We start from the raw sequence: 57671 nt of genomic DNA on the forward strand, positions 1-57671 counted from the left end.
GGAGCGCTTCCCCGAGTGGATCCAGCCCTTCGCGCGGAACCAGCCGATCTCGCAGTTCGTCGCGGTCCTGCGCGGCGCCGACTCGACCGAACCGCTGACGTGGTCGATCGTCGGGCCGACTGTCTACTGGTGCATCGGCATCGCGGTAGTCGCGATCGTGTTGATCCGCGCCGGCGTCCGGAAGGCGGGCCGATGACGACCGTGACCGACGACTCCGCCGTGCGGGGACCGGCCGCGCACGCCGTGGCCGAGAAGTCGCTGCGCGCATGGGCGACCCACAGCGCGGTGCTCACCTGGCGGCAACTGCTCGTCTACATCCGTGACGTCCCGACCGTGCTGCAGTCGCTGATCGTTCCCGGGCTGTCGATGTTCCTGATGAAAGTGGTCCTCGGCGACTCGGTCGGCGCGGCCACCGGACAGAACAGCCTGTACGGCACGGTGCCGCTGATGATCCTGATCGGAGCGATGGGCGGCTCGATGGTGTCGGCGATCCGACTGAACAAGGAGGGGTCGACGGGACTGCTGGCGCGCCTGTACGTCCTGCCGATCCACCGGGCGGCCGATCTGACGTCGAGAGTCGTCGCCGAGATCGTCCGCATCGTGGTCCTGACCTGCGTGCTCCTGATCGTCGGCTACGCGATGGGCTTCCGGTTCACGCAGGGTCCGCTCGCCGCGCTCGGCCTGGTCTGCGTACCCGTCGTGTTCGGCGCGGCCTACGCGGTCTTCGTCCTCGCGTTGTCGGTCAACTCGCCTCCGGGCGCACCGCTCGTCCAGTACCTCGGCCTGCTGATGAGCGTGCTGATGTTCTTCAACTCGGGGTTCTCGCCGATCGAGGGCTACCCGGGATGGCTTCAGCCGATCGTCGCCAATCAGCCGATGACGCCGGGCATCGAACTCATGCGCGGGCTCGCCGCGGGCGGCGAACTCGCGACGCCGCTCCTCAAGGTCGCGATCTGGACGGTGCTCCTGATCGGGGCCAGCGTCTATCCGGCGCTCATCGGCTATCGGAAGGCGGCGACGAGCAGATGACCTGACCGGCGACCGGACAACGGTGGAACAAGATGCCCGACTCACCTCGGGCGAGGCCGTGCACATGCGCACCAGCGAAAGGGTAGATGGCGATGAGTGAGGACGACCGTCGGACGGACAGTCCGCTGCTGCCGTTGACAGCCGCTCAACGCGGCATGTGGTTCGCCGAGAACATGTCGGCCGACTACTCGGTCAACGTCGCCCAGTACCTGGACATCCGGGACGTCGACCGTCCGCTCGACGTCGACGCCGTGGTCGGCATGCACGATCTCGGCGCCCGCGAACTGGAGAGCGCCTTCACCCGTCTGGTCGACGTCGACGGGACGCCGATGCAGTACATCGACCAGTCCCTGCCGTTCACCCTCGAACAGGTCGACCTGCGGTCGTCCGACGATCCGGTCGCCGCGGCCCACGACTGGATGAACGACGACTACCGCCGCCCGGTCGATCTCCTGTCCGGGACCCCGCTCGCGCGTGCGGCGCTGCTCCGCGTCGCCGACGACCGGGTGTTCTGGTACCTGCGGGGACATCACCTCCTCCTCGACGGATTCGCCGCCTTGAACTCGGTGCTCCGGCTCGTCGAGCGCTACAACGCGAAGATCGACGGCCGGGAGTTCGAGTCGAAGCCGCATGCGGACGTCGCCGAACTCGTCGCCGACGATCAGGCGTACGCAGCGGGCACCCGCCGTGCACGGGACCGCGAGTACTGGGCCGAACGCGCCGCCGACCTGCCCGAACGAGTGACCCTCGCCCAACGTGCGGCGACGGCCGCGCTCTCGCCGGTCAACCTCGTGGCGGGGCGAGTCCTGGACGCGGGTTTCCAGAGTCGGCTCGGCGCCCTCGCGGTGGAGCGTTCCAGCTCGATCGCGGTGCTCCTGACCGCCGGCTTCTCGGCGTACCTCGCGCGGATGACGGGCACCGACGAGGTCGTGCTGAGCATGCCCGTCACCGGACGCGCATCGGCGAAGACCAAGCGGGCCAGCGGCATGGTCTCGAACATGCTTCCCGTACGGGCCAGCGACGTCGTGCACGCCTCGTTCGACGAGCTGATCGGCCAGATCCAGCTGGAGCTGACCGGCGTGCTCCGCCACCAGCGGTACCGTTTCGAGGACATCCGGTTCGACGCCGGGATGCGGGACGCGTCGACGGCGTCGTTCGGGCCCATCGTCAACATGGTGTTCTTCGACAAGCCGATCGAGATCACCGGAGCGCAGGTGTCGTACCACATCCTGGCGTCGGGCATCCTCGAAGACCTGCGGATCAACTTCTATCAGGCCAGCCCCACCTCGCCGGTGTACGTCGACCTGCACGGCAACCCGAACCTGTACACCGAGCGTGAACTGTCGGTTCACCTGGACCGGTTCCTGGCCTTCTTCGAGAACGCCGTGACCTCGCCCGGGGCCCCGCTCGGCGAGATCGCGCTCGCGACCGACGACGACCTGCGTGCGGTCGACGACGCGGGCCGCGGCGAGGACGTCGACTACACGCGGGCGGGCACACACCTGCTCGAGCAGTTCGAGCATCGGGTCGCCGAGCGCCCGGACGCGGTCGCGCTGCGGTTCGAGGGCTCCGACGTGACCTATGCGGAGTTCGACGACATGCGTCGGCGCCTCGCCGGGACACTGGTGGCGGACGGGGTGCGACCCGGCGACCGGGTGATCGTCGCGCTCGACCGCGGCGTCGACCAGATCGCCGCCGTCTACGCCGTGATCACCGCGGGCGCCGCCTACGTGCCCGTCGACCCGTCGCACCCGCGGGACCGGCGCGACCTGGTCGCGGACGCCGCGGGCGCACGCACGGTGATCGACGTCGACTACCTCGCGTCCAGGGGGAGGGGCGATCGCGTCTCCACCGTCGCGCTGCCGCCCGCCGCGGCCGCGTACGTGATCTTCACGTCCGGCTCGACCGGCACGCCCAAGGGCGTCCAGGTGCCGCACGGCGCGGTGATCAACCGCCTGGCCTGGACCGACGAGCATTACCCGCTGACCGGGGACGACCGCGTCCTCTACAAGACGCCACACACGTTCGACGTGTCTGTGTGGGAGCTGTTCTGGCCGCTCGCGGTCGGCGCGACCACGGTGATCGCGAAGCCGGACGGGCACCGCGACCCGGCCTACCTCAACCGGGTCATGGTCGACGAACGCGTCAGCGTGCTGCATTTCGTCCCGTCGATGCTCGACGTCTACCTGGACGATCGGGCGGGCAGACCCGCGGGCGAGGCGTTGTTCGCCGACTCCGTGCGCCGGATTTTCACCTCGGGCGAGGCTCTCACCGGCAAGTCGGCCGACCGCGTCCTGACGGCCTCGGACGTCGACCTGATCAACCTGTACGGGCCGACCGAGGCCGCCGTCGACGTGACCGAGCACCGCGTGGTCGCGGGCGAGGCGACTCCGCCGATCGGTGCACCGGTCCCCAACACCGGAGTCCTGGTCCTCGACGATCGGCTGATCCCGGTGCCGCCGGGTGCGCCGGGTGAGCTGTACCTGACCGGCGCCCAACTCGCGCACGGCTACATCGGGCGGGCGGCGCTCACGAGCGAACGGTTCGTCGCGTGCCCCGGGGGCGACGCCGCCCGCATGTACCGCACCGGCGACCTCGTCCGGTGGAACGCCGACGGTGAGCTCGACTACCTGGGACGGACCGACTTCCAGGTCAAGATCCGCGGTCAGCGGGTGGAACTCGGCGAAGTCGAGTCCGTTCTCGTCGACCACGCCGACGTGGACGCCGCGGTCGCGATGGTGCGCGACGACGTCGCGTCGACGCCGACTCTCGTCGCCTACGTCCGCGTGTCGAACCCCAGGACGGGCGAGCCGGAACTGCTCGCGTGGAGCCGTCGCCGACTGCCGTCGCACATGGTGCCGACCGCGGTGACCGTGCTCGACGACTTCCCCCGCAACTCGTCGGGGAAGACCGACCGCCGCGCCCTGCCCGCGCCGGTCGTCCGGACCGCCGCGTACGAGGCTCCCCAGTCCGAGATCGAGATCGAGTTGGCCGGGATCATCGCCGACCTGCTCGGGATCGACAGGGTGGGCCGCACCGACAACCTGTTCGCACTCGGCGGCAACTCGCTGGTGGCGGCGCGACTGGTGACGAGGGCCAGGGACGGACTCGGGGTGGACCTTCGCGTCAGCGACGTCTTCGAGGCGAGCGACCTCGCCGAGCTCGCGGCGGGCGCCGTCCACGCGGATCACGACTCGTCGTCGCCGCTCGTGCACATCGATCCGCGACCGGAGACGATCCCGTTGTCGACGGCCCAGTCGCGGCTGTGGCTGGTGAACCAGATCGATCCGACGGCGGCCACCTACAACATGCCGGGCGCGGTGCGGATCGGTCCCGACGTGGACGTCGACGCGCTCGACGCCGCGGTCCGGGACGTCGTCAGGAGACACGAGATCCTGCGCTCGCGGTTCGTCGCGCTCGACGACGGGACCCAGGCGCAGGTGGTCGGCTCGACGTCGTCGATGGCCGACGCGATCGTCCTGACGCCCCAGCCGACCGACGACGTCGACGCCGCGGTCCGGATCATCGCCGACACCGGCTTCGACCTGACCGTCGACGCCCCGTTCCGCGCCCGCCTCGTCCGTGACGCCGCGGGCTACGTCCTCGTGGTCGTCGTCCATCACATCGCGGCCGACGGGTACTCGCTGATCCCGCTGATCGCCGACCTCGGCGCGGCGTACGCGGCTCGCCGTGCCGGCTCCGTCCCCGACCTCGACTGGGACGGCCTGCAGTACGCCGACTACGCGATCTGGCAGAACCGTCACCTCGTCCGCGACGGAGCCTCGACGCTGGTCGCCGACCTCGACTTCTGGCGCACCGAACTCGCCGACCTGCCCGAACTGCTGCCGCTGCCGACCGACAGGCCGCGCCCGGCGGTGGCCTCCGGTCGCGGGGCCTACGTCGACCTCGCGGCCGACGGGGTGCTCGCGGGCGGTGTGCGGGACCTCGCGAAGGCCGCGGGCGTCACGCCGTTCTCGGTGATCCACGCGGCGATGGCGCTGGTCCTCGCCCGCTGCAGCGGCACGACCGACATCGCCGTCGGCGTGGCCGTGGACGGTCGACGCGACGATCGACTGAACCGTCTCGTCGGCATGTTCATCGACACCGTGGTCCTGCGCACGGACGTGTGCGAGCGGGCGAGCCTCGGGACCTACCTGAGCGACGCCCACCGCGTGCGGGCCAGGGCCCTCTCGCGTGCGACGGTTCCGTTCGAGCGGGTCGTCGAAGCGCTCGCGCCCGCCCGGTCGGCCGCCCACACACCACTGTTCCAAGTCGGCCTCACGATGCTGTCCGACACGACGGGCGCGGTGCGCGGGGCGTCGGACATGCAGCTTCTGGACGCTCGCGTGCCCGCCGCGAAGTACGACGTCTCGGTCACCGTCACCGAGCGCGCCGACCGACTCGACTTCGAGGTGTCGTACGCGACCGACCTGTTCGACAGGGCGTCGGCGCTCTGGTTCGGGCAGGCGGTGCTGCGTGTCCTCGACCAGTTCACCCAGGCGTCGACGGACCTTCCGGTCGCCGCCATCGACATCGTCGACGCCCGATCGTTCGCCGAACTGACCCGCCCGCCGACCGCGGCCGTCGACGCGGTGACCCTCGGCGACCTCTGGGACGCGCACGGCGCCGCCGATCCCGGCACGGTCCGCGACGGCGACGCGGTCCACACGCGCGCCGACTTCGACGCCGCGTCCAACCGCCTCGCCCGGGAGCTCATCGCCGCAGGCGTGGGTCCGGGCGACGTGGTGGCCGTCGGATTCCCGCGTGGCGTCGCGTCGGTCACGGCCCTGGTCGCGGTCACCAAGGCGGGTGCGGCGTTCGTCAGCGTCGACCCGGCCCTGCCCGTCGAGCGACGCGCCGAGATCGTCGCCGACTCCGGCGCAGTCCTCGCGCTCGGATCCCAGGGCATCGGCGGCGTCGACTGGATCGAACCCGCCGCGGCCGACCGGTCGGGCGACCCGATCCGGCCGGACGAGCTGCGTCGCGCGGTCCACGCCGACGACGTCGCCTATCTGATCTACACGTCCGGTTCGACGGGCAAGCCGAAGGCCGCGGTCGTCAGCCATCGCGGCCTCGCGAACATGACCGCCAACCAGCGGGACGTCCTGCGCCTGGACGAGACCAGTTCGGTGCTGCACGTGGCCGCGACCAGTTTCGACGCGTCGGTCTTCGAGATCACGATGGCCCTGTGCAGCGGGGCGTCGCTCGTCGTCAGCCCGCCCGACGTCTTCGCGGGCGACGACCTCGTCAGGGTGATCGCGGACGGAGGCGTGACGCACGCGGTGATGACGCCGTCCGTGCTCGCGGGCCTCGACCCGGAGTCGGTGCCGAGCGTGAGCACGGTGATCAGCGTCGGCGAGGCGTGCCCGCCGGAACTCGTCGACCGCTGGGCCGACGCGGGTCGCTCGTTCTTCAACCTGTACGGGCCGACCGAGGCGACGATCTGGGCGACCGCCGCCGGACCGCTCGCGGCAGGCGACGAGGTGACGATCGGTCGGGTGGTCCCCGGTGTCGGCGCGCTCGTGCTCGACGGCGGACTCCGCCCGGTTCCGGTCGGCGTGGCCGGCGAACTGTTCCTCACCGGCGATCAGCTGGCGTTGGGCTATCTCGGCAGGCCGGAGCTGACCGCGGCCCGGTTCGTCGCGTCGCCGTTCGGGGCCGAGGGCACGCGGATGTATCGGACCGGAGACCGCGTGACGCGCCTCGCCGACGGATCGTTCCGCTACCTCGGCCGCACCGACTTCCAGCTGAAGATCCGCGGCATGCGCGTGGAGCCGGGCGAGGTCGACGGGGCCCTGTCTCTTCATCCGGACGTCGCCATGACGCTCACCGTCGGCGCGCCGGGCCCGTCCGGCGGCACCGTGCTCGTGTCGTACGCCGCGCCGCGCGGCGGGGCGCGGCTGGACCCGGTCGCGCTGCGGGCACACGCCGCGGGGCTGCTGCCCGCGCATCTCGTCCCGCACACGGTGGTTCCGGTCGAGACCTTCGTGACGAACACGGTCGGCAAGATCGACAGGTCGGCGCTGCCCGCCGTCGACTTCGCGGCCGACCGCGTGTTCGTGGCTCCGCGCGACGACGCGGAACGGCTCGTCGCCGAGGTCTTCGCGGCGGAACTCGGCACGGACCGGGTGAGCGTCACCGACGACTTCTTCGCACTGGGCGGGACATCGCTGTCGGCGGTCGCGGTGAGCGGTCGGCTCGGCAAGCTCCGCGGCCGTCGCATCGCGCTGCGCGACGTGTTCGAGCATCCGAGCGCCGCCGAACTCGCCGCGTTCCTCGACACCGCGGACGTCGCCGTCGAGGAGCCGCTGCGGCGTCGCGCCGGGGCCGGACCCGTCCCGGTGTCGGGGGCACAGCGGTCGATGTGGCTCGTCAACAGCGTCGACCGCACGTCGTCGGCCTACAACATCGCGCTCGCCCTGCGGCTGGAGGGCCCTCTCGACACCGGAGCCATGCGCGGCGCGCTCGACGACGTCCTGGCCCGCCACGAGGCGTTGCGGACGGTCTATCCGCTCGTCGACACCGATCCCGTCCAGGCGGTCGTGCCGCGGGCGGAGGCCGCCGCCCGCGTCGAATTCGACGTGCGCGACGCGGGCGACGACCTGCCGGGAGCGATCGCCGCGGTCACCGGTCGAGGTTTCGACCTGGCCGCCGACCTGCCCCTGCGCGCGGCCCTGCTGCGCACGGGCGACGACCATGTCCTGGTCCTGTCGATCCATCACATCAGCGCCGACGGCGCGTCGATGGCCCCGCTCGCCGTCGACATGATGACGGCGTACGCCGCACGGGTGTCGGGCACGGCTCCGACCTGGCACGAGCTGCCGATCCAGTACTCCGACTTCGCCGACTGGCAGGCCCGCAGGCTCGCCGCCGTCGGAGCCGACGGCCGGACGCTGGAACAGCGTCAGCTCGACTTCTGGCGGGACGCGCTCGCCGACGCCCCGTCGCGACTGGAACTGCCGATCGACAGGATTCGGCCCAAGAACCCGTCGTTCGTCGGGGACGCCGTCGACTTCGTCCTCGGCGCGGAGACCGTCGCCGCGCTCGACCGCCTCGGACGGTCGTACGGGGCCTCGTTGTTCATGGTCACGCACGCCGCGTACGCGATCCTCCTGGCCCGGCTCGCCGGGCAGCGCGACGTGGTGGTCGGAACGCCGTACGCGGGCCGCGACAACGCGGTCCTCGAACCCCTCGTCGGCATGTTCGTCAACACCCTCGCCCTACGCAGCCGGGTGGATCCGGGCGAGCGTTTCGTCGACGTCCTGGACCGGGTGCGGGTCGACGACCTGGCGGCCATGGCGAACGCCGACGTCGCGTTCGACGACATCGTCGCCCGAACGGGCACCGGAGCGGGCTCGTCGAGTGCGCTCTTCCAGGCGATGTTCGTCTTCCAGAACCTCGCGTTCCCGCGCGTGGAGATCGCGGGCCTGACGGTCAGCGCGGAGGACGAGCAGTTGACGTCGGCGAAGGTCGACGTGCAGCTCACCCTCTTCCCGAGCGACCCGAAGGACCCGACCGCGGCAGGCGACGTGCGCGGCCAGCTCGTGTACTCGACCGACGTCTTCGCCCGCAGCACGGGCGAGGCCATGGTCGAGAGGTACGTGCGTCTCGTCGAGGCGATCGCGGCCGATCCGGAGGCGATCGTCGGCGACATCGACCTGGACGAGCGGATCGACGAGGCCGCGGGCGACGCGCCGCGCGGCCTGTCCGACCTGGTCGCGGACGCGGCCGCCGCGATCCCGACCGCGGTGGCCGCCGAACACGACGGCTCCACCGTCACCTTCGGCGACATCGAGGCGACGATCGGGGCGCTGGAGGCCGCGATGCCCGGCACCGACCGCGACTCGCTGCTCACGATGACCCTGATGAGCCTGCTGCCGACCGTGGGCCCGGCCGGGCCCGCCGCCTTGGAGGGCGTGCTCGCGATGCTGCGGGCGAACGCCTCGCCCGCGGACGCACGATAGACGACCGAATGAATCGAGATAGGGGAGTGACCACCGTGGCTGACGCGACTGTCCTGAGTTCCAACTGGGGCACTGTGCCGACCACACTCGGTCTCGTCGCGGCGGCCGCGGCCCTGAAACCGACCGCCGACGCGGTGTCGGGTCCGGCGGGCCCGGTCTCCTTCGCCGATCTGCACAGCAGGCTCAGCGCCACCGCCGGTGTGCTCGCCGCGCAGGGCCTGGACACCGATGGAGCCGTCACGCCCGGCGTCTCCGCGATCATCAAGACCCCCGAGATGTCGCCGGTGGACGCGATCATCGCCGCGGCGGGCGCCGTCGCCGGACTCCGCGCCGCGGCCGAAGCGATCATCGGGACCTCCGACTTCGCCTCGCTGCCGGGTCTGTTCGCCTCGGCCGTGCACCGGTTCGCCGATCGAGTGGCCGTCGTCGACCGCGACGGGACGTCCCTCACCTACGCCGAGCTCGACCGTCGTTCGACGGCTCTCGCGCGCGCTCTCGTCGAGCGCGGTGTGGGGACGGACGTGACCGTCGCGATGGCCGTCGACCGCACGGTCGATCTGCCGATCGCGGTCCTCGGCGTCATGAAGGCCGGCGGCGCGTACATCCCGCTCGACCTCGCGCATCCGGTGGAACGCCTCCGCTACATCGTCGAGAACGCCCGACCCGGAGGGCTCCTCGTGGACCGTTCCGTCGGCGGAGGACTCGACGAGCTCGCACTCGACCGGTGGGACTTCAACGAGCTGATCGCGGCGGGGGAGCAGTCCACCACGGCGTTGCCGACCAGCGTCGATCCGGCGGCCTCTGCGTACGTGATCTACACGTCGGGGTCCACCGGCCGCCCCAAGGGCGTGCAGGTGGAGCACCGCAACGTCGTCGCGCTCATGGCGGCCGCACAGTCCCACTACGGGTTCGACGAGCACGACGTGTGGTCCATGTTCCACTCGCACGCCTTCGACGTCTCCGTCTTCGAACTGTGGGGTCCGCTGCTGTTCGGCGGACGACTCGTCGTCGTCGACCGCGACGTCGCCCGTGAACCGAATCAGCTCGTCGCGCTGCTCGCCGCCGAGGGCGTCACCGTGTTCAGCCAGACGCCGTCGGCGTTCTACCAGTACGTGGAGGCCCGCGAACGCGTCGACGTCGCGAGCGCCATCCGATTCGTGGTCCTGGCGGGCGAGGCCGTCAGCTTCGAGCAGATGCGTCGTTGGTACCGCAGCTTCCCCGACGAGCAGACCGTCGTCGTCAACATGTACGGCATCACCGAGACCACCGTGCACACGACGTTCCGCGCGCTGTCCGCCGACCTCGTCGAATCGACCGACGCCTCGGACATCGGCGACGGACTGCCCGCGCTGACGGTCCACGTCCTCGACGAACGCCTCCGGCACACCGCCGACGGCGTGCCCGGCGAGATCTACGTCAGCGGCCCGCAGGTGACCCGCGGTTACCAGAACCGCTCGGACCTCACGTCCACGCGGTTCGTCGCCGACCCGTTCGGCGCCGCGGGCGACCGCATGTACCGCTCCGGCGACATGGCGATCAGGCGCGGCGACACCGTCGAATACCTCGGGCGCAGCGACGGCCAGGTCCAGCTCCGCGGCTTCCGCGTCGAGATGGGCGAGGTGGAGGCGGGCATGCTCCGCGTCGACGAGGTGTCCGGCGCCGCCGCGATGGTCGTCACGGCGGCCAGCGGAGACGACCTCCTCGTCGGCTACGTCGTGCCCGCCGACGGCGCGGCGATCGACGACGCCGCACTCCGCCAGGCGATCGGCGCGCATGTGCCGAGCTACATGGTCCCGGACGTCATCGTCGAACTCGATCAGCTGCCGCTGACCGTCAACGGCAAACTCGACCGCCGCGCCCTGCCCGAACCGTCGCTGCGGACCGCGGAGTTCGTCGAACCCGCGACCGACACCGAACGCCGCGTCGCGGCCGAGTTCGCGGCGGTCCTCGGCATCGACCGGATCAGCGCGAGCGCCTCGTTCTTCGACCTCGGCGGCAACTCCCTGGCCGCGGCCCGCATCGTCGGCCGCGTCGGCGAAGCCCTCGACGTCGACCTGACCGTCCGCGATCTCTTCGACGCGCCGACGGTCCGCGAACTCGCCGCGGCCGTCGCCGACCGAGCGCCCGCACTGCCCCCGATCGTCAGGGTCGAGAACCGCCCGGACCGCATCCCGCTGTCGTTCGCACAGCAGCGGATGTGGCTGGTCAACCGCACCGATCCGACGTCGGCCGCCTACAACATCCCCGCGCTCCTGCGGGTCTCCGGCGCCCTCGACCTCGACGCGTTGCACGCCGCCGTCATCGACGTCGCGGCCCGCCAGTCGGCCCTGCGGACGACCTTCCCCAGCGTCGGCGGCGGACCCGTGCAGAACGTCCACGGCACGGACCGGATCGAATCGCTGCTCGACTGGGCCGTCGTCTCGAGCGCCGACGACGTCGCCGCCGCGTGCGCCACCGGATTCGACGTGACGACCGATCTGCCGATCCGCGTCCGCGTGCTCCGTCTCGAACCCGACGTGCACACGCTCGCGCTCATCACGCACCACATCGCGTCCGACGGCGAATCCGTGCGACCGCTCGTCGCCGACCTCGTCACCGCGTACCGGGCGCGCTCGGCCGGGCGGGCGCCGCAGTTCGCCCCGCTCGCGGTCGACGTCGTCGACGTCGCCCTCTGGGAACACGGAGCCCTCGGCTCGCCCGACGACGCGGCGTCGGTGACCGGGCGGCAGCTCGCGTACTGGACGCGGCAGCTCGCCGGGCTCGCCCCGATCGTGGACCTGCCGCTCGACCGGCCGCGACCGAGCGTCGCCTCCGGCCTCGGCCGCCGCGTGGAGTTCACGATCGATCCGGCGGTCGCCGACGGGATCGTCCGGGTGGCGGGCGAACTGTCGGCGTCGCCGTTCATGGTCGTCCACGCCGCGCTCGCGTCGCTCGTGGCCCGCCTCACCGGCGCCGACGACGTCGCGATCGGCACGCCCATCGCGGGCCGCGGACAAGCCGTCCTCGATCCGCTCGTCGGGATGTTCGTCAACACCTTGATCCTGCGCACCCCGGTTCCACGCGACGCCACCTTCGACGACGTGATCGAAGCGGCCAAGACGGCCGACCTGGACGCGTTCGCCAACGCCGACGTCCCGTTCGAGTACGTCGTCGACGCGACGGGCGCCGAACGCTCCGCGGCGTTCGCACCGCTGTCTCAGGTGTGGTTCACGCTCGACGAGTCGGCGGCTCGCGACGCCCTCGACGGCGTGATCGACGGGTTGAGCATCGTCCCCGAGGACGTGGAGTCGGCACAGGCGAAGGTCGACCTGTTCGTGCGCGTCGAGCGCGCCGCCGACCCGGCGTGGCGCGGTGAGGTGATCTACGCGGCCGACCTGTTCGAGCACGCCACCGTCGTCACCTTCGCCGACCGCCTCGTGCGACTGCTCACGGCCGGGGTCGCGGACCGGCACGCGCGTCTGGACTCCGTCGTCGTGGACGCGCCGCCGACCCGCCCCGCCGTCGACGCGCCCGCCGAGCCGGACGCGCCGCTGTCGGCCGAGATCGTCACCGGCGGGCCCGCGACCGCGCCCGAACTGCTCTCGGAGATCTTCGCTCGCGCTGCGGCCGCGCACGGCCCGCGGCTCGCGGTGGCCGACGAGTCGAGCCGCCTCACCTACGCCGAGCTCGACCGGGCGTCCAACCGACTCGCCCGACGTCTTCTCGCGCTCGGCGCGGGACCGGAGATGCTCGTCGCCCTGGCCGTCGGCAGGTCGACCACGCTGCTCGTCGCGATCTGGGCCACCGCCAAGACCGGGGCGGGCTACGTCCCGATCGACCCCGACTATCCGGCCGACCGGGTGACGGCGATGATCGAGGACTCCGGTGCGCGCATCGGCCTCACCGTGTCCGGCGGCCGTGATCTGCCGACGTCGGGTGTCGATTGGACGGTCGTCGACGCGGACGCCCTGATCGCCGACCTCTCGGGAACAGACACCGAGCCGATCCGGGCCGACGAACTCAACGGGGTCGCCCGGACCGACAACGTCGCCTACGTCATCTACACGTCCGGGTCGACAGGGCGCCCCAAGGGCGTGTCGGTGACGCACGTCGGCCTGAAGAACTTCGCGGTCGAGGAGGCACGCCGGTCGGGTGCGGACGAGTACTCCCGTGTCCTCGGCTTCGCGTCACCCAGCTTCGACGCGTCCGTCCTGGAGTATCTGCTCGCCACGATCAGCGGCGGCACGCTGGTGTACCGTCCCGCCGCGGCGGTCGGCGGAGCCGCGCTGACGCAGTTGATGCTCACCTCGGCGATCACCCACACGTTCCTGACCCCGACGGTCCTGTCGACCCTCGACCCGATGTCGTTGCCCGCGCTGCGCGTCGTCTACGCGGGCGGTGAGGCCGTCCCGCGGTCGCTGAAGGACGCGTGGGCACAGCACCTGCGCATTCAGAACCTGTACGGGCCGACGGAGACGACGATCGGCGTCGCGATCAGCGCGCCCATGGCGCCCGGTGCGCCCGTCGCGCTCGGCGGACCGATCGCCGGGGTCGGATTCCTGGTGCTCGACGCCGCACTCCGCCCCACGCCGGACGGCGTGGCCGGCGAACTGTACGTGGTCGGCGGGGCACTGTCGCGTGGCTACCTCGACCGCCCCGGACTGACGGCGGAACGGTTCGTCGCCGACCCGTTCACGCCGGGCGGCCGCATGTACCGGACCGGCGACCTCGTCCGGTGGCGCGTCGACGCGTCGGGCGACCGGGTCCTCGACTACTCCGGGCGCACCGATGATCAGGTGAAACTCCGCGGCCTGCGCATCGAACTCGGCGAGATCGAGGCCGCGCTCGCCGATCACGACGCCGTCGCCTCGGCGGTCGTCGTCGGCGTCGGCGGCTCGGTCGCCACCGCCCTCGCGGGCTATGTGGTCCCCGTCCCCGGCGCCGCGGTCGACGCCGCCGAACTGCGCGCCCACCTCGGCGCCCGCCTGCCCGCCCACATGGTCCCCGCGTCGGTGACCCTGCTCGACGGACTGCCGCTGACCCCGGTCGGCAAGCTCGACAAGGCCGCCCTGCCCGAACCCGTCGTCGAGGTCGTCGAGCACGTGGCCCCGGCGACGGAGGCGGAGACCGCGGTCGCCGCGGCGTTCGCCGACGTCCTCGGCGGCGAGCCAGTCTCGGTGACGGCGAGCTTCTTCGATCTCGGCGGCGACTCGCTGTCGGCGATGCGCCTCGCCGGACGCATCGAGTCCGCGCTCGGCGTCTCCGCGTCCATTCAGGACGTGTTCGACGCTCCGACGGTGCGCGGACTCGCCGAACGCGTCCTCCGCAACGACGCCGCACTTCCTCCGGTGACCCGCGCCGAGCCGCGACCGGACCGGATCCCGCTGTCGTACGCGCAGCAGCGCATGTGGTTCATCAACAGGTTCGACCCGAGCGCCCCGACCTACAACGTCCCGGTCGTCATCGCGATCGCGGGAGCCCTGGACGTCGACGCGCTGGCCGCGGCGTTCGGCGACGTCGTCGCGCGACACGAGTCGCTGCGCACCCGATTCCCCGACGACGACGGCGTGCCCTACCAGGACGTGTCGGCCGTCGACGAGCCGGACTGGGCGGTCGCCGGGTCCCGCGCGGACATCGACGCCGACCTGCGTCGCGGGTTCGACGTCCGGACCGATCGACCGATCCGGGCGCGGCTCGCGCGGACCGGCGAGGACGACCACGTGCTCGCCGTGGTCGCCCACCACATCGTCGCCGACGGCGAGTCGCTCGGACCGTTGGTGGCTGATCTCCTGGCCGCGTATGCGGCGCGGTCGGCGGGGGAGAGCCCTCGCTTCGAGCCGCTGCCCGTCCAGTTCGCCGACGTCGCAGTCTGGGAACGGGCGGTCCTCGGCGAGCTGACCGACCCGGAGTCGCTCGTCGCCGCGCAACTCGATCATTGGCGGGGCGTGCTCGCCGGATCGCCCGCCGTGATCGACCTGCCCGCCGACCGTCCCCGACCCGCCGTCGCGTCCGGACGCGGTGGACTGGTCGAGTTCGACGTGCCCGACCGCGTCGCTCGCGCCGTCGAGGAGATCGCGGCGGCCAGGGGCTCCACCGTGTTCATGGTCTTGCACGCCGCGCTCGCGGTGCTGCTGGCGCGGCTGTCGGCGACCACCGATATCGCGATCTCCACCCCGTCCGCCGGGCGGGCCGATCCGTCGCTCGACGGCCTCGTCGGCATGCGGGTCAACACGCTCGTCCTGCGCACCGAGATCGATCTCGGGAAGTCGTTCGTCGACCTTCTCGACGCTGTCCGACGGACCGACCTGGAAGCCCTCGGCCACGCTGACGTGCCGTTCGAGGCCGTCGTCGACGCCGTGGCTCCGGTCCGCAGCGAGGCGTTCGCGCCCCTCGCACAAGTGATGCTCTCGTTCGACCCGGTCGGTTCGATCGACCGCGACGGCGTCGACGCCGCGGGCGTCACGTTCACCGAGCTCGCGCCCGCGGTCGTCCCCGCGCACCGCGACCTCACCGTCGTGGTGTCGGCCGGTCAGACGTGGACGGCGTCGGCCGTCTACGCGGCGGACCTCTTCGACGAGGCGACGGCGCACACTCTGGCCGCATCGTTCGTCGACCTGCTCGACGGCCTCGTCGCCGCCCCGGACTCCGCGGTCGGCGACGTCCCCCTCCTGAGCGACTCGGACGTCGACGGGCTCCTGGCGTGGTCCACCGGTCCGACGGCGGGCGACGTCGATCCGTTGACCTGCGCGACGGCGGCGACGCGCGTCGGCGACGACGCGGCGTTGGTGTTCGGCGACCGCGAGGTGTCCCGGACCGAGTTCGCCGCGCGCGTCAACGTGCTCGCGCGCACCCTCATCGGACACGGTGTGGGTCCCGGCAGCGCGGTCGCGGTCTGCATGGAGCGGAGCGTGGAACTGCTCGTCGGCGTCCACGCGATCACCGCGGCCGGCGGCCAGTACGTGCCGCTCGACCCGCAGGCCCCCGTCGGCCGCAGCGGTCACATGCTCGCCACGGCTGGCGTCGACCTCGCGCTGGTCCGGGCGGGCGCACCCGTCCCGTCCGCCGTCGCCGAGGTCACCGTGATCGGTGTCGACTCCGCGGCGCCGATCGTCGGCGACGCCGGGCCTGTCGACGACGCCGAGCGAACGGCCCCGATCCGCCCGACCGACGCCCTGTACACCCTGTTCACCTCCGGCTCGACGGGCAGGCCGAAGGGCGTCACCGTCTCGCACGAGGCGGTGGCGAACCGTCTGGCCTGGATGAACGCGTGGTACCCGATCTCCGCCGACGACAGGGTGCTCCACAAGACGCCCGTCACCTTCGACGTGTCGGTGTGGGAGCTGTACTGGCCGCTCCTGCACGGCGTGCCGCTCGTGATCGCCGAACCGGGTCGTCACGGCGACCCGTCGTACCTGGCCGGGTTGATCGCCGACCGACGGATCAGCGTCCTGCACTTCGTGCCGTCGATGCTCGCGGCGTTCGTGGACGTCCTCGGCGACCGGGTCGCGTCCCTCGGCTCGCTGCGACACGTCTTCGCATCGGGCGAGGCGCTCACCCCGGCGGTCGCGGGCGCGCTGCTCGACCGACTGCCCGGCGTCGGACTCCACAACCTGTACGGTCCGACGGAGGCGGCCGTCGACGTCACCGCCCGCACGGTGGCCCCCGGCGACACCGCCGTCACCATCGGTCGGCCCGTGCCCGGTGTCACGACGCTCGTCCTCGACGCGCGCCTGCGTCCGACGCCGGTCGGCGTACCCGGTGAGCTGTACCTCGGCGGAGTCCAAGTGGCGCGCGGCTACGCGGCGCGGCCGGACCTGACCGCCGAACGCTTCGTCGCGGACCCGTACGGTCCCGCGGGCGGCCGCCTCTACCGGACCGGCGACGCCGTCCGGTGGACCGCGGACGGCGAGCTCGACTACCTCGGACGCACCGATTTCCAGGTCAAACTGCGCGGTCAGCGCATCGAACTCGGCGAGATCGAGTCGGTCATCGGCGGCGCGCCAGGCGTGGTGCACGCGGCGGCCGTCGTCGTCGACACGCCGGGCGGACAACAGCTGGTCGGCTACTACGCCCCGGACACGGTCGAGACGGACACCGTGAGCGCCGCGGTCGCCTCCGCCTTGCCGGAGTACATGCGGCCCGCCGTGTGGGTGCCGCTCGAGTCCGTTCCGCTGACGACCTCGGGCAAGGTCGATCGTCGCGCACTTCCCGCGCCGACGGTCGGCGACCGCGAGTACGTCGCGCCCGCGGCGGGCCGGGAGAGCGCCGTCGCCGACGTGTTCGCCGTCCTCCTCGGCGTGCCGGTCGGCGAGGTGTCGGCGACGACCTCGTTCTTCGAACTAGGCGGCAATTCGCTGTCGGGCATGCGCCTGGTGTCCAGGGTCGGCGAGGCGCTCGGCGTCGACGTCACCATTCGGGACGTGTTCGACGCGCCGACGGTCCGCGACCTCGTCGCACTCCTCGACGGCCGGGCGGCGGCGCTGCCCGCCGTCGTCCGAACCGACCCCCGACCACCCGTGGTCCCGGTGTCGCGCGCCCAGCAGCGCATGTGGTTCCTCAACCAGTTCGACCCGGCGTCGGGCGCGTACAACATCCCGCTGGTGCTGCGGCTCGACGGCGCCGTCGACGCCGTCGTCCTGTCCGAGGCGCTCGGGGACGTCGTCGAGCGGCACGAGGTGCTGCGGACGGTGTACCCGACGGTCGACGGCAGGCCGGTGCAGCGGGTCCTCGACTCCGACACCGCACGGCGCGACCTCGACTGGGCGACCGTCTCCGACATCGACGCCCTGCTCGCGTCCACCGCCGACGGCTTCGACGTGAGCGTCGTGGCGCCCGTCCGGGGCCGTGTCCTCGTCGGCGACACCGGTGTCGCCGTCGCGATCACCGTCCACCACATCGCGTTCGACGGCGAGTCGGTCCCCGTCCTGGCTCGCGATCTGCTCGCGGCCTACGCAGCCAGGGCACACGGCTCCACCGGAGCGGCTCCGCTCGACGTCCAGTACGCCGACTACGCGCTCTGGCAGTCGACGCACCTGGGCTCCACCGATGACGCCGACACGCCGCTCGGCAGGCAGAGCGCGTACTGGGCGGCGCACCTCGTGGACCTGCCGCAGGTCACCGACCTGCCGATGGACCGCCCGCGGCCGTCGACGCAGCAGACCGCGGGCGGCCGGGTCGTCGCCGAGCTCGACGACTCGATCGCCGACGGGGTCGCCGCGCTGGCGGCGCGGTACTCGATGACGCCGTTCATGGTCACCGAGGCGGCCTTCGCCGTCACCCTCGCCCGGCTGGCGTCGACGCGCGTCGCCGCGATCGGAACGGTGGTCGCCGGACGGTCCGACGCCGCCCTGGACGATCTCGTCGGGATGTTCGTCAACACCCTCGTGCTGCGGACCGACGTCGCCCCGTCGGCCCGAGTCTCCGACATCCTGGCAGACACCAGGACCACCGTCCTCGACGCGTTCGCCAACGCCGACGTCGCCCTCGACGACCTGGTCGACAGTCTCGGGGCCGAACGATCCGCGGCGTATCCGCCGCTCGCACAGGTCACGTTCACCTACGGGGACAAGGCCGACCCGACGGCGGTCGTCGAGGCGGCCGGGATCCGCGCGCAGGCGTTGGCCCCGACCGACGTCGAGGCCAAGTTCGAGCTGATGGCCGCCGTGCAGGAGCGCACCGCGACGGCCCCGATGAGCCTGGAACTCGTCTACGCCACCGCATTGTTCGACGAGTCGACGGTCGTGGGATTCGCCGACGTCTACCGCCGCGTGCTGGCCGCGATGATCGCCGACCAGGACGTCGCCGTCGGTGACATCGTGATCGCCGATACGCGCCGCGCGTCGCGGCCCGCGATCGAGACCGTCGCGGTCGGCGGCGACGTCGAGGGCGGAACGCTCGTCGACGTCCTCGCCCGGCGCGACCTCGATCCGACACATCCCGCGCTGATCTGCGACGGCGTCGAGATCGACTACGACGAGTTCGAGGCCAGGACGAACACGATCGCCCGAGCCCTGCTCGAGCGGGGCGTGACGCCGGACGACGTGATCGCGATCGGCCTGGAACGGTCGATCGACTCGGTCCTCGCCGTGTGGGGCGTGGTGAAGGCGGGCGCGGCCTACGTACCCGTCGATCCGGCGTATCCGCAGGACCGCATCGACTACATGCTCGCCGACTCGGCCGTCGAGATCGGCATCACCGACGCGGCCACCCGTCACCGACTCGGCCGGTCGGGGACCGACTGGCTCGAGCTGGCGCAGTTGGGCTCCGACCGCGACGACGACATCGAGGACGCCGAGCGCAACGGCTCGGTCCGTGTCGCGAACCTCGCCTATCTGATCTACACGTCCGGCTCCACGGGCCGCCCGAAGGCCGTCGGCGTCTCGCACAGCGGTGTCGCCGACCTCGTCGACTCCCACGCCAAGGTCACCGGCTCGCGTGACGACGACCCCGACACCAGGATCCTGCACGTCGCGTCGCCGAGCTTCGACGCGTCGTTCTTCGAGATGGCGTGGGCGATCCTCGCCGGACACACCCTGGTGATCGCACCGCACGCCGACTATGCGGGGGACGCCCTCGCCGAGGTCATCGACCGCGATGAGGTCACCGATCTCGTCATCACCCCGTCGGTGCTGGCGACCGTCGACCCGGAACGGGCCGACAGCGTCCGCAACCTCGCGACGGCAGGCGAGGCGTGCCCGCCCGAACTCGTCGAACGGTGGACACGACGCGGCCGTCGGATCTTCAACTTCTACGGGCCGTCCGAGACCACGGTGTGGGCGACGCGGTCGCGCATGATGGCCGGCAAACCGGTCACCATCGGCAAGGCGATCACCGGCTTCACCACCCGTGTCCTCGACGCCAGGCTCCACGAGACGCCGGTCGGCGTCGTCGGCGAGCTGTACCTGTCGGCGGCCGGACTGGCCCGAGGCGATCTCGGACGCTCCGGGCTGACCGCGACGAGTTTCGTCGCCGACCCGTTCGGCGCCCCCGGCGACCGCATGTACGCGACCGGCGACCTCGTCCGACTCACCAGATCCGGCGACATCGAATTCGCCGGACGCGCCGACCACCAGGTCAAGATCAACGGTCAACGCGTGGAACTCGGCGAGATCGAAGCCGTCCTCGCCGATCGGGGCGGTGTCGCGCAGGCGCTCGTCATCGGCCGCGACAGCCGTGTCGGCGACCGCACGCACACCCAGCTCGTGGCCTATCTCGTCGCGAAGCCGGGAGCCCGGGTCGACGCCGACGCCGTGCTGGACGACGCCGCGACCCGTCTCGCGGCGCACATGGTGCCGACCACCGCGATCGTCATCGACGAGATCCCGCTGACCCCGACGGGCAAACTCGACCGGGAAGCGCTGCCCGAACCCGACACCGCGGAGCGCGCCGAACACGTCGCTCCGGGCAGCGACGCCGAACAGACCCTCGCCCGCATCGTCGGCGGACTCCTCGGCCTCGACGCCGTCAGCGTGACGGAGTCGTTCTTCGCGCTCGGCGGCGACTCCATCATGTCGATCCAACTGTCGTCCGCGGCGAAGGCCGCGGGGCTGCGGCTGACGCCCCGCGAGATCTTCGAGCTCAAGACGATCCGAGCGATGGCGGCTCAGACGGCAGGCGGTTCCCGCGTGGCCGAGCTTCCCGAGCCCGACGGTGGACCGCGCGGCGACACGCCGCTGCCCGCCGGTGTCGGATGGATGCTCGAGAACTCCGTCACCGACGCCGACCACGCCGACTTCTCCCAGTCCGCGGTGCTTCACGCGCCCGCCGGGCTCACCGTGGAACAGCTCCGGGACCTCGTCGACGCGCTCGTTGCGGCCCATCCGATGATGTCGGCGACGCTCCGCCGATCCGCGGACGGCCATGCCGTGCTGGAGTCGGGTGCGCCGTTCGATCCGGTCGGCGCGGTATCGGCCCGCACGACGGATACGGCCGTCGGAACGGCTGGCTTCGCCCACGCGGTCACCGAGGCCTTCGCGGCGGTGAGCCGCGACCTCGACCCGGCGGCGGGCCGGCTCGTCCGGGCGGTCCTGCTGACCGACCCGTCGGGTGCGGGGCGCATCGTCGTGGTGATCCATCATCTCGGGATCGACGCCGTCTCCTGGCGGATCGTCGTCGAGGACCTGATCACGGCGCGGGCCCAGCAGGTCGACGGTCGCGACATCGATCTGCGGCCCGAAGGCACGTCGGCGCGCGCGTGGTCGACGGCGTTGGCCGCCGACCGGGAAGCCCGGTCCGCCGAGGTCGACTTCTGGCTCGCGCGGTCACCCGAACGCGTCACCGACTTCGGGGTGAGCCTCGACCGTGATCGCGATCGAGCCGCGACGGTCGTCTCCCGCACCAGGACGGTCCCCGCATCGGTCGCGGAGAGTCTGCTGGCGGGGGCCGCCGACGCGTTCCGCACCGGGGTCGACGCCCTGCTCCTCGCGGCCCTCGGTCGGGCGGTGTCGGAGTGGCAGCGTGCGCGCGGCATCGACGACGACGCGCCGGTCACCGTCCTGCTGGAAGGTCACGGTCGCGTCGAGGACGCGTTCGAGTCCGGACCCGATCCGCGCCGAGCCGACCTCGCTCGGACCGTCGGCTGGTTCACCAGCATCGCTCCCGTCCTGCTGCCGCGCGCGGCCGATCCGGTCCACGCGGTCAAGGCCGTCAAGGAGGAACTGCTCGCGAGGCCGGGGGACGGACTCGGCTACGGCGTCCTGCGATACGCGTCAACGACCGACGTCGCGGCCCGGCCGCTGCCCGCGATCACCTTCAACTACCTCGGCAACACGTCGGCCGAGACCACGGTCGGCGACTTCCTGCCCGACGCCGCGGCTCCGGCGCTGCCCGCGAGCCTCGCGGGTGCGATGACGACGTCGGCGCTGACCGTCACCGTCACCACCCGGACCGGCGACGACGGTCGTGAACTCGTCCTCGACCTCGCGTCTCCCTCCGCGGTCCTCGGCGTCGCCGACGTCGACGATCTCACCGACCGGTGGGTCGACGCCCTCGCCGCGATCGCCGCCGACGTCGCCGCGGGCGATCCGGGGCTGTCCCCGTCCGACGTCACAGGCGTCGACCTGACACAGGACGACCTCGACGCCCTGGCGCGCGAGTATCCCGGAGCCGCCGTGTGGCCGCTGTCGCCGCTGCAGAGCGGCCTGGCGTTCCAGGCCGAACTCGCCGAGGCCGGACGCGCGGACGGGGCGGTCGACGTCTACGTCACCCAGTCGGTGATCCGACTCGCGGGCGACGTCGACGTCGACCGGCTGCGGTCGGCCACCGGGGACCTCCTCGCTCGTCACGACGTCCTGCGGTCCGGGTACGTCCGGACGCCGAGCGGGATCGCGGCGGCCGTGGTGCCGCCGGACGTCGACGTCCCGTGGACGGTCGTCGAGGCCGCGGGCGACATCGGCGACAGTGTCGACGCGGTCGCCCGTGCCGAGCGGACCGCACCGTTCGACATGGCACGGCCGCCGCTCATGCGGTTCGCGCTCGTCCGGTCGTCCGGGCGCGCCGATCTCATCGTCACCAACCATCACATCCTCCTCGACGGCTGGTCCGGACCGCTCGTCCTCGCCGATCTCCTCGCCCTGTACGCGACCGGCCGGACGTTCACCGATGGAACCGGGGCCGCGGGCGACTTCCACGACTACCTCCGGTACATCGCAGGCGCCGACACCGCGGCCGGACTGGCCGCGTGGACGCCGGTCCTCGACAGGGTCACGACCCCGACACTCGTCGCGCCGGGCGCACAGGTCACGACGGATGATCCGCCGCGCAAGCGGACGGTGCCCATCGACGCCGATCTGACGGCGGCCGTGACCGCGGCGGCGCGGTCACGGGGCGTCACGGTGTCGACCGTCCTGCAGGTCGCGTGGGGCCTGCTGCTGTCGCGGATCACCGGGCAGCGGACGGTCGCGTTCGGCGAGACCGTGTCCGGCCGACCGGCCGACCTCCCCGGCGTCGAATCGATGGTCGGCCTGTTCATCAACACCGTCCCGGTGGTCGTCGACCTCGATCCGGCGGCGACCGCCGCCGACGTGCTCGCCGACCTGCAGGCGGCCAAGGTCGCCGTGCTCGACCATCACCACATCGGACTGCCCGAACTGTCGGCGGTCGTGGGTGCGGGACAGCTCTTCGACACGCTGGCGGTGCACGAGTCGTTCCCCGTCGACACGGGTTCCCTGCGGGACCGCGACCTCGGCGGACTCACGGTGGAGGGCGTCGACACGCTGGACGCCACGCACTATCCGCTGATCATGGTGACCGGTGAGAACGGCGACCGGCTCGACATGACCCTGACGTACCTGCCGTCGGCCTTCGACGAACGCCGCATCGACGTCGTCGCGCAGGCACTGCACCGCATCCTGGAGACGATCGCCGCCGACCCCGGAACGGTGATCGCCGACATCGAGTCCGCGGATCACCGCGGATACGCGGCGGCGCTGACCGCACCCGTCGTCGACACCGTCAACACGGGTCGGACCCTTGTCGACTTGTACGCCGAGACCACGGCCCGGTACGGCGCCGACGGCGCCGTGTCCGACGGCGTCGACACCCTCACCCACGCGGAGCTGTCCGAGCGGGCGGCCGCGATCGCGACGTCCTTGACCGCGGCGGGAGTCGTGCCAGGCGACCTGGTGGCGATCGCCACCAGCCGCAGTGTCGCCCTGCCCGCGGCGATCCTCGGGGTCCTGTCCGCGGGCGCCGCGTACCTGCCCTTGGACACCACGAATCCGGCCGACCGGCTCGCGTTCATCGTGTCCGATGCGGAGCCGTCGGCGCTGCTCGTCGACACCGAGACCGCCGGTTCGGACCTGTGGCTCTCGCTGCCGCCGCAGGTCGTGGTGATCGACGTCGACGACCTGACGCCCGGCCGCGCACCCGCGCCGGTCCCGGCGATCCACCCCGATTCGCGGGCGTACGTCATCTACACGTCCGGGTCGACGGGCAGGCCGAAGGGTGTGGAGGTGACTCATCGAGACGTCGTCACCCTGATGGACACCGCTGCGACCGACTTCGCGTTCGAGTCGACCGACGTGTGGACCATGTTCCACTCGTACGCGTTCGACTTCTCGGTGTGGGAGCTGTGGGGTCCGCTCCTGACCGGCGGGCGCCTCGTGATCGTCGGGCGCGACGTCGCGCGCTCGCCCGCCGAGTTCGTCCGCCTGTGCGCGGACGAACAGGTGACGGTCCTGTCGCTGACGCCGTCGGCGTTCTACCAGTTCGCCCATGCCCGCCGCGACGCCGGGCAGGACGCGTCGGCCCTGCGCTACCTCGTCTTCGGCGGTGAGGAACTCAACTTCGAGCACGTCCGCCGCTGGTTCGACGACTTCCCGAACGACCCCGCGACCCTGGTCAACATGTACGGCATAACCGAGACGACCGTCCATGTGACGTTCGCGCCGCTCGACAGGGCGGTCGTTCGGGCCGACGACCCGAGCCTCATCGGTCCGCCGCTGGCCTCGCTCGGCCTGCACATCCTCGACGAACGGCTCCGACCCGTCCCCGAGGGGTTCATCGGTGAGATGTACGTGACCGGCGGACAGCTCGCGCAGAGCTACCTGCGTCGACCCGGTCTCTCGGCGGGACGGTTCGTCGCCAACCCCTTCGGCCCGCCCGGATCGCGCATGTACCGGACGGGCGACCTCGCCCGACGAGTGGGCGACGACATCGCCTACCTCGGTCGGGGCGACGCCCAGGTCCAGCTTCGCGGCTACCGCATCGAGTACGGCGAGATCGAGGCCGCGATGCTCGCTTCGCCCGGCGTGCGGAGCGCCGCCGCGACGGTGTCGTCGACAGGCGCCGGAGACGATCGACTCGTCGGCTACGTCGTCCTCGACGGCGACGCGGAACTCGACGCACCCGCCGTGCGCGCCGCGGTCGGACGGGCGGTGCCCGCCTACATGGTCCCCGATCTCGTCGTGGCGATCGACGAGCTGCCGTTGACGGCCAACGGCAAACTCGATCGTCGGGCACTGCCCGCGCCAGATCCCGGCGAGGCCCCCGACGAGTTCACCGCCCCGGCCGACGCCCGCGAGGAAGCGGTCGCCGCGGTGTTCGCGGAGGTGCTCGGAGCCGACGGCGTCGGCGTCACGACGAGCTTCTTCGACCTCGGCGGCAACTCCCTGTCGGCGTCGCGGCTCGCCGCCCGAACCGCGGACGTCCTCGGACGAGCGGTGTCGGTCCGCGACGTCTTCTCGGCCCCGACTGTCCGCGACCTCGTCGCGGCGACGGCGGGCAACGCCTCGTCGACGCCGCAGCTGACGGCGGCCGCGCCTCGACCCGACCGACTGCCGCTGTCGTTCGCACAGCAGCGGATCTGGTTCATCGAGCAACTCGAGCCGGGGACGGCGACCTACAACATCCCGATAGCCGTGCGGTTGATCGGACGCCTCGACGTCGTCGCGATGCGCGCCGCGGTCGGCGACGTCGTCGCCCGGCACGAGATCCTGCGGACCACGTTCGGGTCCGTCGACGGCGAACCCGTGCAGACCATCCACCCCGAGGTGGCGCCGGACTGGCTGGTCGTCGATGATCCGGCCGACCTGACCGCTGCGGCGGGAGCCGGATTCGACGTCGCGGCGGCTCCGCCGTTCCGCGTCCGCCTGCACCCGGTGTCCGGCGACGAGCACGTCCTCGTCGCCGTCCTCCATCATCTCGTCGGCGACGGCGAGTCGATGCGACCGCTGATCGGCGACATCGTCACCGCGTATCTGGCGCGCGCGGCGGGCGTCGCGCCGTCGTTCGCGCCGCTCGACGTCCAGTTCGCCGACTTCGCGGTGTGGCAGCGAGCGGCGCTCGGCAGTCCGGACGACCCGGCGTCGATCCTCGGCGCACAGCTCGACTTCTGGGAGTCGGCGCTGGCCGGGGCCCCCGACGTCATCGACCTGCCCACCGATCGGCCCCGTCCGGCCGTCGCCTCCCATCGCGGGGCGAGCGTGTCGGTGCCGCTGTCCGGGGACACCGCGGGCCGCGTCCGCGCGCTGGCCGCAGCCCGCGGAACGAGCGAGTTCATGGTGGTCCACGCCGCGCTCGCCGCGTTGCTGTCGCGGTTGACGGCGACCGATGACGTGACCGTCGCGACGCCTGTCGCCGGTCGCGGAGCGGCCGCCCTCGACCCGCTCGTCGGCATGTTCGTCAACACCCTCGTGTTGCGGACGTCGGTCCCGCCGCGGATCCGGTTCGCCGATCTGCTCGACGACGTCCGCGTGGCCGATCTCGACGCGTTCGCGCACGCCGACGTGCCGTTCGAGGCCGTGGTCGACCGCGTCGCGCCGGTGCGCTCGCAGGCGTTCGGTCCGCTCGCCCAGGTGATACTGACACTCGTCGAGTCGAGGGACGCTCCGGCCGAGGCCGTCGCCGGTCTGACGGTCGAACCCGTCGACCCGCCCGTCGTCCCCGCCCAGTACGACCTCTCGGTGACTGTCACGACCGCGGCCGACGGATGGTCGGTCGGGCTGGTCTACGCGACGGACCTGTTCGACGAGGCGACGGCCCGCGGCTTCGGACTCCGACTGGTCGCATTGCTCGACGGTCTGACGTCGTCGCCGGACGAGCCGATCAGTTCGCCCGCGATCGTGACGGCCGACGAACGGGCCGCGATCGCGGAATGGTCGTCCGGACCGCCGCAGTCTGTTCCGTCGACCACCCTGCTTCATCTCCTCACCGCCGAGCGCGCGTGACGCCCATGCCGACCAACCACCGAAACGAGGACCGACCGGTGCCCGAGCTCGCATCGTCCGACCGCACCACGATGTCCGCGCCAGGCGCGGCCACCGCGCTGATCTGCGGTGATCGGCGGGTGTCGTACGACGAGTTCGCGGCACGGACGTCGGCGCTCGCCGCCGAGCTGAGGGCGGCGGGTGTCGGACGCGACGTCGCCGTCGCCGTCCGCATCCCGCGTTCGGTCGAGATGATCGTCGCCGTCCACGCGATCGTGCAGGCCGGGGGACACTACGTGCCCCTCGGCGCGGACATGCCGGACGACCGCGTCCGCTACATCCTCGACACGTCGGGGGCACGGCTGTGCCTCGTCGCTCCGGGCGACGACGCCGAGGGCGCTCTCGTCGTCGACTGCTCGGGGCCGACACCGGACGTCGCACGCCGCGACGCGGTCGGGGTGCTCGGCGACACCGCCGCGTACACGCTGTTCACATCCGGTTCGACGGGGCGCCCGAAGGGCGTGACCGTCTCGCACCGAGCCATCGTCAACAGGCTCGTCTGGATGCGCGACATGTACGGACTCGGGGCCGACGACGTCTTCCTGCAGAAGACGCCGATCACATTCGACGTGTCGGTCTGGGAACTGTTCCTCCCCGCCGCGGTCGGAGCGGCCCTCGTGATCGCCGACCCCGACCGGCATGGCGACCCCGATCATCTCGATGCGTTGATCCGAACGCACGGAGTGTCCGTGGTGCACTTCGTCCCGTCGATGATGGCGGCGTTCACCGATGTGCTCGGCGACCGCCTCTCCGCGTTGACGTCCCTGCGTCGCGTGTTCACCTCGGGCGAGGCACTCACCCCGGCGACGGCCGGGCCGATCCTGCGCGCACTGCCCGACGCGGAACTGCACAACCTGTACGGGCCGACCGAAGCCGCGGTCGATGTGACCGCGCATCGCGTGTCCGCGGCCGACGTCACGGTGCCCATCGGCGCACCGGTCCCCGAGACCACGGTCCACGTCCTCGACGCGGCGCTGTCCGTCACGCCGGTCGGTGTCCCCGGAGAGCTCTATCTCGGCGGCGTCCAGTTGGCGCGCGGATACGCGACCCGGCCCGATCTGACTGCGGAACGATTCGTCGCCGACCCGTTCGGCGCGCCGGGCGACCGGCTGTACCGGACGGGCGACCTCGTCCGATGGAACGCGGCGGGCCTGCTGGAATACCTCGGCCGCACCGACTTCCAGGTGAAGCTGCGCGGTCAGCGACTCGAACTCGGTGAAGTCGAAGCCGCGATGGCGGCGGTCCCCGGTGTCGTCCACGCGGCGGCCGCGGTCGTCGACACGCCGGCCGGGCAGCACCTCGTCGGCTACATCGCGCCCGACACCGTCGATCCGGCGGTCGTCGACGACCGCCTCGCGGAGTCGTTGCCCGCATACATGCGACCCAGCCGGTGGGTGAGACTCGCCGCTATGCCGTTGAACTCGGCAGGCAAGGTCGACCGCAAGGCGCTTCCACAGCCGGCCTCCGCCCCCGTCGAACACGTCGACGCCGCGACCCCGGACGAGGCCGCCGTCGCGAACCTGTACGCCGACCTGCTCGGCGCCGACCGGGTCGGCGTCACGGAGTCGTTCTTCGACCTCGGCGGCAACTCCTTGGCCGCCACGCGCATCGCCGCCCGCGTGTCGGAGGCGCTCGGCGTCGCCGTCTCCGTGCGGGACGTGTTCGACGCGCCGTCCGTCCGGGCGCTGGTGGCCCTGGTCGCCGGGCGCGGCGCGGCACTGCCGCCGGTCACGGTGATCGACCCGCGGCCGGCCCGGATCCCGCTGTCGTACCAGCAGCAGCGCATGTGGTTCATCAACCGCTTCGACACGAGCTCGACCACGTACACGATTCCCGCGGTGATGCGCCTGACCGGCCCGGTCGACGACCACGCGCTGATCGCCGCACTGGTCGACGCGGTGACCCGTCACGAGGTGCTGCGCACCACGTTCCCCGCCGTCGACGGCGTGCCCGAACAGCGGGTGCACGCTCCGCGGGACGCCGCCGCGCGACTCGACGTGGCCGTCACCGACTCGCTCGCCGACGTCGAGACGGCGCTGCGATCCGGCTTCGACGTGACAGTCGACTTCCCCCTGCGAGCCCGCCTGCACCGGACGTCCGACGACGAACTGCTGCTCGCCGTCGCCGTCCACCACATCGCGGCCGACGGCGAGAGCCTCGGACCGCTGCTGCGCGACGTGTTCACCGCGTACGCGGCCCGCGCCGCGGGCCACGAACCGACATTCGAACCACTCGACGTGCAGTTCGCCGACTACGCGATCTGGCAGCGCACCGTGCTCGGCGACATCGACGACCGCGAGTCGGTCATCGGGCGACAACTCGGGGAGTGGACGCAGCGGCTGTCCGGACTCCCCGACGTGCTCGACCTGCCCGCCGATCGCCCGCGGCCACGCGTCGCATCGCACCGGGCGGGCGGCGTCGACTTCACGATCTCGCCCGACGTCGCGGACCGCCTCGAGCGGTTGGCCGCGGACTCGGCGGCGACCCCGTTCATGGTCCTGCACACCGTCCTCGCCGTCCTCCTGTCGAGGCTGTCGGGAACCGACGACATCGCGGTCGCGACACCCGTCGCCGGGCGCGGACGCCCCGAGCTCGAGGGCTCAGTCGGCATGTTCGTGAACACCCTCGTCCTCCGGACGCGGGTGGAGCCGGGAACGGCCTTCGAGGACCTTCTCGGACTGGTCCGCGCCGCGGACATCGAGGCCTTCGCCTCGTCCGACGTGCCGTTCGAGGCCCTTGTCGAAGCGGTCGACCCGGTCCGCAGCGAAGCGTTCGCGCCACTCGCCCAGGTGATGCTGTCGGTCGCCGAGGCGGTGCCGTCCACCGCCGCCGACGAGATCGCCGGAGTGGTGGTGAGTCCGGTCGACGGCGGGATCGAGTCCAACGACTTCGACCTCATGCTCGGCGTCCAGACCCCGGCCGAGGGACAGGCGTGGACCGGTCGCCTCGTGTACGCGACCGACCTGTTCGACGAGCCGACGATCCGCGCGTTCGTCGACCGGCTCCTCCGCCTCCTCGACGAGTTGTCCGCGCGCCCGGCCACACCCGTCGGCGACGCCGACGTGCTGACATCGGACCAGATCCGGGCGATCGCCGCCCTGGAGCTCGGACCCGCGACCGAACTGCCTGAGCACGCCACGATCGCCGAGGCCGTCGCCGCGCAGGTGTCGCGTACGCCCGCCGCTCCGGCGCTGCTTTCCGGTGACCGGACGGTCTCCTACGGCGAGTTCGGCCACCGCGTCGCACGACTGGCGACCCGGATCGCGGCGACGGGAGTGACCGCGGGCGACGCCGTCGCCGTGTGCATCCCGCGTTCGGTGGAGATGATGGTCGCCCTCCACGCCGTCGTCGCGGCCGGAGCCCAGTACGTCCCGATCGATCTCGCCGCGCCGGCCGACCGAGCCGAGTACATGCTCACCACGGCGGACGCGAAGGCGCTTCTGGTCTCCGACGGCGCCGCCGTCCGCGACGTGGTCGCGGCGGCGGTCGACAACGCGTTGACCGTCGTCGCGGTCGACGAGTCGGACGAGATCGGTCACCCCGACGCGGATCTGCTGCGGTCGACGCTTGTCGGCGTTCCCGCCGAGTCCGCCGCGTACACCCTGTTCACGTCCGGTTCCACCGGCCGCCCGAAGGGCGTCACCCTCGATCACCGGGCGGTCCTCAACCGCCTGTGGTGGGGTCTGGGCGAGTTGCCGATCGACGAGTCCGACCGTGTGGTGCAGAAGACGCCGTACACGTTCGACTGTTCGGTGCCCGAACTCTTCGCGCCCCTGATGCGGGGTGCGACGCTCGTGGTCCTGCGGGACGGAGGTCATCTCGACCCGGTGTATGTCGCCGAGGAGATCGCCCGGACGCGTGCGACGATGGTCCACTTCGTGCCGTCGATGCTGTCGGTGTTCCTGGAGGTCGCCGGCGCCGAACGTCTCGCGGCGCTCGACTCGGTGCGGATCGTCTCGACGACGGGTGAGGCGTTGCCGCCCGCGGTCGCCGCGGCCACGCGTCAGGTGTGGCCCGACGCGATGTTCTACAACCTGTACGGGCCGACGGAGGCCGCGGTGGAGATCACCGCGTTCGCCATCGGCGACGTGTCGCCCGACGACCCGACGGTCTCGATCGGAACGCCCGTGTGGAACTCGTCCGCTCTGGTCCTGGACTCGCGCCTGCGTCGAGTGCCCGCCGGGGTCCCCGGCGAGCTGTATCTGGGCGGAGTGCAGTTGGCGCATGGCTACGCGGCGCGTCCGGACCTGACTGCGGAGCGGTTCGTCGCCGACCCGTTCGGGGCACCGGGCTCTCGCCTCTACCGCACCGGTGACCTCGTGCGCCGGACGGCCGACGGCGGGATCGAGTACCTGGGTCGCACCGACTTCCAGGTGAAGCTGCGTGGTCAGCGCATCGAACTCGGTGAGATCGAGTCGGTCCTGGCCGGTGCGCCCGGCGTCGTGCACGCGGCGGCGACCGTCGCATCGGCGCCGGGCGGCGGCGAACATCTGGTCGGATATCTCGCCGGAGCTCCGGGTGACGTCGTCGATCTCGATCTGGTCAAGGCCGAGGCGACTCGTGCGCTGCCGGGGTACATGGTGCCGACGGTGTGGATGGTGCTCGAGGACATCGCGTTGAACACGGCGGGCAAGATCGACCGCAAGTCGCTGCCCACACCCGAGTTCGGCGGCGGAACCGAGATCGTCGAGCCCGCCACCGACGACGAACGCGTCGGAGCGGCGGTCTTCGCCGACGTCCTCGGCGTCGACGAGGTGTCGGTCAGCGAGTCGTTCTTCGATGCGGGCGGCAACTCGCTGTCGGCGATGCGGCTGGTCGCCCGACTGTCCGACGCGTGGGGCGTCGAACTGACCGCACGCGACCTCTTCGACGCACCGACGGTGCGCGAACTGGCCGCGACGATCGTCGGTCGGGCCGCGGCGCTCGGCCCGATCACGCGCGTCGATCCGCGCCCGGACGTGGTGCCGCTGTCGTTCGCACAGCAGCGGATGTGGTTCATCAACCGACTCGAACCGCACGCCGCCACCTACAACATCCCCCTGGTGCTGCGGCTCACCGGAGCCCTGGACGCCGCGGCGCTCGAACTCGCCGTTCACGACGTGCTGGCGCGCCACGACATCCTGCGCACATCGTTCCCCGACGTCGACGGCGTCCCGCGACAGGACATCGCGGACGTCGACCAGATCGTCGGCAGGCTCGACTGGGCCGTCGTCGACTCCGACGTCGCAGTCGAGTCCGCCGTCACCGGCGGTTTCGACCTCGCGAACGACTGGCCGCTCCGCGTCCGACTGCGTCGGGTGACGCCCGACGAGCACCTGTTCGCACTCGTCGTGCACCACATCGCCGCCGACGGCGAGTCGATGGGACCGCTCGTCGCCGATCTCGTCGCGTCGTACGCGGCGCGTGTCGAGGGGCGGTCGCCGGTCCTGCCCGACCTCGACCTGCAGTTCGCCGACGTCGCCTTGTGGCAGCACCAGGCCCTCACCTCCGGCGATGCCGGGACGTCTGTGCTCGACCGCCAGCTCGCGTACTGGACCGCGACCTTGGACGGCGCACCGGAGCTGCTCGATCTCCCCGCAGACCGGCCGCGACCGGCCGTCGCGGGCGGCGTCGGCGGGCGTTCGCTGTTCACGATCCCGGCCGACCTCGCGGCCCGCGTCTCGGCGCTCGCCACGCGGACGGGCACCACCGAGTTCATGGTGCTGCACGCGACGCTGAGCGTCCTCCTCGCACGACTGTCCGCCTCCGACGACGTCACGATCGCGACCCCGGTGGCAGGCCGCAACCAGGCCGGTCTCGACCGGATGATCGGCATGTTCGTCAACACGTTGGTGTTGCGCACGCGCATCGACGTCGCGGCCTCGTTCGTCGACACGCTGGCCGCCGTCCGCGACATCGACCTGGCTGCCTTCGCGAACTCGGACGTGCCGTTCGAGCAGGTCGTCGAGGCCGTCGACCCGGTCCGCAGCGAAGCCTTCGCGCCGCTCGCTCAGACCATGCTGTCCTTCGACCCCGGTGCGTCGGTCGCCGGGATGTCCCTCGACGTCGCGGGCGTGACGATCGCGGGCGTCCCGCTGCCCGATCCGCCCGCGCAGGTCGACCTGCAGTTCGTCGTCGCCCCGTCGTCCGACGGCGACTGGACCGGTGAGACGGTGTTCGCCGCGGACCTGTTCGACGCGTCGACCGTCGAGTCGTTGACGTCGCGGTACGTCGCGCTCCTCGACTCGCTCGTCTCCAGTCCCGAGGTCGGCGTCGGCGACGCGGCGCTGCTCACCGACGCCGAGGCGGCGAGTATCGCCTCGACCCACCGGGGACCCGAGGTGTCGGTCTCCGACATGGTGCCGGTCGCGACGGCCGTCGCGACCCGCGCCGTCCGCGCCCCCGACGCGGTCGCCCTGATCCACGGCGACCGCGACGTGACGTACGCCGAATTCGGTTCCAGGGTGGCGCGGCTCGCCGAGCGACTCGTCGCCGCGGGTGTGGGACGAGAGACGGCGGTCGCCGTCTGCATCCCGCGGTCGGTCGAGATGATGGTCGCGATCCACGCGACCGTCGCCGCGGGCGGTCAATACGTGCCGATCGATCTCGCGGCACCCGTCGATCGTGCCGAATACATGCTCACCACCGCGGGCGCCGTCGCGCTGCTGGTCGCCGACGGCGACGCGGTTCCCGGCGTGGTCGCCGCGGCCCGGGCCGCGGGCGCGGCGGTCGTGACGGTCGACGAGAGGGACCGTCTCGACGCGTCGCCGACCGCGCTCGCCGACTTCGTCGAGACCCGCCCGGTACGCGGAGACGGCGCGATGTACACGCTGTTCACGTCCGGTTCCACCGGCAAGCCCAAGGGTGTGACGCTGCCCCACGACGCGGTCGTCAACCGCCTGTGGTGGGGTCTGGGCGAGTTGCCGATCGACGAGTCCGACCGTGTGGTGCAGAAGACGCCGTACACGTTCGACTGTTCGGTGCCCGAACTCTTCGCGCCCCTGATGCGGGGTGCGACGCTCGTGGTCCTGCGGGACGGAGGTCATCTCGACCCGGTGTATGTCGCCGAGGAGATCGCCCGGACGCGTGCGACGATGGTCCACTTCGTGCCGTCGATGCTGTCGGTGTTCCTGGAGGTCGCCGGCGCCGAACGTCTCGCGGCGCTCGACTCGGTGCGGATCGTCTCGACGACGGGTGAGGCGCTGCCGCCGGCCGTCGCGGCGAGCACCCGCCGGGCGTGGCCGGACGCGATGTTCTACAACCTGTACGGGCCGACGGAGGCCGCGGTGGAGATCACCGCGTTCGCCATCGGCGACGTGTCGCCCGACGACTCCACGGTCTCGATCGGAACGCCCGTGTGGAACTCGTCGGCCCTCGTCCTCGACTCCCGGCTGCGGATGCTTCCGATCGGGGTCCCCGGTGAGCTGTATCTGGGTGGAGTGCAGTTGGCGCGGGGCTATGCGGCGCGTCCGGATCTGACTGCGGAGCGGTTCGTGGCCGACCCGTTCGGCGCCCCGGGGTCGCGTCTGTATCGGACCGGTGATCTCGTGCGCCGGACGGCCGACGGCGGGATCGAGTACTTGGGTCGTACCGACTTCCAGGTGAAGTTGCGTGGTCAGCGCATCGAACTCGGTGAGATTGAGTCGGTCCTGGCCGGTGCGCCTGGCGTCGTGCACGCGGCGGCGACCGTCGCGTCGGCGCCGGGCGGCGGCGAACATCTGGTCGGCTACGTGTCGGGGACTCCGGGTCATCCGGTCGATCTGGATCTGGTCAAGGCCGAGGCGACTCGTGCGTTGCCGGGGTACATGGTGCCGACGGTGTGGATGGTGCTCGAGGACATCGCGTTGAACACGGCGGGCAAGATCGACCGCAAGTCGCTGCCCGCACCCGAATTCACCGCCGCCGAACGAGTGGCCCCGGCGAGCGACGCCGAGCAGGCCGTCGCCGACGTGTTCGCCGACGTCCTCGGCGTCGACGAGATCGGCGTGACGGACGACTTCTTCGACGTCGGCGGCAACTCGCTGTCCGCGATGCGCCTGGTGGCGCGGATCTCCGCCGCCCTCGACGTCGATGTCACGATCCGTGACCTCTTCGACGCGCCGACCGTCCGCGAGATCGTCGTCGCCACCGCCGGACGGGCCCCGGCCCTGCCGCCGGTCACGGCGGTCGTTCCGCGACCGGACACGATCCCGCTGTCGTTCGCCCAGCAGCGCATGTGGTTCATCAACCGGTTCGAACCGGGCACCGGCGCCTACAACATACCGGCGGTCCTGCGGCTCACCGGGCGGCTCGACACCATCGCCCTCCGGCGTGCGCTCGAGGACGTCGTCGTCCGACACGAGGTGCTCCGCACCACCTTCCCCGCGGTCGACGGCGAACCGCACCAGCTGGTCGCCGCGGCGGACGCCGTACCGACCACCCTCGACTGGCGGACCGTCGGATCCCGCGAGGAGATCCTGGCCGACGCCTCCGCGGGCTTCGATCTGGCCGTCGACTGGCCGCTGCGCGCACGGCTGTGGCGGGTGTCGGCCGACGAGCACGTCTTCGCCATCGTCGCTCATCACATCGCGGCCGACGGCGAGTCGATGGGGCCGCTGGTGACCGACGTCGTCGCCGCGTACGACGCCAGGGCGAACGGGCTGGCGCCGCGGTTCGCCCCGCTCGACGTCCAGTTCGCCGACTACGCCCTGTGGCAGCATCGGGTCCTCGGCTCCGCGGACGACACCGGCTCGATCATCGCCCGCCAACGCGAGGAGTGGGTGCGTCGCCTCGAGGGCGCGCCCGACGCGGTCGATCTGCCGTCCGACCGCCGCAGGCCCGCGGTCGCGAGCGGGCGCGGCGCACGGGTCGCCACGGTGATCCCGGAGTCGATCGGCCGAGCCGTCGTCGACGTCGCCGCGGCCACCGGAGCCACCGGCTTCATGGTCCTCCACGCGACCCTCGCCGCACTCGTGTCGCGACTGGCCTCGACGGACGACGTCGTCATCTCGACCGCCGTCGCCGGACGCGGCCAGGAGTCTCTCGATCGGCTCGTCGGCATGTTCGTGAACACCCTCGCCCTGCGCACTCGAGTGCGGCCCGGCATGACGTTCGACGACCTGATCGCCCAGGTCCGCGAGGTCGACACGGCCGCCTTCGTGAACGCCGACGTGCCGTTCGAACAGGTCGTCGAGGCCGTCGACCCCGTTCGCAGCGAGGCGTTCGCGCCGCTCGCCCAGGTCTCGCTCGCGTACGAAGTCCACACGGCGCCCGCCGCCGCCGTCGACGTCGGGGCGCTGCACGTCTCGCGGTACGACGACCTCGACGTGCCCGCCCGACTCGACCTGCACTTCGCGGTCGACGCCGCGGCCGCGGGGGAGTGGACGCTGACCGTCGACTACGCGACCGACCTGTTCGACGCCGGCACGGTCCGCGGATTCGCCGAGTCGTTCGTCGCGCTGCTCGCACAGTTCACCGGTGACCACCTCGCCGCTCGCGTCGGTGTCGCCGACCTCGTCCCGGCCGCCGACCTGGAGGCGTTGACGACCCACGCCACCCCGGTCGTCGCGCCGGTGCCCTTGGGCGAACTGTGGGACCGCCACGGCTGCGCCGAACCGGGCGGGCTCGTCGCGGGACCGGACTCGATGAGCCGGGCCGATTTCGACTCCACGACGAACGCCCTCGCTCGCGACCTCATCGCGCGTGGACTAGGCGCGGGCGACCTCGTCGCGATCCTGATGCGACGGAGCGCCCATGCCGCGGTAGCGGTCGCCGCGATCAGCAAGGCGGGAGCGGCTTTCGTCAACATCGACCCGACTCAGCCGGTCGCCCGCCGCGACGAGATACTCGCCGACAGCGGAGCCGTCTTCGGTCTGACTGTCTCCGCCCACGACGCCCCGGCCGTGCTCGAGTGGCTCGATGTCGACACCTTCTCGGCGACGGGCGACGTGTCGCCGGTTCGGCGCGCCGAACTCGTGCGGGCCGTTCACCCGGACGACCTCGCCTACCTGATCTACACGTCGGGATCCACCGGCAAGCCGAAGGGCGCGGCCGTCGGCCAGCGCGGGTTGGCGAATCTGGTGGAGAATCAGCGGCAGATCCTCGGGCTCGGCGCATCGAGTCGGATGGTGAACGTCGCGTCCCCGACGTTCGACGCCTCCGTGTTCGAGATCCTCGCCCTGTGCACGGGAGCCGGTGTGGTCATCAGTCCGCCCGACGTGTTCGGCGGCGATGAGCTGACGAGGGTGCTCGCCGACGGCCGTGCGACGCACATCGTCATGACGCCGTCCGCCATCGAGAGCCTCGACCCCGCATCGCTGCCCGATCTCGCGGTCCTGGCGAGCGTCGGCGAGGCGTGTCCGCCCGACCTGAGGATCCGGTGGGTCGCAGCGGGACGGACGTTCTTCAACCTCTACGGGCCGACCGAGAGCACCATCTGGGGCACCGGCACGCGCCCGCTCGACGCCGACGGCCCGATCACCATCGGTGGTCCGCCGCCCGGTCTCGGCGCCCTCGTCCTCGGTGACGGCCTGCGTCCGGTACCGGTCGGCGTCCCCGGCGAGCTGTACCTGACGGGCGACGCGCTCGCCCTCGGGTACCTCGGGCGGCCCGACCTGTCGGCCGACCGGTTCGTCGCGTGCCCGTTCGGTCCGCCCGGCACCAGGATGTACCGCACCGGCGACCGCGTCACCCGGCTGCCGTCCGGCGACCTCGACTACCTCGGTCGCGTCGACTTCCAGGTGAAACTCCGCGGTCAGCGCATCGAACTCGGTGAGATCGAGTCCGTGCTCGCGCACGCGCCCGGCGTCCGCAGCGTCGCCGTGGTCGTCGCGACGGCTCCGTCCGGCGGCGACGCGCTCGTCGCGTACGTGTCCGGGGACGACCTGGACCGCGACGGCCTCGTCGACTACGCGGCGACGCGGCTGGTCGGCTACATGCGGCCGACCGCGTGGTCGATCCTCGAATCGATGCCGCTGACGGTCGCGGGCAAGGTCGACAGGCGAGGACTGCCCGAGCCCGAGTTCGGCTCCGGCGAGATCGTCGAGCCGTCGGGTCCCGCGGAGTCGGCGGTCGCCGCGGTGTTCGCCGACGTCCTCGGCGTCACGGGCGTGTCGGTCGTGGAATCGTTCTTCGACGCTGGCGGCAACTCGCTCGCCGCCATGCGCGTGGCCGCACGCGTGTCCGACGCGCTCGGCGTCGACGTGGGAGTCCGCGACCTGTTCGACGCCCCGACCGTCCGTGACCTGGTCCGTGCGGTCGCCGGACGGGCCCTGGTGCTCCCGCCGGTGGTCGCCGTCGATCCGCGTCCCGAGCATCCGCCGTTGTCGTTCGCGCAGCAGCGGATGTGGTTCATCAACCGGTTCGAGCCGGGCAACGCGACCTACAACCTGCCGGTGGTCCTGCGGCTGACCGGCCCGCTCGACGTCGCGGCACTGCACGCCGCCGTCGTCGACGTCGTCACGCGCCACGAGGTGCTCCGCACGATGTTCCCGGACGTCGAGGGGACGCCGTATCAGCGGATCGACGATCCGGACGCCGTCGTCGACCGCCTCGACTGGCGGATCGTCGACACCGAGGACGCGGTCGCCGAGGCCGTCACGACCGGCTTCGACCTCGCCCGAGAGTGGCCGATCCGGGCACGACTGCTGGCGGTCGCCGACGACGAGCACGTGTTCGCACTGGTCGCGCATCACATCGCCGCGGACGGCGAGTCGCTCGGCCCGCTCGTCGCCGACGTGGTGGGAGCGTACGTCGCGCGCAGCGGCGGTCGAATCCCGCAGTTCGCCGACCTTCCGGTGCAGTTCGCCGACTACGCGATCTGGCAGCGGAACGTCCTCGGCGAGACCGACGACCCGGACTCGATCGTGGGACGTCAGCTCGCGTTCTGGAAGGACGCGCTCGCCGGGCTGCCCGACCTGCTGGAGATCCCGACCGACCGCCCCCGCCCCCAGGTCGCGTCCGGGGCGGGCGCGGTCGCCGACCTCGTGATCGACGCGGACGTCGCGGCCAAGATCGGCGACGTCGCCGCCGCCGCGGGGGCCACCCCGTTCATGGTGCTCGACGCTGCGCTCGCCGTGCTGCTCGCCCGGCTGTCGGCGACCGACGACGTCGCGATCGCGACACCTGTCGCCGGTCGCGGCCGACGTGAACTCGACGCCGTCGTCGGGATGTTCGTGAACACGTTGGTCCTGCGATCCCGCGTCGACCTTCGAGAGTCGTTCGCCGACCTGCTCGCCCGCACCAGGGCCGACGTCCTCGCGGCCTACGGCAACGCGGACGTGCCGTTCGAATCGGTCGTCGAGGCCGTCGATCCCGTGCGCAGCGAAGCGTTCTCACCGCTGGCCCAGGTCATGCTGTCGTTCGACCCCGCGGCGTCGGCGTCCGCCGTCGACCTGCCCGCGGGCGACATCGTGATCTCCGCGGTCGGACAGGACACGCCGCCGGCACAGGTGGACCTCACCGTCACCGTCGCGTCGGCGGTCGACGGCGACTGGCACGGTTCGATCACCTACGCGACGGACCTGTTCGACGCGTCGTCAGTGACGGCGTTCGGCAGGCGTCTCGTCGCATTGCTCGACGGGCTGCTGTCGGATGTGGACAGTCCGGTCGGCGACGCTCCGGTGCTGTTCGCCGACGAGATCGAGGCGACGAACGCGAGCGCCGTCGGCGCCGCGCGGGAACTGCCTCCCGAGGACCTCGCCTCCGCGGTCGCGGCGGCGTCGGCCGCCCACCCGGACCGCACCGCACTCGTGTTCCGCGACCGGACCGTCGCGTACGGCGAGTTCGCCGCCCGCGTCGCGACGCTCGGCCGCGAACTGATCGCCGCGGGAGTCGGCCCCGACGTGGCCGTCGCGGTGTGCATCCCGCGGTCGGTGGAACTGATGGTCGCGATCCACGCCGTGGTCGCGGCGGGCGGCCAATACGTGCCCGTCGACCCGTCCGCGCCCGCCGAACGCGTCGAATACATGCTGACCACCGCGGGCGCGACGCTCGCACTGGTCCGCGCGGGCCGGCCCGCGCCGGAGCCGATCGCGGGCCTCGATCCGTCGTTCCGCGTGATCGAGGTCGACGCGGACGCGCCGTTCGATCCCTCGGCCGGACCGATCGACGTCGCCGAACGACTAGGCACACTCCGTCCGGAGCACGCCGTGTACACGATCTTCACATCGGGTTCCACGGGCCGTCCCAAGGGCGTCACGCTGACGCACGCGGCGGTCGTGAACCGGCTGCGCTGGGGACTCGACGAACTGCCGATCGATCAGGACGACCTCGTCGTCCTGAAGACGCCGTACACGTTCGACTGCTCGGTCGCCGAACTGTTCGCGCCGTTGATGCAGGGCTCACGTCTGCTCATCGCCGAACCGGACGGTCACCTCGACCCCGTGTACATGGCCGAGCTGATCGCCGACTCCGGCGCGACGATGGCGCACTTCGTGCCGTCGATGCTGTCGGTGTTCCTCGAACTCGCGGGCCCCGAACGCCTGGCCCGCCTCGACCGACTGCGGATCATCTCGACCACGGGCGAAGCGCTGCCTCCGTCCGTCGCCGCGCACACCAGGGCCGCCGTGCCGGACGCGGTGCTCTACAACCTGTACGGACCGACCGAGGCCGCCGTCGAGATCACCTACCAGCGGTTGGACGACGTCGACGACGTGGTGCCCATCGGTGTGCCCGTGTGGAACTCGACCGCGTACGTCCTCGACGGGCGCCTGCACCCGGTCGCCGAGGGCGTGCCGGGCGAACTGTACGTCGGCGGTGTCCAGCTGGCCCGCGGATACGCGGCCCGGCCGGACCTCACCGCCGACCGATTCCTCGCCGACCCGTTCGGCCCGAGCGGGAGTCGCATGTATCGGACGGGCGACCTCGTCCGACGCAACCGGGCAGGCGAGCTCGAATACCTCGGCCGCACCGACTTCCAGGTGAAGCTCCGAGGGCAACGCATCGAACTCGGCGAGATCGAGGCCGCCGTCGCGCAGGCCCCCGGCGTGGTGCACGTGTCGGTGACCGTGGCCGCCGCGCCCGACGGCGGCGAGCACCTCGTCGCCTATGTCGCGGGAGCCCCGGGGGAGACCCTCGACATCGACGAGATCCGCCGCGTCATCGCGACGCCGCTGCCCGAGTACATGCGACCGACCGTGTGGATGCCGCTCGACGAGATCCCGCTCAACACCGCGGGCAAACTCGACCGCAAGGCCCTGCCCGCCCCGGTGTTCGCGGCGAGCGAGCACATCGCGCCCGAAGGGCCCGACGAGACGGCGGTCGCCGCGGTCTTCGCCGACGTCCTCGGCGTCGACGTCGTCGGCGTCACCGACAGCTTCTTCGACGTCGGCGGCAACTCGCTGTCGGCGATGCGGCTCGCGGCCCGGACCGGCGAGGTGCTCGGGGTCTCGGTGTCGGTGCGCGACGTGTTCGACGCACCGACGGTCCGCGACCTGGTCGCCTCCGTGTCGTCGGCGCCGTCGTCGCTGGCACCGATCACCGCGATCGTCCCACGGCCCGCGGTGGTCCCGCTGTCGTTCGCGCAGCAGCGGATGTGGTTCATCAACCGGCTCGATCACACGTCCGGCATGTACAACATCCCGGCCGTCCTCGCCCTGACCGGCCCGCTCGACGTCGATGCGATGCGCGCGGCCGTCGTCGACGTCATCACCCGTCACGAGGTGCTGAGGACGCTGTTCGTCGAACACGACGGGACCCCGAGTCAGCTGATCGTCGACGAGGAGTCCGCCGCGGAGATGCTCGACTGGCGGATCTGCGCGTCGTCGGAGTTGTCGGACGCGGTGACGCGCGGCTTCCACCTGGCGACCGAACTCCCGATCCGCGTGCGGCTCGTCGAATCCGGACCCGGTCGGCATGTGCTCGCCGTCGTCACCCATCACATCGCGGCAGACGGGCAGTCGATGGGGCCGATGGTCACCGACCTCGTCACGGCGTACACGGCGCGCGCGGCGGGGCTGGCGCCCGGATTCACACCGCTGGACGTCCAGTTCGCCGACTACGCGATCTGGCAGCACACCGAACTGGGGTCGGTGGACGCACCCGACTCGCTCATCGCGAACCAGGCGGACTACTGGCGGGCACAGCTCGACGGGATCCCGGACGTCCTCACCCTCCCGTCCGACCGTCCCCGCCCGCAGCGGGCGAGCATGATCGGTGCGACCGTCGACTTCACCGTCGACGCGCGCATCGGGTCCGCGGTGACGCGGCTGGCGGCCGAGCACGGGGCCACCCCGTTCATGGTCGTCCACGCGGCGCTGTCGGTCCTGCTCGCGAGACTGTCCGCGACCGACGACATCGTCGTCGGCACACCGATCGCCGGACGAGGTCGACGGGTCCTCGACCCGTTGGTCGGCATGTTCGTCAACACGCTCGCCCTGCGCGTCCCCGTCGACGTCGGAACGTCGTTCGCCGATCTCGTCGGACGGGTCAAGTCGACCGATCTCGACGCCTTCGCGAACGCCGACGTCCCGTTCGAGACGCTCGTCGACGTCCTCAACCCGGCCCGATCGGAGGCGTTCGCCCCGCTCGCGCAGGTGTCGCTGGCCGTGGACTCGGCGGTCGGGGCGACCGGGGCGGCACAGCTCGGCGAACTCACGGTCGAAGCGGTGACCGACGCGCAGGTCCCGGCGCGCGTGGATCTCTCGTTCGACGTGCACCAGCACGGTGAGGGAGACGACTGGACCGGTTCGCTCACCTATGCGGTCGACATGTTCGACGAGTCGACGGCGCGACGGTTCGTCGCCGCATTCGCGACCCTGCTCGACGCCCTGACATCCGAACCGACGCTGCCGGTCGGCGATGTGGACATCGTCACGGCCGATGACCGTCGCCTCGTCGACGAGTGGAGCCTCGGGCGTGGCGCCCCGGCGACGACCGCCCCCGACGAGCGCGAGCGGTCCCTGTCACCGGTCCTGGCGGACGCCACCGCCGCGCACCCCGACGAGGCGATCGCACTGATCACCGATGCGGGCGAGTACACGTTCGCCGAGGTCAGGGCGCGGGTCAACGCGCTCGCGCACCGACTCGTCGAGGCCGGGGTCCGACCGGAGACGGCGGTCGGCGTCAGCATCCCGCGGTCGGCCGACATGTTCATCGCGTTGCACGCCGTGATCACGGCCGGCGGACAGTACGTGCCGATCGTCATCGACGGTCCGGCAGGCCGAGCCGAGTACGTCGTCGAGACCGCGGGCATCGAGGTGGTCGTCACCTCCACGCGCTACGGCCGACCCGACTGGTTCGACGAGGCGACGATGACGGCGATCGAACTCGACGTCGCCGACGACCTCAGCGGGCGGCGCACCCACGCTCCGGTGACCGCCGCGCGCCCCGACAACGCGATGTACACGCTGTTCACGTCGGGATCGACGGGCAGGCCCAAGGGCGTCACGGTGAGCCGGCGGTCGGTGATGTCGCTGATGCGCGACGAGGCGGTGTACTACCCGTTCACCGCGTCGGACCGCTACGTGTACGCGTTGGACTACACCTTCGACGCGTCGGTCCTCGACCTGTTCCGCGGCATGATCAACGGGGGAGCGGTCGTCATCGTGCCGCCGGGCGGGCACCGCGACCCGTGGGCGATGCAGCGGGCGATCGTCGAGCACTCGGTGACGGCCGTCGACCTCGCCCCGGCGCAACTCGCACCGATGGTGTCGGAGCTCAGCGCCGACGAGGTGGCGGCGATGGCCCCGGTGCGATTCGTGTTCACCGGTGGCGAGGCCGTGACTCCGGCGCTCGCGTCGGCGCTGCACTCGGCGTTCCCGAACGCGACCCTGTTCAACCAGTACGGGCCGACGGAGACGGTGATCTACTCGACCGTCGGCGCGGTGCCCCGACACGCGGACCCGGTGACGATCGGCTCGCCGACGCCGGGATCGATCGGTCGGATCCTCGACCGTCGGCTCCGCCCGGTGGGACCGGGGGTGCCGGGCGAGCTCTACATCGGCGGCGTCCAGGTGTCCCGCGGCTACTCGGGCCGCACCGCGCTCACCGCGGAGCGGTTCGTCGCCGACCCGTACGGCGCCGCGGGCGATCGGCTCTACCGCACCGGCGACATGGTCCGGTGGACCGCCGACGGCGAGATCGAGTACCTGGGCCGAACCGACTTCCAGGTCAAGCTCCGAGGCCAGCGCCTCGAACTCGGCGAGATCGAGACGGTCATCGCGGCCGCCGACGGCGTGAGCCAGGTGGCGGTGGTGCTGTCGACGGGCCGCGACGGCGGGCAGTTCCTCACCGCGTACGTGACCGGGACCGGCCTGTCTCAGGAACGACTCGCCGAGTACGCGAGCCGGACGCTCGTCGCGTACATGCGGCCGTCGGTGTGGATGGTGCTCGACGAGATGCCGCTGAACCCGGCCCACAAGATCGATCGGGCGCGACTGCCCGAACCCGCGTTCACCGGAGCCGACTACGTGGAACCGGTCGGTGAGACGGCCCGCGCGGTCGCGGAGGTGTACGGGGACCTGTTGTCGGTGGACCGCGTGTCGGCGACGACGTCGTTCTTCGACCTCGGCGGGAACTCGCTGTCGGCGGCGCGTGTCGTCGCCCGCCTGCGCGACCGCCACGGGCTGGAGGTCGACCTCGCATGGCTGTTCGAGGACGCGACGGTGCAGGGACTCGCCGATCGGATCGACACCGGCGCGGACCACTCCGACGGTGTCCTCCTCCCGCTCCGGTCCGACGGCGCGAAGGCCCCGTTGTTCTGCGTCCACCCGGCCGGCGGGCTGGCATGGTTCTTCGGCGGCCTGGTCCCCTATCTGGACGACCGACCGGTCTACGGCCTGCAGGATCCGCACGTCGTGGCGGGCGAGGAGTCGGCGCCGGACGTCGAGTCCCTCGCGGCGCGGTACGTCGACGAGATCCGCTCGGTGCAGCCCGAGGGCCCGTACCACCTGCTCGGATGGTCGATCGGCGGAACGCTGGCGTTCGAGATGGCCCGCGGGCTCGAGGCGATCGGCCAGGAGGTCGGCTATCTCGGAGTCATGGACGCGTCGCTGACGGCGGCGGAGTCGGCGGAACCGACGGAGCCGGTCGACGCGGCCGACACGGTGGGCGATCTGCTCGGCAGTTGGCGCGACCTGTTCGATCTCGGCGACGACGTGCACGCGGCGTCGCCGGAGGAGGTCGCGGCGATCGTGCGCGAGCAGATCGCGGGCATGGGCCTGCTCGCCGACGATCAGGTGGAGCGGATCATGAACAGCTTCGCATCGTCCGGCGACATCCTGCGGGGATACTCGCCCGGTCGACTGAGCGGCGACGTCCACTTCTTCACCGCCACCGCGGACAAGGACGATCCGGCCGCGTTCCGCGCGGTCTGGGCCGGTCATGTCGACGGCGACGTCCACAACGTCGACGTCGACACCCATCACCTCGGCATGGCGGACGCCGCGTCGTTGGCGGTCATCGGACCCGCCGTCGACGCGGCGCTGCGCCTCGCCGATTGACACCTGGAAAGATCAACACAGACGACGCATGACGCGTCACGAGAGAGGACAAGACATGACCAACCCGTTCGACGACGAAGACGGCCGTTTCTACGTTCTGGTGAACGCCGAGAACCAGCATTCGCTGTGGCCGACGTTCGCAGACATCCCCGCGGGCTGGGAGAAGGTGTTCGGCGAGGATTCGCGAGCGGCCTGCCTGGAGTACGTGGAGAAGAACTGGACCGATCTGCGTCCGCAGAGCCTCATCGACGCGATGAATGCGGAAAAGTAGCTGGCGGACTGTCGGCCGTTCGTGTGAGTGATGAAGATCTCACTTTGATCACGGGTGTGTAATCGTCCGTTCGGAGGGTGGTATTCGTGCTGGTCGCGCGGTTCACTGGAATCTGACAACGCACATGGCACGAATGCCGCCCGGATCAGGCACGTATCAGCCCTAGCCCTTACCTGCCAGTTAAGTGGCTCTTCGGATTTCAGAGTGCGTTGATCCGTTCGGCGAGCTGACCTGAGTGCAGTAGGGACCGCAAGATGTAGTGGTCGAGGTTGCGGAAGCCTTGGGCAATTCCGCGCAGGTGTTCGAGGCGACCGTTGATCGCTTCGACGGGACCGTTGGAGACGCCGACGTCGAAGTAGGCGAGGATCTCCGCGCGTCGGTTCCAGAGTGTCCGCCCGAGTTGAGCGAGTTCTTCCAGCCCAGGCGGTAGGCCTTTCTGGATCCGTTTGAGGGCCTTCCACATCAGTTTCTTGCCCTCGCGGCGTTGCGGGTGCTCGTAGGCGGCGATGATCTGCAAGTAGATCTGGTGCGTGACCTCGACCGCGACGTGCTCATCTCGGCTGGTCAACGCCTCGAACAGCCGGACCTTCTGTTTGCCGGTCAGCAGTTCGGTCCGGGTGTGCAGGATCCGGCGCACCATGTAGAGCGGGTCACCGGCCCTGCCTCGGTGCCCGCACGTGTCCTGCTGGACTCGGGTGCGGCAGCGGTCGAGTTTCTCCCCGGCCAGACGTACAACGTGGAACGGGTCCATCACGATCCGCGCCGCCGGGAGTTCTTCGGCAGTGGCGGTCTTGTAGCCGGTGAACCCGTCCATCGCCACGACCTTCACCCGATCCCGAAACCGTTGGTCACGCCCGCCCATCCACGTCTTGAGGACCATCTTCGATCGGCCGGCGATCATATCGAGCAGACGCGCCGGCCCAGTCCCCTCAACGACGGGGGTCAGGTCGATCAGAACCGTCACCCACCCCGAATCGCCTTGCCCGCGAACGTGTTTCCACTTGTGCTCATCCACCCCGAGATGCCGTACACCGGCCAGGTGCCCGCCGTCGTAGACCAGAGCCCGAGCTGACTCGACCGCGACGGTGTTGACCGTGGCCCAGTCGATCCCGAGCTGTGCGGCGACCGCGGCGACGCTCATCTTGTCGATCGCGATGCGTTGCAGGATCCACCGCCCGGTGCGGCGGGTCATCACCGCTCGGGGCGCCGTGATCGTGGTGATGTCGGCACGAAACACCGACCTCGAACAGTCGACAGTGCTGCACACGAACCGCGGGACCGCCACATGCAGCAGCACCGGCCGCCCCGCGGCCGGGACATCAGTGAGGACCCGATCAACATGGTCACGCCGCTGACCAGCAACATCGCAGCCAGGACAGCGCGGATCAGGGTCGAGGATCTGGCAGAAGATGTGAGTCCGGTCGTCGATGTCGACGGCCGCTCCAATGATCGTGACGCCGAGTTCGACGGTTCGGCAGATCATGTCAGCAGCAGGGCACGTAGGCTCGTTCATGGGTCCTGTGGTCGTGAGGAAGATCGTTGAGGAACCTTCATTCTCACACCCAGGACCCGCCTACATGTTGTGGTCGTACGTGCTCGACCCGAACCTCATCTACGCACTCTTAGATCCGAAGAGCCAGTTAAGTTACGCTTCCGTATACCAGGTGAAACAGCGTCTCACCAGCCAAAACGGTTGGCAGGGGCTAACCGACCCATCGGAGGACCAAGCGATGAACACAATCGCACAGCGTGGCCGCGAACAGTGGATCGCTGACCTCTGCCTGCACATCGCAGACCGCGCCGAGACCGCGGGATGGATGGTGGCGGTGCGTCACGCCGGCGATTCGGTCACCTTCGACGCGCTCGTGGTCGCCATCAACGACTACCGCCGCGTCGTCGGCGCGCACGGAATGTCCAGCGAATCCGCGATCACCGCGGCACTCTGCGCCTCGCTGCCCGGGCTCCTGGCACTCCCTCCCGCAGAGCAAGCGCGCGCCCTCGCCGAGATCATCGGATGGCTGGGACGCGACGTTCCGCAGACCACGGTCGGACGCCCCGCACTCCGCTCGGTCTCCTGAGGCTCCTCGGCACCCGTAACGCCCATGCGTGCGCGGATGCGTGAAATCATCGGGGCATGACCCGTACGGCGCGACCCGCGGCCGCAGTGCCCGGTCCGCACGTCCTCCGCCCCCGTGACCGCACGGCGATCGAGACGCTCCAAACGGTCGGGGCGGGTGCCATCGGTGCGGGCTGCCTGTTCTACCTCTTCTCGGCCGCCGGCTCGTTCAGCGCGTTCGGCGACCTCGTCGACGCGTGGTGGCTGCCGCTGAGCATCGCGTCCGTCGTAGCCAGCGCCCTCGGACTCATCGCGGTCGCGGCCTCCGCGCGCCCCGATCTGCTCGGTCGGGCGGCGCTCGCATGCGCGGCCGCGTACCTGCTGGTGATGGGCACGTGGTTCCTCGCGTGGAACGACCGTGCCGCGGTCCTCGAAGCGGGCAGTCCGACGACCGCGGTGTGGATCACCATGATCCCCGAACTCGCCAGCATCGCTCTCATGGTCGGCGGCCGACCCGTCGTCGCCGTGGTGAACCTCGTCGCGGCCGGCGCCCTCAGCGAGATGGTCGCCGCGCTGGCGGTGAACGGGATGCTCGACGAGAAGTTCATCGTTCAGGCGTTCTGGTCGGTCGCCTTCGGCGGCGTGTACCTGCTGTTCGCGGCGGCCGCGGTGGCCTTCGCCCGACGCCTCGACTCCGCCAGGGCAGCGACCGTGGCGACGGCGCGTCATCGCGAGCACGAAGACCTCCACGACGTCGACCGGCGCCGTCTCGACGCCCTCGTCCACGATCGGATCATCGCGTTCCTGCTCGCCTTGTCGCCGGGGGAACCCGAACCGTCCGTACGGGCGGCGGCGTCCGGCGTCATCGACGAGCTCGACCACTGGTGGGACCCGAGCGCGGGTCCGTCCGAATCGCTCGACGGCCGCGAGATCGTCCAGCGGCTCCGGACGATGGTCTCGTCCCTCGGCGACGCCGTCGTCGTCCGCGGCGACGTCGACCACGCGTCGACCGCCAGGTTCGACGCCGACGTCACCGATGCGCTCCTCGACGCGGCGGCCGAGGCGGTCCGCAACTTCTACCGGCACGCCGGAGTCGGGGCCTCGTGCGTCGTCATCGCGTCGGTGTCCGACGACGCGATCACGGTGACCGTCGCCGATGACGGAGTCGGCTTCGACCCGGCGGCCACCCGCGCGGGACGGCTCGGACTGTCGTTCGGCGTCACCGGACGCATGGGCGCGGTGGCCGGCGGCCGCAGCAGCATCGTCAGCGCCCCCGGTGAAGGCGCCCGCATCCGACTCCGGTGGGACCGCCCGTGAGATGCAACGGAGACTTCGTCGGCACATCGCTCGTCACGCCCGTGGCATCCGTCGTGTTCATCGCGTACTTCGTCGCGCTCGCCGCGCGGACCCTCGTGTACGGCCACTCGGCGGGATTCACGCCCGACGTGTGGACCGGCATGGCGATCGCGTACGCATTGCTCGCCGTCGCGACGGTCCTCGTCGCCACGTCCGCCACCGAGGCGCTCACCGATGCCAGGGCATTCGCGGTCTGCCTCACCGTGGTCGCCGCGGTCGCCGCGGTGTGGGTTGCCGCCGCACGACTGCACAGTGCGACGCTCGGCCCGTTCCAGACCATGTTCTCGACCGCGACCATCGTTCTCGTCGTCCTCCTCTTCCGCGGCCGGATACTGCTCGCATGGACCGCGGTGTGCGCCAACACGGCGCTCGGCGTCCTGCTCGGGCCGATCACCGGGTCGCCGACCTGGCTCAGCGCCGTGCTGCCGCGCGCGAGCTTCACCATGCTGTTCATCGCGACGGGTGCGGCGCTCCTCCTGGAACCGCAGATCCGTGAGCTCCACGCCCTGTCGGCGCGACGACGAGCCGACCGGCGCGGAGTCCAGCAGGTCCGGGACGACAACGAGGCCCGCGACGAACGCATCCGGCGGATCGACGCCCGCGTGCGGCCGCTTCTGACGAAGGTCCTGTCCGGCGGACCGGTCACCGACGACGACGTCACCGACGCCCGACTCATCGAGGCTCGACTGCGCGACGGCATCCGCGGGCGGGCGCTCGACGTGCCGCGTGTTCAGCGGGCCGTCTGGGACGCGCGCCGCAACGGGGTGTCGGTGACGGTGCTCGACGACGGCGGGCTCGCCGGTCTCGACACGTCGAGGGCCGACGCCGTGGTCGACGCGACCGCCCGCGTCCTCGAGGACGAGTTGGCCGGACTCGCCGGGGGCGACGTCGTCGCCCGGATCGCCCCGCCGGGTCGCGACCCGATCGCGACCGTCGGCGTCGTGACCGCGACCGCCCGGCGTCGAGTGGAGATCGCGGGCGACGGCCGCATCGAGCGGGTGGTGCAGACGTGAACGTGTACCGCCTGCGCCGCGCGGCCGCCCTCACCGTGTCGGTCAGCACGCTCCTCGTGCCGCTGATGTCGGTGGTCCCCGCGCTCATCGCGGGCCGCGGCATGACCGAGCGTTGGTGGACCCCGGTGTCGTTCGTCCTCGTCCTCGGCGCCGCGGTCGTGATGCTGGTTGCGGCCTCGTTCGAATCCGGCAAGTCCAGGGCGATGCTGCGGGCCGCGGTGCTGCTCGCGTTCGCGAACATCGTGGTGCTCGTCCTCTGGTTCGCGGCGTGGACACACGTCAGCGTCGAAGGATTCGGGTCGCCGCCCATCTGGGTCGCCAACACCGTCGTGCTCCCCGCCGTCGCGTTGGCGACCCTCGTCCCGATCCGATGGGCGGCCGGCTATCTCGTCGTCGCCCTGGCGTTGCTGTCCGAAGCTCAACAGCACGCCGCGTTCGGCGGATTCGGATACGACGCGGCGCTCAATCAACTGCTGACGGCCTCGCTGATGGGCGTCTTCCTCGCGATGCTGGGAACGTGTGTCGGCATCGCGCACAGCGTCGACGAGACGCGCGCCGCGGTGCTCGTGGAGCGCGTCGAGTCCGCGGCTCGGACGGCACGGGTCGCCGAACGACGCAGGCTCGACGTCGTGCTCCGCGACAAGGTGATCGCCGTGCTCCGCGACATCAGCGTCGGACAGCCGGACGAGCGTCACCGCAGGCAGGCCAGGGCCGTGCTCGACGAACTCGACGGTGTCGGGGTGGAACGACGCGACTGCGCCACCGTGTCCGCGGCCGACGCGGTCGTGCAGCTCCGCGAGTCGGTGATCGCCTTCGGCGACGGACTCCTGGTGGCGATCGACTCCTCCGACGACGCCGTCGACCTCCCCGGCCACGTCGTTGACACGATCGGCGACGCCCTCGTCGAGGCCGTCGGCAACTCGGTGACCCACGCCGGGGCGGCCGCGTCCACCGCGGTCGTCGGGATGGTCTGTGAGGCGGGCATCCGCATCCGCGTGGTCGACGACGGCTGCGGTTTCGACCCCGACCGCATCGCTCCGGACCGGTCGGGCATCGTCGTCGGCATCCGGCAGCGGATGGCCGCCCTTCCCGGCGGCTCGGCCTCGGTGGACGCCGCACCCCTGGACGGGACGATGGTGTCCCTGGAATGGACGCGTTCATGACGACGACGACCGCGGCCGCGATCCCGGTGATGTTCGGCCTGCGCACCCGGCGGCTTCGAGTGATGCTCGGACTGCTGCTCGGCGCCTACGCGTTCGTCCGGCTGACCGCGTTCGGCGAACCGCGCACCGGTGTGCAATGGCTCCTCGAACTCGTCGGCGGAATCGGCCTGGCGACGGCCGTGTACTCGGTCGTCGACGGCCACGAGGATCCGCTGCCGGCTCGCATGACGGCCGTCGACCGGGTCGCTCGCCGCGTCGTGGTGGGCCATCCCCTCCACCGCAGGCGTCTGGGTGCAGCCGGGCGCGGCGCTCGTCGTCTTCGCGGTCGTCGCGGGACTGTTGTCCTTGCGCGGCCGCGCGCGGACGGCATGGGGATGCAGCGTGGTGGTGGTCCTCCTCGCGGCCTTCTGGTCGCTCCAGCACGGCGGCACGCTGGTCGCCGGCGGTCAGCTGACCCTCCGGATAGCGGTGTCGCTGCTGCCGGCCTCCCTGATGGCGGTGCTGATCCGCCCGATGCTGACGCTCACCGGCATCCTCGAGGCGCGGCGCGCGGAGACCGCGCAGGCGGTCGCCGTCACCGCCGCCACCGTGACGGCCCGCGCCGAACAGCTCGAACGGTTCGACGCGGACGTCCGACCGTTCGTCCAGCGCGTCGCCGACGGTGACGAGTTCGACGAGGCCGCCGTCGCCAGGGCCCATCTCCTCGAAGAGGACCTCCGCGACTCGGTCCGAGGCAGAGGCTGGCACACGGACGTCACCAGGGACGCGCTCGCCGCCGCCCGCCTGCGGGGACTGGCGGTCCGTGTGTTCGACGACACCGTCGACGGGGGACTCCTCACCGCAGCCGATCTCGCGGTGCTCCGGGGGCGGCTCATCGAGGTCCTCGGCGCGGTCGGTTCGGGCGCGGTGACCGCCCGCATCCTTCCCGAGGGCCGGGACTACGTGGCCGTCATCACCACCGTCACCGCGGACAGCGTCGAACGCATCGTGTGCCGCCGCCTCGACGGGGCCCTCACCTGGGCCGTCGGCGAGCCCGTCCGCTGACGACGACGCGCCCCGGACCGTCGAGGTCCGGGGCGCGTCGTCGGGCGGTGCGTGTCAGCCGTGCTGGGTCATCATCGACGTCAGCTGGGTGACGGCGTCCGAGGCGACCTTCCAGGTGCCGTCGACCTTCACGAAGTTGAAGGTCATGTCGATCGCGGCGGGCGCGTGCGGCGATTTGACCGCCACGACGGCTGCGGCCTTGTCGCCGTCGACCTTGACGGACTTCACCGTGTAGATGTCCGGGGTGTAGCCGCCCTTGGCCGCGGCCTTGTTGTACTCGACCAGGCTGGTCTTGACCGTCGGGTCGGTGAACTGCACGACGCCGTCGAGCTCGGCCTCGGGGGTGGCCGAGTCGAGTGCCTTGCGGAGGGTGGTCTGAGCCTGCTCGACGGTCAGCTCGGACGCCGCCTGCGTACCCGACGCGGCCGACTCGGCAGCGGTCGTCGAGGTGGCGGAGTCGGAGCTGTCGTCGCTGGAGCAGCCGGTCAGCGCGATCGCGGCGCCGGCCGCGAGAGCGACTGCGGCGACGAGCGGGCGGCGGAAAGTAGTGGAGAAGGTCATACGGGGTCCTTTCGTGTAAGGCGAACCTAACACATGATCAGGCGCGGGCGACGACCACGGCGTCGTCGAATCGCATGGACAAGTCGGCGACCGAACTCGACATGAGCGCGTGTCGTGACAGGCGGAGTCGGCGCAGGTCGTCGGCGATCGGATGATCGCCGAGTCGCAGGGTGGCCCCGCCGAGTCGGGTGCGGGTGCCCGTCGTGGACGTGAGACGCCACGGCGTCCGACGCGTCACGCCGTCGAGTTGCGAGTACGACTGCAGGACTGCCTCCGACGAACTGTCGGGGACGCCGATGCCGCGCCGCACGTCGAGTTCGGCGATCAACCGTCCACCCTCGCTGACCCTGCCCGACTTGACGGCCGCGGAGTGGTCGACGTCGAAGTCGGCGAGGATCTTCGGGAATCCCCAGATGCCGCGTCCGGCCGCGAGGGTGAAGTCGCCGTCGACGGGCAATTCGTGGATGAGCGCGTGCGCGTCGCCTTTGACCAGGGACGACAATGCGCGAAGGGTGGACGTCCGTCCGACTGCCGGGTCTTCCACGAGGAAGCAGACCCCGAACTCGTTGTACGGTCCGAGGTCGCCGTCCACGTAGTCGACGAACACGAGCATGCACATGGTGCGGCCCGGCCGGATCTGCAGCGGGCGGAGGTCGGAGTCGCCGCGTTCGCCGATCGCGCGGCTGACGGCGCTCGTCGACGCCGAGAAGCCCGCCATGAAACAACGTGCGGATCGGATGTCGACGGGCATGGTCACCCGGGTCCCGAGGACGACGTGAGTGGAGTCGGTCATGGGACCGACGGTACGGGTCTGGCGGCGGTGTGAACGACCGATTCGAACTAGTCTCGACCAAGTAGGCACTCGTTGGGACCAAAGTCCCTACCGGTGACCCGAAGGGCGTGGATTGTCGGTGGTTTGGACTACATTTGAACCGTACGTCCGGAGGGGCGCGGCGGAGAGATGAGGGATTTCAGGGATGACAGCGGTGCGTGTCGGGATGGTCGACGACCATCCCTCACCGGTGTGGGGAATCGACAGGATTCTGGAGCCCCACGATGATCTCGACTTCGTGTGCGCAGCGGCCACCGTCACCGAGTTGCTCGCGAAGTCGTCCGATCTCGACGTCGTGATCCTCGACCTGCGACTCAACGACGGAACGACGCCGCGTGAGAACGTCGAGCACCTCGCCGATCTGGGGATCGGGACCCTCGTCTACACGTCGGGCGAGCATCCGGATCTGCTCCGGTCCGCGGCCCGTGCGGGCACCCTCGGCGTGGTCCTCAAATCGGCGGCCGAAGACGAGATCCTGAACGCCGTCCGCACGGCGGGGGCGGGTGAGGAAGTCCTGACGACGGAGTGGGCCGCCGCGATCGACGGCGACCCGAACCTCGACGCCGTCGACCTCAGTCCGCAGCTGCAGCGTGTCCTCACCCTGTATGCGTCGGGCGGCACGTCGATCAGCGTCGGACGCGAACTCGGCGTCGCCGCGGACACCGTCAACGAGTACCTCAAGCGGATCCGCCAGAAGTACGCGGACGCGGGCCGTCCCACCCGCACAAAGCTCGACCTCTTCAAACGCGCCGTCGAAGACGGCTGGCTCCCCATGCCGCATCGCGGCCGCGCGGACTGATCCCTCTCGGGCCTCGGGTCAGCCTCGGGCGGCGTGATCGAGGGCCGAGAGACCCTTCTCGAAGTCCTTGCCGATGGCCTTGTCGAAGAAGAGCGTGCCCGCGATCGACATGAGCAGGTTGCGTGATCCCGACATCGTCCACGTGACGCGCGTGCCGTCGCCCTCGGGCGAGAGCTCGAAGGTTGCGACGTTCTTCGCCGCGAACGGAGCGGTGAACAGCAGGTCGATGACGATGCGGTCGGCGGTTGACGACGTGATCGTCATCGACCCCGCGCCGGCCTTGGAGTTGCCGACCCATTCGTAGACGGCTCCGACACCCGACTCCGCGCCCGAATACGTGCGACGCAGGGCCGGATCGAGGCCCTCCCACGGCGACCACCGCTGCCACTGGCGGAGGTCGTTGATCAGCGGGTGGATCGTCGCTGCGGACGCCGGGATGACGACGGACCGGGAGTTCGAGAACGAGGGCATGCCGCACACGGTAGCGCGGCGAGCCGTCCGACGCATGGGGACCCGTGAACCGGTGTCCCCAGTTCTGGGTCTACCGGTCACTGTCGTGCGTTCATAGGGTTGACGACGAGCCTGGGATCCGATCCTTCCCCGGGCCGACAAACACTCGTCGGGGAGTAGCCAGGAGGTCACGATGACCGTCGTCGACATCGATCCATTCATCTCGTCGGATCGCATTCCGACATCCACACTGCGCGAAGTGGTCGAGGGTGCGCCGTCCCTCGCCGTCGCGACCGGACCGCTCGTCCGACCGTCGCTGTCGACCCGTGAGGTCGAGGTCCTCCTCACGTGGCTGGCGGCGGAGTCCAAGGAGGACGCCGCGGCCCGACTGTTCATCTCGGCGTCCACGGTCAGCACGCATATCTCGCGAATCCGCACGAAGTACGCGGCCGTGACGCGCCCGGCCCCGACCAAGGCGCATCTGCTCGCACGAGCTTTGCAGGACGGTTACACGACACTCGACGTCTGGTGACACCATTCATGGTGTGGTGACCGTACCGACACGTACTCGGCTCCGCCCGCAACCCGCTCCCACGGGTCGCGGGCGGAGCCGTCTGCCTGTCCGGTTGTCCGAGCGGGCCAGGATCCTCGTCGTCATGTCGACGTTCATCGGGGTCGGGTACATCGTGTACGCGCTGATCACCGTGCCGATGATGGTCGCGCAGGCCGCCACCGTCGCATCGTGGTATCCGCCGGTCGGGGTGGCCCTCGTGTTCGGTCCGGGCCTGATGCTCCTGGGCGCGCGCGTGGTCGACGAACCGGTCCGGTGGATCACGGGGTGGGCGCTGGCCTGTCCGGTCTGCGTGGTGCTGGGCGCCGCGCTGTGGGGCGCGTTGCGGGTCGGGACGTCGCCCGACCCGGCCATCTGGATGCTCGACTTCGCGGGGCTGGCCGCCGTCGCCGCCGCGCTCGTCTCCTCGATCCCGAAGACGCTGCCGGTGATCGTGCTGGTGAAGTCGGCCGCAGCCTACGTGGCCGTCGCCCATCAAGACCCGCGCGATGTTCCCGAGATGGCCCGCGAAGCTCTGTTCGGGATCCTCTTCACATCGTTGTTCGTCTGCGCGGCCGTCATGGTGGTGCGGACGGGCACCGATCTGGACAGGTCCCGCTCGGCGGCCGCGGCCGTCGTCGAAGCGCACCTCCGCAACGCCGAACTCGCCCGGTTCGACGGGCTGATCCACGACCACGTGATCTCCACGCTCGTCGCCGCCGGATCGAACCCGGGCGATCCCAGGGTCGCCGACCTCGCGGCGTCCGCGCTCAGCCGCCTCGACGCGCTCGCGGGTGATCCGGCCCCGGAGGACGAGCAGGTGACCGACCGGGAACTGGTGGCCCGTGTCCGCGCCGTCATCGACCCCGGGATCGACACCGTCGTCACCGCCGTCGACGATTCGTCCGGCCTGCTGTTCCCCGCGGTGGTGGTCCGAGCCCTTGCCGAGGCGGCCGGTGAAGCGGTCCGCAACAGTGCGACTCACGCAGGTCCCGGCGCGGAACGGGCGGTGTTGATCACCGTCGGCGCCGAACGCGTGGCGGTGGCCGTCGTCGACGACGGCATCGGGTTCGATCCGGACGCGGTCGCGGTGGACCGACTCGGCCTCGCACTGAGCGTGCGGCGCCGGATGAACGTCCTGGCCGGCGGCCGCGCCGACGTGCAGAGCGCGCCCGGCGCCGGAACCGTGGTCGAAGTGTCGTGGAGCAGGCCGTGAGACGCAGCGCCGATCACCGGCGGTGGTGGCAGTCCGAACCGCGGGAAGACTCGTCGGCCGTCGTCGGCCTGCAATCGGGTTTCGCGATGATCGCGCTGACCGTGGTGTGCACGAGCTTCCTCGCGTTGGGTCTGGTGAGCGGCGGTGTGGAACGGACGTGGCTGTACGTCGCCATGTTCGGCGCGATCGGCGTCGCGGTCGGGTTGCTGTTGCGTGCTCCCGGGACCCCGGTGGTCCGATGGGCGACGGTCACCGCGGTGGCGGCCGAGGTGGTGGCGGCGGTCGCCTTCGTGTGGGCGATCGTTCCGGTGGACCGGGCCGCGATGATGCCGTTCGCCGGCGCGACGGCGGTGATCGGCGCGCTGTTCTGTTTCCGCGGCCGCGTCGGGTCGGCGTGGGTCGCCTTCGCCGTCGTCACGGCGGTCCTCGGCGGCGCGGGGCAACTCCGGGCGGACGGCCTGCACTACCTGGTGGAACCGCAGAGCGGGAACCTCGGGATCCTCGTCATGATGACCGTGTTCGCGGCGATCGTCGGGCCCCGCGCCGAGCAGCTGTTCGCTCTCCGGCGGCAGGCCGGTCGCGAGAACACCGCGTTCGCGGTGCGCGCCATCCGCGATCACGAGCTGGCTCGACTCGACGATCGGGTGCGGCCGCTGCTGCAGCGGATCGCCGACGGTGACCCGCTCGATCCCGTCGAGTGTCGACTCGTCGAATCGCAGCTCCGCGACCGCATCCGGGCGCCCGGCCTGGACGTACCGGTCGTCGCCGACGCGGTGTGGGAGGCACGGGAGCGGGCCGTGCGCGTCCTGCTGCTGGACGACCGGGGCGACCGAGGCGCACTCGCGCGCGTCGACGCTCCGGCCGGTCCGCTGGCGGCGGTGCGCGCGGCGGCCGTCGAGGCCCTTGAATGCGCCGGGCCCGGGGACGACGTGACGGTCCGCCTCCTCCCGGACGGCCGTCGGGTGTTCGCGACGATCACGGTCGCATCCGGCGGGGCGGTCGCCCTGCGCGAGTTCGGGATCGACGGCGCTCCGGTGCGACCGCCACGAATTTGTCCCTGACCGGCACTTTCGCCTACACTTGAGCGGTTGCCTGCGGTGCGTGCACCGCGAACCGACATGCGAACCCATTGGGGTCGATCTGCTTCCGGCGGAGAAATCCCAGGCAGGCGCATATTTTCGGTGGCAACGGACCGTGCGCGTCGGGTCGGAAATCCGGCGGGCATAGAAATCCAGGTCAAGGAGACACTCAGTGATTCAGCAGGAATCCCGCCTGCGCGTCGCCG

General features: G+C 71.2%; 20 protein-coding genes (2 of these 20 only partly in view). 16 read left to right on the forward strand and 4 right to left on the reverse strand.

The features are described 5' to 3' along the window. From GYB83_RS01755 to GYB83_RS01780, 6 genes are all read left to right on the forward strand, one after another. Positions 1 to 196, forward strand: the end of a protein-coding gene (locus GYB83_RS01755) for an ABC transporter permease (RefSeq protein WP_161893842.1). 623 nt of this gene lie to the left of the window's left edge; 196 of the gene's 819 nt are visible here — the last part of the coding sequence; its start codon lies beyond the left edge, outside the window; its stop codon occupies positions 194 to 196. Beyond that, positions 193 to 1029, forward strand: a complete 837-nt coding sequence (locus GYB83_RS01760; protein ID WP_161893843.1) for an ABC transporter permease — start codon at positions 193 to 195, stop codon at positions 1027 to 1029. The genes GYB83_RS01755 and GYB83_RS01760 overlap by 4 nt, the downstream gene beginning before the upstream one ends. 92 nt (positions 1030 to 1121) lie before the next feature. Next, the gene (locus GYB83_RS01765; RefSeq protein ID WP_161893844.1) at positions 1122 to 8993 is read left to right on the forward strand and encodes a non-ribosomal peptide synthetase; all 7872 of its coding nucleotides are present in this window, start codon (positions 1122 to 1124) and stop codon (positions 8991 to 8993) included. A 35-nt stretch (positions 8994 to 9028) separates the two neighbouring features. Beyond that, a complete protein-coding gene (locus tag GYB83_RS01770; protein WP_161893845.1) occupies positions 9029 to 26638 on the forward strand; it encodes a non-ribosomal peptide synthetase in 17610 nt (5869 codons plus the stop codon). 38 nt (positions 26639 to 26676) lie between these two features. Next, a complete protein-coding gene (locus GYB83_RS01775; RefSeq protein WP_161893846.1) occupies positions 26677 to 45075 on the forward strand; it encodes a non-ribosomal peptide synthetase in 18399 nt (6132 codons plus the stop codon). Between the two features lie 55 nt (positions 45076 to 45130). Then, positions 45131 to 45346: an MbtH family protein gene (locus GYB83_RS01780; RefSeq protein WP_161893847.1), complete on the forward strand. Its 216-nt coding sequence runs from the start codon at positions 45131 to 45133 to the stop codon at positions 45344 to 45346. 199 nt (positions 45347 to 45545) lie between these two features. Here GYB83_RS01780 and GYB83_RS01785 read toward each other — a convergent pair whose 3' ends face one another. Beyond that, entirely contained in the window at positions 45546 to 46859 is a 1314-nt protein-coding gene (locus tag GYB83_RS01785) for an ISL3 family transposase (protein WP_161893848.1), read from the reverse strand. Between the two features lie 217 nt (positions 46860 to 47076). On the opposite strand from GYB83_RS01785, the gene GYB83_RS01790 reads away from it, so the two are divergent. From GYB83_RS01790 to GYB83_RS01810, 5 genes are all read left to right on the forward strand, one after another. Beyond that, complete coding sequence (locus GYB83_RS01790) at positions 47077 to 47424, forward strand: hypothetical protein (protein ID WP_161893849.1); 348 nt, start codon at positions 47077 to 47079, stop codon at positions 47422 to 47424. Between the two features lie 56 nt (positions 47425 to 47480). Next, on the forward strand, positions 47481 to 48719 hold the full coding sequence (locus tag GYB83_RS01795) for an ATP-binding protein (protein ID WP_161893850.1): 1239 nt from the start codon (positions 47481 to 47483) through the stop codon (positions 48717 to 48719). Beyond that, entirely contained in the window at positions 48716 to 49771 is a 1056-nt protein-coding gene (locus tag GYB83_RS01800) for a hypothetical protein (protein WP_161893851.1), read from the forward strand. Before GYB83_RS01795 ends, GYB83_RS01800 begins: the two co-directional genes overlap by 4 nt. After that, the gene (locus GYB83_RS01805; protein WP_161893852.1) at positions 49768 to 50934 is read left to right on the forward strand and encodes a sensor histidine kinase; all 1167 of its coding nucleotides are present in this window, start codon (positions 49768 to 49770) and stop codon (positions 50932 to 50934) included. The genes GYB83_RS01800 and GYB83_RS01805 overlap by 4 nt, the downstream gene beginning before the upstream one ends. A gap of 291 nt (positions 50935 to 51225) precedes the next feature. Continuing rightward, positions 51226 to 51978, forward strand: coding sequence for a hypothetical protein (locus GYB83_RS01810; protein ID WP_161893853.1), 753 nt, complete (start codon positions 51226 to 51228; stop codon positions 51976 to 51978). A 54-nt stretch (positions 51979 to 52032) separates the two neighbouring features. Here the strand turns inward: GYB83_RS01810 and GYB83_RS01815 are convergent, their stop codons facing one another. Continuing rightward, on the reverse strand, positions 52033 to 52539 hold the full coding sequence (locus GYB83_RS01815) for an MTB12 C-terminal domain-containing protein (protein ID WP_161893854.1): 507 nt from the start codon (positions 52537 to 52539) through the stop codon (positions 52033 to 52035). A gap of 37 nt (positions 52540 to 52576) precedes the next feature. Continuing rightward, complete coding sequence (locus GYB83_RS01820; RefSeq protein ID WP_161893855.1) at positions 52577 to 53332, reverse strand: acetoacetate decarboxylase family protein; 756 nt, start codon at positions 53330 to 53332, stop codon at positions 52577 to 52579. A gap of 184 nt (positions 53333 to 53516) precedes the next feature. On the opposite strand from GYB83_RS01820, the gene GYB83_RS01825 reads away from it, so the two are divergent. Further along, positions 53517 to 54170 carry a LuxR C-terminal-related transcriptional regulator gene (locus GYB83_RS01825; RefSeq protein ID WP_161893856.1) on the forward strand — a complete coding sequence of 218 codons (654 nt, stop codon included), beginning with the start codon at positions 53517 to 53519 and terminating at the stop codon, positions 54168 to 54170. Positions 54171 to 54188: 18 nt separating this feature from the next. Here GYB83_RS01825 and GYB83_RS01830 read toward each other — a convergent pair whose 3' ends face one another. Beyond that, positions 54189 to 54641, reverse strand: coding sequence for an SRPBCC family protein (locus tag GYB83_RS01830; protein ID WP_161893857.1), 453 nt, complete (start codon positions 54639 to 54641; stop codon positions 54189 to 54191). Between the two features lie 172 nt (positions 54642 to 54813). On the opposite strand from GYB83_RS01830, the gene GYB83_RS01835 reads away from it, so the two are divergent. The 4 genes from GYB83_RS01835 to rplN all read left to right on the forward strand — a co-directional run. Next, positions 54814 to 55152 carry a response regulator transcription factor gene (locus GYB83_RS01835; RefSeq protein ID WP_161893858.1) on the forward strand — a complete coding sequence of 113 codons (339 nt, stop codon included), beginning with the start codon at positions 54814 to 54816 and terminating at the stop codon, positions 55150 to 55152. A gap of 124 nt (positions 55153 to 55276) precedes the next feature. Continuing rightward, positions 55277 to 56386 (forward strand): sensor histidine kinase, encoded by a 1110-nt coding sequence (locus GYB83_RS01840; RefSeq protein ID WP_161893859.1) that lies wholly within the window; start codon positions 55277 to 55279, stop codon positions 56384 to 56386. Beyond that, a complete protein-coding gene (locus GYB83_RS01845) occupies positions 56383 to 57447 on the forward strand; it encodes a DUF8320 family protein (RefSeq protein WP_161893860.1) in 1065 nt (354 codons plus the stop codon). Before GYB83_RS01840 ends, GYB83_RS01845 begins: the two co-directional genes overlap by 4 nt. 190 nt (positions 57448 to 57637) lie before the next feature. Further along, positions 57638 to 57671, forward strand: partial view of a 50S ribosomal protein L14 gene (gene rplN, locus GYB83_RS01850; protein WP_008375974.1) — the 5' end (the start) only. 335 nt of this gene lie beyond the right edge of the window; 34 of the gene's 369 nt are visible here — the first part of the coding sequence; the start codon lies at positions 57638 to 57640; its stop codon lies beyond the right edge, outside the window.

This window comes from Gordonia spumicola (assembly GCF_009932475.1).
GTDB lineage: Bacteria > Actinomycetota > Actinomycetes > Mycobacteriales > Mycobacteriaceae > Gordonia > Gordonia spumicola.

Excerpts from the sequence above, each read along its gene's own strand:
- GYB83_RS01760 (WP_161893843.1), top strand. The coding sequence starts at position 193 with ATGACGACCGTGACCGACGACTCCGCCGTGCGGGGACCGGCCGCGCAC.
- GYB83_RS01765 (WP_161893844.1), top strand. The coding sequence starts at position 1,122 with ATGAGTGAGGACGACCGTCGGACGGACAGTCCGCTGCTGCCGTTGACA.
- GYB83_RS01780 (WP_161893847.1), top strand. The coding sequence starts at position 45,131 with ATGACCAACCCGTTCGACGACGAAGACGGCCGTTTCTACGTTCTGGTG.
- GYB83_RS01785 (WP_161893848.1), bottom strand. The coding sequence starts at position 46,859 with ATGAACGAGCCTACGTGCCCTGCTGCTGACATGATCTGCCGAACCGTC.
- GYB83_RS01790 (WP_161893849.1), top strand. The coding sequence starts at position 47,077 with ATGAACACAATCGCACAGCGTGGCCGCGAACAGTGGATCGCTGACCTC.
- GYB83_RS01795 (WP_161893850.1), top strand. The coding sequence starts at position 47,481 with ATGACCCGTACGGCGCGACCCGCGGCCGCAGTGCCCGGTCCGCACGTC.
- GYB83_RS01815 (WP_161893854.1), bottom strand. The coding sequence starts at position 52,539 with ATGACCTTCTCCACTACTTTCCGCCGCCCGCTCGTCGCCGCAGTCGCT.
- GYB83_RS01820 (WP_161893855.1), bottom strand. The coding sequence starts at position 53,332 with ATGACCGACTCCACTCACGTCGTCCTCGGGACCCGGGTGACCATGCCC.
- GYB83_RS01825 (WP_161893856.1), top strand. The coding sequence starts at position 53,517 with ATGACAGCGGTGCGTGTCGGGATGGTCGACGACCATCCCTCACCGGTG.
- GYB83_RS01830 (WP_161893857.1), bottom strand. The coding sequence starts at position 54,641 with ATGCCCTCGTTCTCGAACTCCCGGTCCGTCGTCATCCCGGCGTCCGCA.
- GYB83_RS01835 (WP_161893858.1), top strand. The coding sequence starts at position 54,814 with ATGACCGTCGTCGACATCGATCCATTCATCTCGTCGGATCGCATTCCG.
- GYB83_RS01840 (WP_161893859.1), top strand. The coding sequence starts at position 55,277 with ATGTCGACGTTCATCGGGGTCGGGTACATCGTGTACGCGCTGATCACC.